This window comes from Paenibacillus sp. VMFN-D1 (assembly GCF_003386155.1).
Classification (GTDB): domain Bacteria; phylum Bacillota; class Bacilli; order Paenibacillales; family Paenibacillaceae; genus Paenibacillus_AQ; species Paenibacillus_AQ favisporus.
In genome coordinates this window covers 1,086,323-1,143,993 of the sequence record NZ_QRDU01000002.1, presented here as the reverse complement: position 1 = coordinate 1,143,993, position 57,671 = coordinate 1,086,323, and the positions used below count along the sequence as shown (strand labels likewise).

Genomic DNA, 57,671 nt, shown 5'->3' with positions numbered 1-57,671 from the left:
TTTTTTCCAGAGCAAAGAATGGACTGCTCAACGAGGATATCCATAGCATCGATGCAATATTTTTTAATATTTTGATGTAATGGAATACAGGATAATTCAGTACATGCAATAATAACGCATTGACAGCCAAACTCATTCAGTAGCAGTTCAATAATATGCTCGATTTCAGTAGGATCGGAATCATTCTTTTTTTTTATTTCATTATAGATAACGTCCATTATCTTTGTTTGGAGTTCATTATTTGGTTTAACAAGTTCTAGCCGAAGGTCTCCGGAATCCTTTTGATAAATTCCGCTGTTCAATGTGCCTGTAGTCGCCAATATTCCAATTCGGGCTCCTGGGCCATAACGACTTGCCGCTACCTTGAGTGTTTCTTTAACCATATTTATAATAGGAACCGTTGTCATTTTCTGCATCTCGTGATAGAAATAATGTGCTGTATTACAAGGGATCGCGATATTTGATACACCGGCCTGCTGTAATAGAGCTAAATCCTCAGCAACTGAATTTATGAACTGGTCCTCTTTTACATTGAGGATAACATCCGTCCTGTCTGGGAGAGTTGCATGATTAAGAATGAGCATATTGATGTGGTCCTGGTCCGTATTCGCATCCGTTCTTTGAATTATTTTTTCAAAAAAAACCGAAGTTGCTCTTGGACCCATCCCTCCAATTACCCCTAGGCTTGAAGTCTTCAATTTTTATCCACCTACTTCACAACTAGTGCTAATACTTTTTTTCTTGTGACTCATATTAGAACAAAACATTTGATTTAATAACCATTTGCTTATTACGGTTGGCTTGGATTTGCTTTACGATTTCCGCATCGTTAAACGGAATGCTGTCTTTCCCAATGATTTGTGATGTCTCATGCCCCTTGCCCGTAATAAGAATTACATCTCCAGGAGAACTGGAGCTAATGGCATGTTCAATGGCCTCCCTGCGATCCACAACTGTCTTATATGTTCCGTCGAAGAACTTCATTCCCTCTTCTATACCTTGGATAATGATCTGGTTATCCTGTTCTTTGGGGTTGTCCGTTGTAATAACAGAAAGGTCCGCATGGAGGGAGGCTATCTTAGCCATCCCATTTCGTTTTGCCCTTCCCTCCTCACTATCATCTGCGTAAACACCAAAGACTAATATGATACGACCTTTTGTAAAAGGTCGTATCGTTTTAATTGTTTTCTCCAGCGCATCCTCGGTATGAGCGAAGTCAACGATTATACGGTTATCTTGGTCCTCATAAACCACTTCAAGCCGCCCGCTTATGCTTCTAACCGAGTTGATACCGTCCGCAATTTGTTTCAGGCTGATTTGGTTGCAGTATGCTGCAGCAATGGCAGCCAGACTATTGTAGACATAAATTTCTCCTGGCAAATTAACACGGATTTGAATACTCCCCCTCGGAGTGTTCAGCGTGTAAACTGTATGATCTATGTGATATTCAATATTTTCAGGGTAAAAGTCTGCCGTATTCTTTAATCCATAGGTCAGTAATTTTGTTTTATTACTGCGAAGCCGGCTAATAAGAACACGCCCAAAGGGATCATCCGCATTAATAATGTTATAATCACTTGTCATGCCAAACAATTTAGCCTTAGCTTCGAAATAATCTCTCATCGTGTGATGAAATTCCAAGTGATCTGGTGTTAAATTAGTAAATATCCCTGTGTTAAAATGAGTATAAGCTACTCTGTTCAAACTCAGCCCATGTGAAGAGACTTCCATTACACAATTTTCTACTCGGGACTGGACCATTTCAGAAAAAAGCTTTTGCAAGTTGTTCGACTCGGGAGTGGTATTTTTTGTATAAATCCGCCTCTTTCCAATGACTGTCCCCATTGTTCCAATGACCCCTAAGGGTCTGCCAGCTTGTTCAAATATGGATTGTAGAAAATACGTAATCGAAGTTTTGCCATTTGTACCGGTAACGCCAATAAGATTCATTTTCTCAGATATGTTCCCATAGAAATTAGAAGCAACACGGGCAAGTGCAGTCCGTGTGTCTTGTACCTTGAGCACCGTTACCTGCTCATCAACCCACACCTCATCCTTTTCTACGATGACAACTGAAGCTCCGTTTGAAACGGCCTTATTTATAAAAAGATGTCCGTCCATAGAAAAGCCTGAGATGGCAACGAATAATCCTCCCTTATCAATCTCCCTGGAATCACTCGATATACCGGTTATTTCCTTATCCACTGCCCCTTGGAGCAGCTCATAAGCCAATCCATCAATAACTTGAGTTAATAACATGTTGTCGTGTCCCCCTTAACCTTACATTGGACGGGTCAGATTTTTATTTTAATAAAATCTTCCTGGCAAACTTTTTGGCAATGATGGAAAAATGGGACACTGCTGGTTTAGGGTCCTTCCAATCCCATATGGCATAGGCTTTTGGTCTCGCTAGTGATCTCAGAACTTGTAACAATGTCAGCTGCTTGTTTTTGAGATAATCACGAACAGCAAGCAAGTCCTCGTACCCATACCAAAAAGTGTACCGGGTATCTTCGGTTATCGCTTTAGAAGCCACCGGGATTCCTTTAGTCAGCTCTTGGTAAGTAATCCAGGGCATGTTCAAACCTAATTTGTACAGCAGGTTATTCAAATTCGTCATCCGGCAGTTTACCTCGATGAGATAATACTTGCCGGTTTCCGCGTCTTTCTTGAACTCAATCTCAGCGAACCCTTTCCATTTGATTTTTTCAAGGAAAGAGGCCCCGATCTCATGCAGTTCAGGAATATAGCGCTGTCCCGTGTACACAGAAGCCCCAAAATTGATGGGATACTGACGAAATTTCTGACAAGTAGCCCAATGTGTGACATTAGACTGTTGATCTAGATAAGCGTCAAACGTATACATGTGATCATCAAAACCTGGAATAATACGCTGCACGAATACCTCAAGACCTGCCTCACCAGCTTGGTTTAAGGCCCATTCCAATTCATTATGGTTGTTCACCTTAAACAGCTTTCGGCGGAATTTAGAAACAAAAGAAGGAGAGTCGGTCGGTTTAACAATACATGGGAATTTAATCAAACGATCTACTTTCCCTATAAAGTTGTCTTCGTTAATACGTACGATTTCAGGAACGGCTACTCCGTTCTCGGCTGCCATTTCATATAATCTTTCCTTGTTCATCGTATTCGTGTATATCCCCTGTACATCTTGCGGGATAAGATAATACTTCCGAAGTTCCGGCAAATACATGTCTACTACTTCCAGATAGGAGTCGTGACAAGGAATTAATACAGGAGGAGCACTTTCCTTTTGGGCAAAGTCAATCAAGTGGGCCACAAATGCGTCTGGATCCTTATGATAATGAGGAACGATGAGTCGTTCTGACGTGTATTTCGAATCGGCACCATACGCTTGTTTCTCTGAATAATCTACAGCGACTGTATGAACGCCTTCCATGCCCAGGCACCTGATTACACTGAGGCCGATGTAATAATTACAACCTAATATAACTGCTTTATTGCTCATACCTGAACCATCCCCAGTCAAAAAATAAAAAGTGTTGAACATCATGTCTGAAACTACTTAAGCATTATTTTCAAGTTTCAAAAATAAAGATATTGTGCAGCTAAACTGTAAATGATCTTCTCCCCAATTTTCTTAACAAGGGGGTTGTAATTCTTAGATAACATAGGTAGCCACCTTTCTTTGGGACGATGCATGAAGATTCAACTGACCTCGGGGTTCACTATAGCAGGTAATAATTTTTGTGATAAGAAGGCTATTTTTTTTAATATGCTTTAGAAAAATAAAGTTATACACCCAGCTTTGGTTAAAGCGTATTTCCTATTTTATCCAGTAATTAGAGTCAATTAGACGCAAGGGCAATCTCCTGGGCTAGACAACTATTGGTGCCTCTATAGTGGTTACTGCGCCACATGGAACCGGATAGAGTCTTCGTAATAAATTGAACAGGCCACCGTCTGCCGGTGGCCTGTAATCAGTGAGATATCATTTTTCAGGGAAGTCTGTACTTCGAGAAACACTTCTCCATGCTCTATACTCAGCCTTTAAGTTATCAATTTTATCCATAATTTGGTCATAAGCAGCATTTCCTAGTATAAGCCGATGAGGCTTGTCCTCTTTCTCAACCATTTTAATAATCACCTGGGCAATTCGCTCCGGATCCCCAGCTAATAAGGAATCCCCATGTTTCTCCAACAAGTCCTTTACAGCGCCTGACGTTTCATCGTAAGCAGGATTCCGGACACTACGACGATTTTTACTCATAATTCCCGTCCTCATACCGCCTGGTTCGATGAGTAAAACTTTAATGCCAAGAGGCTCTACTTCTTGCCAGAGAGCTTCTGTTAGTCCTTCGACTGCGAACTTACTCGCACTATAATAACCAAGTGAAGGCATCGCTACTACCCCACTGTTAGAAGAGATGTTAACAATGGTCCCCTGCTTTCTTGCACGCATGCCCGGGAGGACAGCACGTATCATCGAAGCCAGGCCAAAAAAATTTGTATCAAATAAGGATCGAATATCAGCTTCTTCTCCTTCTTCGATGGCTGAGCTGTAACCAATCCCCGCATTGTTTACCAGAATATCAATTCCACCAAACTTTCGCTCCGCTTCATCAACGACTTCAAGGATCTGCTTAGAATTTGTGACATCTAGGGCAGCAACGTGGGTTGAATCTGGGTATTGTTCTGCAAGCTCTTTTAGAGCTTCAGGATTCCGTGCCGTCAATACAACTCGATGTCCGTGATTTAGAACAGCTTCTGCTAAAACTCGCCCGACACCACTTGATGTTCCTGTAATTAGCCATACTGGATTACTTTGTTTTTGCATAATTGAATAACCTCTTTTCTCTAGGATTAAAGAACGCCTTAATTCAAGGGTGGTCTGTACTGCCAACTATTGAAAACGAACATTAGTTTTATAAAATTCATACTTTCACAATAATTACCAGTGACTTTTCATATCTTTTTTACTATGCTTTAAATATGAAACTAACTTTAACTATTAATCCGATGATAAAAAAGAAAGTGAGCTGATAATATTGGAACAAAAAGAGTTTGAAAGTCATTGTATAGAATCCATTTCTGAAGTTCTGCAATTTCTTTCAGGTAAATGGACCTTTCTTGTCCTAACTGAACTTCTGAAACAGCCTCAACGCTTTAATCAGCTGAGACGAAATCTAGATAATGTCAATACAAAAGGGTTAACCGATACACTTAGGAATTTAGAAGAGCAACAAATGATACAACGTCAAGTGTTCCCAACCGTACCCGTGACAGTCGAATATTCCATTACTGAAAAAGGTAAAGCATTCTCAGTAGTGTTTGAACAAATAAATCGCTGGAAACGCGAATGGGATTCATTTTCTGTTCAAAAAACTTCTTAAAATTCATTTAGTTTGGCCGTCAAGCTGCTGAGAGTTTGACGGCTTTTACCTATGAAAAATGGAGTAGCTTTTTTCAATCGAATAATCTTGATCAAGCATCAAACGAATTGCACAATTTCGTCCATCGGGCTTCTTCTCTTAGGGCGTCCTTCTCGGGCGCGATATCCAAAAGCCGCCATTACACTAATACTATATTCGTCTTCCCCCAGCAGTCCTTTCTTCTGAAGAAGCTCGTTCACACCGTCCAGGTCAAACCCTTCAATGGGGCATGAATCAATCCCAATATGCGCCGCAGCCGTTAGCATGTTTCCAAGTGCAATGTAAGTGGATTTGGATGCCCAGTCCAGTAGCGCTCTTTCAGTGTCTAAGTGCAGATCATTGTAAAATTGTTCATAAGCTGGTTTCATTTTATTAAATATTTCCTCAGGTATCTGCAAGACTTTAGTTTGCTGTTTTACCAAATACGGTGAATCATAGGTAAGGTCTTTCTTCGCTAAAATTAATACAAAATGACTCGATGAAGGAAGCTGGCGCACAGCTCCTGACGCCAATGGTGCTAATTCCCTTCTAAATTCAGGGCTTTGTACAACAACAAACTTCCAAGGCTCATTCCCTCCCGAGCTGGGAGATAACCGGCCAGCCTCCAAGATAAATTGAAAATCTTCATCGGAGATTTTTTTCTCCGGATCAAATTCTTTAGTCGCATGCCGATTATTAAGGGTTTTTAAAAATTCCTCTTTTCTTGTAGAGATATCCATTTATATTCCTGCTTTCTAATTTTTTTTATGGAGCTTGAACTTCATTAAAGTTAGTGTTCTTTGTGGGTATTTAGTTATTCAGCTTTGTTCGGGTCACTGGGTATTCGGCACGAGCCATCTTCACATATAGCAACATCCGGATCAACGGAAGATGATTGAAATGGAATAATTGGGTTTTCTTCTTTCCAAGCTTGCTGTAACGCTTCTGTAAACACCTCGGCTGGTTGTGCTCCGGAAATCGCATATTTGTCATTGATGACATAGAAGGGTACTCCCCGTATCCCTAATTGACTTGCCTCTAATTCGTCAGCCCTTACTTCATCTCCGAATTGATTGCTTGCGAGCATGGCTTTCGTATCCCTGCGGTCCAAACCGGATTCTACAGCAAGCTCCACTAAGGTATCCACATCCCCCAGATGCAAAGAATCCGTGAAATAAGCCTGATACAGCCGTTCCATCATTTGATCCCCTTTGCCAAATTTCATAGCATATTTCAGCAGACGATGGGCGTTAAATGTATTGGTAGGTTTTGCTGTATCATAGTTGAATTTTAGGCCATCCTCTGCAGCACGTTTTGTAATCGTCTCCTGAATGGCTTTCATATGCTCGGGGGTCGATCCCTTTTTAGCTGCGGCTTGCTCATAAACATCACCCGGGGGATTCACTTCGATATAAGGGTCCAACTCAAAGCTCCGATAAACAATGTTTACGTCCTCGGAGTGTTCAAACTTTTCTAGTCCTGCCTCAAGACGGCGTTTGCCTATATAACAGAACGGACATATCATATCTGTCCACACTTCTACTTTCATGGTCCTTCCTCCTTATTTTCTTATTTAACAGCTACCAAGTTCGAAGCATGTGATGAGAGACATCCGAAATGTAAATCCGTAGGAATCTCTTAATTAAAAACAGCTTCTTGTTAGTAACTATTGATTTTAAAGGTATAGAGCGTGAACTGCCCTCTTTCTTAGGGATGGCAAATGTGAATCAATTGCCTCGTGGCCAACTATAGCAGGTAATGATTTTATTGATAAGAAGGTTATTTTTTTCAATATGCTTTAGAAAATTAAAGTTCGTTCTTTCGCCTTCATTCAGTTGAATGTTTTATTTAGCTCTCTTCTAAAGAACTAATCACTGTATGGTAGCTAAATATGTGAACCGTTATGGATCTTTTTCTTAAGATTGCAGTAGTGCCCCTCATCTTCCACTCATTCGAGGCTTTACATTTTTAAAGCAGATATAAAAAAAATGCCTCCTTACGAAAAGAAATAACCCCTGTTATAGTGGGGCTCAAGGCAATGAGCCTTCGTTTTCCATCCTAAACAGAAAGAAGTTGTTATCATATGTAGCTATAGAATATTATTTTCCATCTTTTTATGACAATGATTGTCGTCGTAATTAACAGGCACTTTCAATTTCAACAATATATAGAGGACGTGACCATAATGGTAAAGAACAATAAATTTTTAATCAGTGTGACTTTAGTTTTAGTCCTTCTGATAATCGCAGGCTGGTCGGACAAAAAAATCCAGCCTCCGCAAACAGCAAGTGTTTCTGAACTTGAAGAAAAGATTCAGCATTTGGAAGACATTGAGCAAATTAAACAATTAAAAGCCCGTTATTTCCGTTTTGTTGATGAGAAAAAGTGGTCAGACCTTGCGGGGCTTTTTACAGCTGATGCCCGTATTGTAGCTGATGGCCAGGAATACCCAGGCGGAGGTAAAGCATTCGCGAATATGATAGGGAATCTTGTCGGTAAAGCGCCTACGGTTCACCATGGACATATGCCCGAGATTGAGATAATCGGCAAAGATAAAGCTGAAGGCGTTTGGGCTATGGAGGATTTGTTGACTTTTCCGGATGCAAAAGGCTCGCCACCCGGGCATAACGGTTATGGACAATACCACGAAACGTATAGAAAAGTAAACGGTGTTTGGAAAATCAGCAGCATGGAACTGACTCGTTTCCGCATGGATCCTCTAAAGAACTGGGATCCAAATACAGATCCTGTAACTGGAAAGTAATTTCGGCCGTCGGAACAACACATTGGTCGTAATTTGGAATCATCAGTCCTCAAGCACTTACAGCATAAATAATTCAAGTAAGGAAGAAACTATGCTTAAGAAAAAAACGATTATTACTTTTGGACAATTTCGACAACGGTTTAAATATCAGGAAAATAAAAAAAATCAACCCATTATAATAAAGGACGGGATCAAAATGTCAGTATACACCGATCAACAGCTAGCAGCGAAAGTCGCTGAGCTTGAAGAAAAATATCAACGTTTGGAAGACATGGAACAGATCAGACAATTAAAAGCTCGTTATTTCCGTTTTACCGATGAAAAGAAGTGGTCCGATTTTGCTGATCTTTTTACCAAGGATGCCTATATTGATGCCGACGGGACTGAATATTCAGGAGGCGGGGAAGCATTTGCCAAAATGATTGCAGGTCTGGTGGGTAGAGCGCCTTCGGTACACCACGGACATATGCCTGAGATTCAAATGATTGACAAGGAAAATGCCGAGGCCGTGTGGGCGATGGAGGATTTGTTGACCTTCCCGGATGCACAGGATGCGTATCCAGGGCATAACGGGTACGGTCAATACCATGAAAAGTATAAAAAGGTGAATGGTGTTTGGAAAATCAGCAGCATGAAGCTGACGCGTTTCCGGATGGATCCTCTTGCAAACTGGGATCCTAATACCGATCCTGTAACTGGTGAGCCAGTCACCGGCAAGTAACCTATGATGATGTAGATAAAGTACCCCCTTTACTTCTCTAAAGGGGGTACTTGCTATGCAAAAGGGAAATGTACCGAAGACATATCCTCTTACTTGAGTTAAGTTAGATAAGGGAAATCGATGTATTTGGCCTTTATTATTGAGTGGAACCTTCATTATTAATTGTACATTTGGGTATAACTTCAAATTTTATCTTCGGATATATGCTGCTCCAGGCTGGAATGGAAGGTCCCTGACGAAACGTGCGCGATCGGTACCTCAATCCTAATCCAAGTGGGTCAACATCATTCTTCTGCCCCATTTCCAAGAGCGAAGTAATATCCGACGCCAGCTTTTCTTTTAGAGCCTTAGCAAGTTTCGCGTCAAATCTTTCCGACAAATGGATTTTGTGGTCCGAATTTTCGGCTACACTGCCCTTGATTTGTATGTGAAAAACCGCCTTTTCTTTACCAACCTGAAATCTGCTTTTCCCATGGTTGATACGTATACTATACGTTACCCCGTCATGTACCAAATCGATGACCCCTTCCGTGACCCCCTTGGTTAATAAACGATATATATTTGACTCTTCGGTATTCAATTCTACCCGGACTCTGCGCTTGTCCAACCATACAACTTGCTCTGCATACAGCCCCTTTGCTCTCAAATCAACCACAGGCATAGCCGAGGTTATTCCCTCTTCCGTTATACTTCGGTATGCCTCATACAATGTCAGCGAGGTAATATTCGTTGCAGTATCACTGTATTCGAAGAGTGTGTAATAAAAACTCCCTGTCATCGCCTGTCCCTTAGGTTTATACTCTAACACCGTATGGGCAGTTGGTTTGGCCATACCTAGAAAAGTCGTTTCACGGATATCCAGCCTCTCCTTAAAAAAAATTAACAGTTGCTGTATATCGTCACGAGCCAGTTTTTCCCCGAAAAATATGACCTTTGTCAAACCAAACACTAACTGCTTATCCGTCTGGGCATTCATATGAAATAGGGCATCAGAAACAGTTTTATCCTCATATGTGATCAGCTCAAAGTCTTCACCATTGGAGCCCTCTTCGGCAAGTGAAATTTTCAAGGTCACTTTGTATTTATTATTAGGCCGATCAGGTGCGTCAATGCCAATAGCCGTTACGAATGCCCTCTTATCAACATCTCGAAAGGTGCAGCCTGGTTGTGTAAATAGGACGACGAAAGCAAAAGCAGCGATCAGGACCTTCTTTTTTGAATAGCAGCTGCTTGCATAAGAACTAAAAGCAAAAAGAGTTCGGAAAAAAGTCGAATGCTGAATAAACCAACAAACCAATTCACTAACCCGGTTTCGTCGGTGTAATATTCGATAATGAATGTGCTTGCAACAAAGAAGGAAACAAATAACCATTTTACTTTCCCTCCGCCTTTCGTCATGTCATGATACTGTAAAGATGAGTGCCAACACAAGATGACGAATAACAACGACATACCGAGCTGCACTAATAGAAAAACTGAGGTCATTCTTTCCACTGGAAGGTAATTGAACCGCATGCTGTCTAAAACCCCCTGCCAAACAAATACCTCTTCGGCAGCACCATTTAATCCAAGATACCCGATGGGGACAAAATAGCATGCTAATAGATTCGCGACTCCGATCAATGCTGCAACAGAAATATGTTTAATTGGAATGAACTCAATGTGGCGAAAGAAGACAAGCATGTTTGTACAGCTCATAAACACAAATGTTGCCGCAGTTACAGCGTTGAAGTTGGGAAACACGGTAATATATGTCGTTGCCTCTATAATAGAATCGGAAAGCATGGTCTCGTCGGTCAAGACTCGCGCTGTGAACAAAATATAGATGGGTATTGTTATTACTGCTGCAATCTCCATCATTTTTAAAAGCGGAACTGATTCCAGCATGGCCGTTCCCACGATGAGTAAAGAAACAAGGAACAAAAAATGAAAGGTATGCATCTCTGGAGCAATGAATGTTATAGCTACTTTCGTAGTGCCTACCAGCACTAGAGACCCCGTGGCATACAAGAGCAGCTGTTGATACAACAAAAACAGATTTTTAAACCAGCCAGGATATGTTCTGCCCATGATTTCGGCCAAGTTCTGCCCAGGAAATTTCTTTTGAACTCTATAGAACATCAACATTAAGCAAATCACAAGGATGATGGCCGTGATTAAACTTGCCATGCTTCCCCGGTACCGATATTGCAATAGAACTTTAGAGACAACAACACTGCCGCCCATCATCGAACTGATAAAAAAAAGATATAAATAAAACCGGCTACTAAGCATCATATGCCCCCACATCGTATTAAGATTTACTGAACAACTGAAGATAGTGCCTATTTAAACTGCGCAAACTGCTTAAATATGCCAGTAAGGCAATTGCTCCAACTAGTACACCAATCATACCGAACAGACTACCCAACAGGATCAGTGGATACCGGATAATCCGTATCGCCTGATGCATTGCATTCACCGGTATCACAAAGACGGATATGGCCACAGCGGAAATAACAACGATCATGACATTTGCAACTAATCCTGCAGCTGAGGCGGATTGACCCAGGATTAAACCGCCAACCGTAGTAGCAGTTGGACTAATGGTTTGGGGAAGCCGTATGCTTGCCTCGATTAAAAATTCCGCCATGAGCATCATGAACAAAATCTCAAGATATGATGGAAAGGGAACTTGCGTTCTGTTACCGGCGATTAACAACACAAATTGTACTTTTAAAATATCAGGAGAATACGAAATAACCGCAACATACATGGCCGGCAAAAAGAGGGTAATCAGGAGCGCGATATATCTAAGGGATATCAAAAATTTTCCAACTAATCGAAGTTCCACTGTATCATCCATCGATTTGAAAAAGTCAAAAAAATAAGCGGGGCCAATTAGTGCCCATGAAGTTCCTTCTATCATCAAGACAATTTTGCCTTCAGCCAGGCTTCTCACAATCCGATCTGGACGTTCGGTCGCCAAAAGTGTGGGAAAAATATTCCATCTATTGTTCGTGAGATACTTTTGTAGCTGGCCGGCAGCTTGCACGACATCTACTTGAATGCGATCAAGTCTGTCCTTCAAATCGTCAATTTCTTCTTGATTTGCAATTGAATGGTCATACAGCATGGCAATTTTAGTTTTAGACTTCCTTCCTACCGAGTGATGAATGACCTTTAATTCTGGGTGACGATATCGGTTACGGATCAAGTTTAGAGAAATATCTAAATTTTCATTTAACCCGTTTTTCGGGCCTTGCAAAATGTTCTCTTCGGTCGACTCACTAACGGCTTGCGACTTAAAACTATCCATCTTGATTGCATAAGCCTTTGTCCCCCAAAAAATGACTACACTCCCACCAAACATTTTCTCAATGGCCTTATATTCCTCTTTCTCCAAAGTTAAATCAGCAAAGGAGTATAGGTAATCTTTGTATTCATCTAATGATTTGATTTCATAAAATGGGGCAATAAGATCTTTTGCGATCTTTTTCTCATCGCAAACGGACTTGATATAAGCCAGGGTTACAGAGTCATCCTCTTTACGGAGGGTTCGCCGAATATAATCGTTGTCATCTTGTAACTGTCTGAAATCCATTTTTTTCACCTCAAAAGGTCATTATTTCCTTTTCCAATATTCCCATACCTCACTGTCGATGGCTAAGCACACTTTGCCCAATTTAAATACCTCAGCGGATCGGCTCGGTTAGCAAGACGCTCATCCAAACACGGAGGAGTACTTTCAGGCACTAGTTACATTTTATTGGTGCAGGTAACCTCAATTCGTGAACACTTCTTCTAAAGTTTAACTTAAAAGAAACAGGCCCCGTTGTTGTCGGAGGCCTGTTTCTAATTTCTATAATATTGTAAAGTAACAGATGGCCACATAGTTATTAACACCATTGATTTAGATCTACCCTAAATTGGAAGTATAATATTTTTTAATCAACACAAACATCATTCGCTTACAGGTGGATTGATTTGGATCGACCAAATTATTGCAATTTTGGGACGGAAACGCGACTTTCTCTAATTGTGAGTTCGACATTGAATAATTCTGAGAGTAGAGAGTAACAAAACGGTCACTGAGTTTAAAAGTCAGCATCGCGGTGTCACTTGGTGTATGCCATTTAGCTTGCACTTGGAGATCGCGATATCTTTACTTTGGTCGATGTACTTCTGCACAAAGCTTTCGCCGTATGCAGGCATCCAAGCTACATGAGAGCTTGGCCTCTCCCATGACCGAATTTTCACCGGCTACAATGTATGTCCCTCTGGGCATACCTTCAACAAAAGACGCCTTCGAGGGAAGCACTCCCACTCCGATGGCGTCTTTACTCATGCTATGGTTCCGATTAAATTTTGGCCAAATACTCGATCGAGGTCACTTGGTCGTTTTCGATGACGAACCGCAATTGGGACTTGTCTTGGTCATAGACGTACAAATTCAAGTTGTTAGTGAACTTGTCGCCGTACGCTTTGATTACGTCGCTTTTCTTGTTGAACAAGGTGACCCCTTCCTTGGTGGCCACCGTATCGTCGAACAGAATGACGGACGCGATATAATCGACGCCGTCCTTCTCGTAGGCATACACGTCGAAGCTGCTGTATTGGTAAATTTTATTGAGCCCCGGGAAAGCGCAGGCTTGAGATTCGAAATAACTTTGCGGTTTCCCCAATTGCTTCAAGATCGGCGCCGCTTCGGCATGCATCGGAATCGAGATGCCGTTCGCCTCGAACACGAAGCCGTCGCCGCTTGCTTGTTCAGGTGTCTCGGAAGCCGGGGTCGAAGCAGCCGGCGAAGTGGCGGTTCCTTCCGTCTGAGTCAACGCGCTAGGCGACGTAGATCCCTCCTCCGTCGTTTTGTCCCCGCAACCGGACAGCACCAATAGGAGGGCTATCAGCCCTATACTTGCTTTTTTCAACATAAACACTCCTTCATCCATTCGTTATCACGTTTCGACTTTATAGCGTTTCAGGTATCCGTATTTGGCGAGCTCGTCCAATTGCTCCTGCTTCATCCGATCATAAAAGTCGATTTTCTTTTGCCAGATCCCGCTCCAAGTTAGGTCGGTACGATGATCTTGCAGACGGTACGTATCCGCCAAGAATGCTCCGAAGTACGTAGCCAGCTTTTCCGCTCCGTATACATTCAAGTGCAATCCCGCGTCATAGGTATCTGTCTGCAGGTCAATTCCGGCGTCGTCAATGTGCTTGAGAAAATTGATGTAGGTTAAATCGTGGGCGGCGGCGTACTGCTCCATCTGTGTATCCCACTCGTCGTACCAATGCGGGTAGATCGTCGGCGCTTTGACTAATACGAGTTGGATTCCATTTTCTCTGCACAATTCCGTCAATCGATCCAAGTAACTATAGGCGTTGGAACCGAATCGGTAATTGGGCAGCCTGGGAGCTCTCGGAACTCTCCCCGCCGGCTTCACGTCTACTCTCATATAATACCCATTGTGGAACAACTTCTCCTTGCCGAACAAGTTCGTGAAGTCGTCTTCGCTTAATTGATCCCATCTGGAATGAAAACGTAATAAGGGCGCTAGGTAATCGACGAGGTGCTCGTTGTTCATCATGGACGCTTGAATGCTCTTTAGCTTGGTTGCCGAGAGTTTCATCCCATCCAGCGTCATGCGGTTATACTCTTCTTTTTGCGGTTCGTTGTACTGCATGGCGAGAACGTTAAAAACGACGACTTTCGGCTTCTCGTATTTCAGGGTCTCTTCCAGCAAATAGTACGACTGCCAGATCAACTGTTGCGCGCTGCCGCGGATATAGCTTGTAATCCCGTATTTCTCCCACAGCGTAACCGGCGAGAAATTCTCGTACACTTCGCAGTCCCCGAGGAATACGACGTCGAAATCCTTACGGTCTTCTTTGTAATATTCGCCGATGAGCGAACCCTCGACGATGCCGGATGCGTATTTTGGCATCAGTAGGCGTTGCAGCACATACAGCGAGCCCAGCAGCAGAACGATCGCGACAACTCCGATAATAAGCTTCTTCCGTACCAATGTCCCCTCATCCCTCCTTTGAAATCAGAACTGATTATAGATGAATTGCTTCGCGTCATAGCCCACGCCGTAAGCGCCGAAGACAAGGATCGAAAGAATCAGCATGCCGTAAAGCGAATACCTAACGCCAATCGGCTGCCCCTCTATCTTCTCCCTCACGCTTCCGCTTCTTTGAAGCAAGCTGACGATTCCAACGATCGTTAGGCTCGACAGGATCAAGACGTAATGACTAAAAGAGATGCCCAGATGAAGCAACGAACCGTCGAATAAGACTTGATAATTAAAGGTCGTGAACATGGACCCGAACATCCTGAACGTCAGCGGCACGTCCATGTAACAGTCGAACAACCGGATCGTGCTCATCAGCAGCAGCGTCCGCACGACTTGGAAAGATCGGAATGCGAACGTATGATTCACTTTAAATTTCCCATGGAACCAATCGTAGAACGGTTCCAGTTCTTGCGAGATAAGAATGATAACGCCGTTGGCCAGTCCCCAAGCGATGAAATTCCAACTGGAGCCGTGCCAGATGCCGGTAGCGAACCAGGTCGTTAAAGTCGCTAGATACACGGGTGCGCGTTTGCCGATCACATTGCCGAACCGCCGGCGGGAGAACTTCGACAGGGCGAGCATCGGCTTCGAGACGGACATCGGGAAGAAAACGTAATCCCGGAACCAAGCGCCCATCGAAATATGCCATCTGCGCCAGTAATCCGTGATCGACTTGGCGAAATACGGTCTTAGGAAATTTTCCTGAACCTTGATGCCGAGCACCTGGGCAATCCCGATCGTAATATCGATACCGCCTGAAAAGTCGGCCAACAGTTGAAACGCGTATAACAACATACCAACCAACACGAACGCACCATTATAGTGATCGGGATCTTCGAAAATCGTCCGTACGGCAGCCGTCAGTTGATCGGCGATGACCAGCTTTTTGAAAAATCCCCATGCGATTCGTTGCAAGCCGAACTTTACGTTACGGCCGTCGAAGTCGTGCGGGCCGTACAACGTCTTGCCCAATTGATCGAATCGGCTAATCGGTCCTTGTATGACTTCGGGGAAAAAGGAAACGAACAACGCGAACTTGAACAGATTGCGCTCTGGCTGAAATTTCCCCCTGTAGATGTCGATCAGGTAAGCTGCGCTCTTAAACGTATAGAAGGAAATACCGAGCGGAACGGCGATTGTCCAGAAGGAAATGCCGCCTTCACTTCCGAGAGCGCGGGCGATGAGATTAATGTTCGCGATTGCGAAATCGGTGTATTTGACGAAAGCAAGAATGCCTAAGGCCACGAACAAGGCCAGCAGCATCGGGATCCGTTTTCTTGCTTTCATTTTGGATTTGTATTCGTTGATCTCGGGCTTGGTCATTTCGTGCTTATGTTCCCGCAAATACGCGGATTCGCTCTGCACCAAGTCGCCGATTCGACATCCGGCATAATAAACGCATACCGTCGTCGCCGCGATATAAGCAAGAAATTGAAGCCCGGATAACGCATAGAACAAATAGCTGGCGCCCAGAAGCAATACCCACTGGTATTTTCTCGGAATGAGGTAATAAAAGACGAACAAGACAACGAGAAAGAGAATGAAACCGTATGAGGTGAAAAGCATGGTCTCCCCCTATAAATCGTCGGATAGTCTGCTGATTAACGCGTACAACGCTTGGGCGGAATTGAAGTTATCCGGCGTGATCTCCTCTACAGGAATCGTCACGCCGAATTCGCCGTCGATCTCCGCAAGCAGCGTGACGATGTCGAAAGAATCCAACACTTTATCCTTGATTAACGTATCGCAATGACGAAAATCGATGTCAGGGTGCATGTCTTCTAATATTTTCAATAACTCATCCATGTGCTTAACTCCCTTTCTTGACGCAAGCCTCTTTGAGGTAGACGCGATCGATTTTTCCGTTCGTCGTGAGCGGCATAGCGTCTAACCGCTCAATCCGATTGGGAATCATATACTTCGGCAGCAGCAGCTTCAGTTCCTTGACGATCGATCTGGCGTCCGTTTCGCCTACGAAGAATAAAACGATTTTCTCCGTGGTTTTGTCGTAAACGCAGCAAGCGCTTTTGATGCCTTCCAGTCGATTGACATTCGCCTCGATTTCTCCAAGCTCGATGCGATACCCCATATGCTTGATCTGGTAATCTTTGCGCGAGACGAACATCAGCTCGCCATGCTCGTTGTATTTCCCTAAATCCCCCGTCCGGTAGATCAGTTCGGGATACAAAGCATTCAACGGATTTTGTACGAAGACTTCGTTCGTTTTAGCAAAATCCCCGTAGTAACCTAGCGTCAGGCAAGTGCCCCGAATGCAAATTTCCCCCACTTCCCCGGGAGCGGCTTCGCGATCGTTCGATCCCAGCAAGAGGATTTCGGTATTCCGAAACGGCCTGCCGATTGGTAAAGACTCGTGTTCCTCGAACGCCCGTTCCACCTTGTAGTAACATGACATGCCGGTCGCTTCAGTAGGGCCGTATAAGTTAACGAATTTCGCGTTAGGCAACGCTCTTCTCCACAGATTGAATTGTTTCATCGGGAATACTTCGCTGCCGAACACGACGGTATGCAGAAATTGCGGAACCAGCTTGTCCAGCACTTTGAAGGAAGAGATCATCGTAAACGCTGATACGACCCAGCATACGGTGTTTATGCGATACTTGTTCAGGAACTCCACCAATTTGAGCGGGAACATAAACAGGCTCTTCGGGATGATATACGTTGTCGCTCCGAACTTCAGGGTCGGGAATAGTTCTTTAAAGCAAGCATCGAGATACAGCGGCGTCTGGTTCCCGAATATGGTGTCTTCGTTGAGCGAGAGCACGTCGGATAAGTTTTCGATATAATCGATAACCGATCTATGGTTGGCGATGATGCCCTTTGGAACGCCCGTTGAGCCGGAAGTGAAGACGACGTACAAAGGATCCGTGTCCAAGGTGGAAAGGCGTATTCGGGTTAATGCCTCGTCGTCGACAGGACCTTGAATCAGGTCGTCGTACAAATGAACGTTCCCTTGAAAGTCGATAGCATTGGCGATTTCCATCGTCGACTCGTCGCAGATGATCGCGCTGGGATTTATCTTCCGAATGATCGTCTCAATACGGTTACGGGGCATCTCGTCGTCGAGAGGCACATAGAAATTGCCGCTGTAGATGACGCCGTAATAAGCCGCGATCGCTTTCGGACTCCTGTTTATGAACACGATGATCGGTTGCTTTTGCAAATTATACTTGTGCAGAAATGTGCCGATCGCTCTCGACTGTCCGTACACCTCTTGGAACGTAAGCCCGAATTCGTCGTTCGCGTAAGCTATTTTGTCCGGTACTCTTCTTACCGTATGCTCTAAATACTCCATGACGTTGAACTGCATTGGCAAACCTTGCCTTTCTTATTTAAGATACTTGCTTCTTTCTTTGAGTGGTTTGGTCGGCGTCGCCGGATGTTTGGTCTTATCGAATAGGTAGTAGTTCTTAAATTGCTTATTGAATAACGCCAGTTCTGCGTCCGTTAGCAGGAAAGTCGTATTCTTTTTGATCGTAGGAGTGGTATCGAAGTGGTACCAGGCGTCTTCTACTTTGACTAAGCTCCAGAAATGTTTCGTTTTTCTGCCTTTGTCCCGGATCACGGTTTGCGTTTCGAAGCCGCTTCTCTCCATCAGCGTCCTTGCGGTGGCATAGAAGACGAAGCAGTCGCCCGTACCTTGTTTAAACCCTTGAAGCGCGCCTTTTCGCCAATCGGTGTGGCTGGAACTGTCGATATAGCCGATGTTGTACTTCGTCCACTTGAAGATTGCCCATAATTTGTCGACTTCCGTCATGTCTTCCGTCATGATTTTGGCGAGTACGGTATCCGCCAGTTTATTCAGTTCGTCTTCGTTGAGGGGGCTCGTAGGCTTTACCTTGACCGTTACCGTAGCCTCCGCCTGGACAACATTGCCTGCGGCGTCCTTGGCCATATACGTAATGTTGTAAACGCCGGCTTTCTTTAGGTTGACGCCGCCCGTGTCTACAACTAAAGCGACGTTCGTATCGTGATTATCCTTAACGCTTACACCGGTTTTGTAGGACACGCGGTCTCCGATAAAGACGGTTAAATTTTTGACTCCCCTTATTTTGGGCGGCTCCGTATCAGCCTTGGTGTCCGGCGTGGCAGCAGTCGAGGTAATCGGTGTGGCAGTCGGCGTGGTTGCAGGCTTGGTATTTGCCGATATGCTGTCGATCGAGGTCCTAATAATCAACGCGGCAATAAGAATGAAGGCAACTCCTAAGATGACCTTGCTACGTCTAGTGCTTCTAGTTCGTTTAGTGCGCATGTGGCAACCCCATTTCTGATGAAACTTTACGAATAATTTCAATTCATTTCACTATACTTTAGCCAAAACTGGATTTCGGGATTCAAAAATTTTCATTTAAATGAAAATTTATGACCGAATTCTATATAAGGTAGCTATGATGAGACGATCCCAATTAGGCGTGATCGGTGGGATGGGACCAAAGGCGACATCGTTTTTTTCGACAGAGTTATTGAATTCACCGAAGCGGAAGTTGATCAGGACCATATCGACATGATTATTTTGAATCATGCGTCATTGCCGGACCGAATGTACTCGATCCTCCAACGAAAAGATCAGCAATTCCTTCGGCTAATCCAAGCGGACATTGCGCTGCTCGAGCGTGCGGAAGTGTCGAACATCGTGATGCCTTGCAATACGGCGCACCGTTTCTTCGACGACATTCAAGCCATGACGACTATTCCGATCGTCAACTTGGATAGAATTAAGCGAAGCCGTGTGGCCATACTTTATCGACGTCTTGGACGTGCTCGTGCATCGGTACATTACGTTGTCCGGCGGGAAGATCAAGCCCACGCGCGCCAAAAGCTGTTCATAGAAAAACATGAACACCGATCACACACCTAAAGATAAAGACCCATCTATCGAGAAAATAATTGCCTTTTTATTTTCCAGCGCTCCCCAGCCTATGCCCTCGACGCGTTCTCCCTTCGAGCCTAAACAAAAAAGCCGCGATTAACATTACGGGCCAACTATAACAGCTATTATCCCTATCCGTAAGAAGGCTGTTTTTTTATATATGCTTTATAAAAGTAAAGCCATGCTCCTAGCAAGGCATAAGATCTATACTCCAAAATCATACAGATTTTTGAATAGTGAATAAGCGAAGGAAATCATTCCATCAAACAGCCCGCTAATGTTATTTTTCGCTAAGATGATGGGTAACTGGAAAGTCGATCTGCAAACCTTGATTTAACCGTACCTCACCACGGCGTTCATCCCCCATCTAATAGGGTTCCCTGTCCTTTTTATACTTGAATTACAAACTCTACCGGTGTAACGGGATATATACTCCCAGACAAAACTGGGCAAGGCTTCTATATTTGTCTGGGCCACAGGCACGCTCCACCTTCCAATCATTCCCAGGTATGTCTTTCCCTTCATCCAAGCGAAAGTGCCGTTTAGAATCTGAGTAAAACTATTAACGATTGCAAAACTCAATGTCTTTTAGTCATCATACTTAAACTTATAACTTTATATAAATCTATTTGATATAAAAGATGGTTCCTCTTTTAATGGTCATGAACTTTAAAGATTAATACCAGGGATTACACAGGGGATATCGATGCTACAACTTAGGGAATTAGAGGAGGATGGGATAGAAAGTGGAATATTCTTTAACCGAACAAGGTAAAATGCTTTTCTTATCGTTGCATCATGAGAGTTAAGGGAATTTAATACCGAGACGAAAAAGGGCAACCTTAAATCTGGCCCCTTTATTGGTTTACACAAAATATAAGGAACTAAGGAACACTGCTCTTATTCACAGCTGCGCACCATACCTAGATAACGAGGTGGGAACCTTCTAAATCGATATCTTCACTATAAACTTTTATCTCTTTAGCAACGGATCTGTCGTTGCTTTCATATGTATGTCATATTAAAAATCTGGCAAAAATGAATACACAATACACTGCTCATTTATCAGAAAAGTTTCTTTATGATTGTTTAATATCTGAATTTTAAGATGTTACCATCGAGCCATTAGCACTGTTATCATGGAAACATGACTATTTCACTTTTATTTAATCGTATATCTCTGTGCAGCTAAACATCGGTTCGCCAAAGCTCATTATGCTTGTGTAAATGCCCAGTATAATATGTTCTTAGTGGAATCAATAAATATTTTGAAATGGAGCGGAAAGTAAGTGTTATTTCTAAGTGTACCTTATCCAAAAAAAGATGAAGCTTTTTTCAGTTACATCATTAGACTATCCAAGGATAATCGTTGTGGAACGACTCATGTTTTTGAGAAACTCGGAATACGGTCAAGAATGGTGACAAAACAAAAACGATTTAGATTGAACTCTCTTTCAGCGGATGATACTGTTCGATTATGTAACCCTACTTTTCTTGGATCTGATGTAATAGGTAAGAGCAATTTTTTAATTCATCACCCCGGCCCTTCACCAGTAACATTTGATTTCGAATTAAATGATATAAAATTCCCGTTTTTTTTAATTAATAAAAATTACATAAAAATTTGTCCACATTGTATGTGCTCTAGACCTTATCTTAGGAATTCTTGGTTTCTAATGCCTATTACGACGTGCCCACTCCATAATAGTATGTTAATTGACCGTTGTACCGCTTGTCAGAGTAATTTCCAATTAAATGACCAACTCTTAGATGGATGTAGCAAATGCTTTGCAACTTGGGCCGAAATGGCTTTTAACACTCCAAATAGTTTGACTGAGATAGATAGTACGCTAAGTAATCTTATTCAATTTAAGCTAGGGATCATTTCTGATTATTGTTCTAATCTATGCTCGGATTTCAAAAATCTTAGTCTTGCTAATATAGGATTTGTTCTTTCACTTATTGCTTGGGTATCACCAAATGAGAAGTCGTTCGTAAGACCAAGTTTTGTAGAACAAGAATCCAATACGTTAACTCATGACCTTCTATTACGTTCAATAGTCGTTTTTAGTAATTGGCCAAATTCCTTCAACTACTTTCTAGAAGATATTATATCTAAACAAAAATACCATAATCCCTCGAAAGATGTTTTAAAATCTAATGAAAAAATACGCGGACGGCGAATGTTATTTGGCGAGTTCGTTAAGAAGCTTAGAGATGAGTTTACAGCTCCAGAATATAACTTTATTAAGAAAGCTCTATTGAATTTTCTTACAGAAAAGTACCCTCATTTACTTTCTAGGTATAATCCAGGCGTTCTATTAAATACGAGTATAAATAAGCAATACTTATCGGCTACCGAAGTAATTAACAAGTTTGGCTTTCGACGTGAGAATATTAAAAAGTTTATTCATAGTGGTTTTCTTGAAGGAACCATAATTTATCAAAATAAAGTAGAGTTCATAGTCGTTACAGAAGATAGTGTAGAATCTTTAATAAGACTTCAAGAGGAAAGTCTTTCAACTAAAGAAGTTTGTGATCGACTGGGATTTTCTAAAATACAATCACGTCATGTCTTTGATTTACTTGATAAAGGGTTAATTAAAATAGTTAGAGGTCCAACTCTTGATGGTCATAAATGGCACCGTTTTGATAGAAACAGTATCGATCAATTATTATTATCTTTTGAAAACAACCTTGTAGAGAAGAGTACGACTACAGGTGTTGGATTTAATTCGGTAACCGGGCCATTGTCTAGCCATTACCATCCTACCTTTGCCAAGATAGCTGAAAAAGTAATGGCCGGCGTGTTAAAACCTTGTAGGAAAGATCCTTTTAAGATTGGGCTATTTCAATATCAGTTCGAAAAAGAAGATCTTCAACAAGCCTTTCTAATTGAAATATCTAAATACAAAGAAAAACGCCTAACAGAGCGAACAAGGGGTGTCTTTAGAACCTACAAATAAATGTGTTCAATTTATGAATTTTCAGCAATAATCAAGGGGAAGCGGAAATTTATGTGGTACATACATTCTAATCCGCCATTCCCCAAGATACTAATGGGATTTCACTTCAAGAGCTGGTTGAGGACAAGGTCAAAAACTTAACAATTTACCCTTTGCCTTTCTCCGAGTTCGTTGTTTATCATCAAGAAGATTTGCCTTAAACCTGTTTTCTTCTGCATGCTCTTTTTTTAACTCCTTCTCCAAATTGAAACCTGCCATATTGAATGGATTTACTCTGAATGGACGAGATACCTGTTTTATCTTTCTTAATGCGATTTGTAAATGCATTTCCGTAATCTTGTCTTCACCGGCCTTTAGAGCAACTTCGGTACCGAACTCAAGCAATTTCATGATGTAAAAGGGAACTCCTAAAGAGATATAATACAGTTTATCCGCCATTTTTCGATCAGCAAGGTTTGAAGCATCTGCAAACGGCAGCTCCTCTTCAACCTTATTGATGAAAGCTCGGAAAGTGACTATTTCATCTGCTTCCGCGTAATTAAAGGCCTCCATCTGCTCTTTGTAAGCATATCTCCGGTCGAGCTGTTCTTCTTTCACAAAAATATTCAATGAATTGGGCATCCCACATAACACAATGGGAATGGCGCTTTCTTCAGAAAAAGTCTTTACCCAGTTCGCAGCTGTCGCCAGTACGTGATCTGTGTCCGTATCTATTAAGTGTTGAAATTCATCCAATATAATCATCTTCATTTTAAGTTCACTTATGAAGTGGTGGATTCGACCTGTTAATTCGACTTCTGTCCCTTTATTAAACATTGGGTCACCCATCTGATGTAGTATCTTGGATGCTAGCGCTTTTCTAGTTGCTTTCGGGGGTACGCGGACATGGAGAACAGGAATATGTTTATATGTCCGATGAGAATCTGATACTATAATTGAGGGATGACGATTGGTAAACTCTTTGGTTACTGTGCTTTTACCTACCCCAGTTGTCCCATAAATGAAGAGTTGATCCGGAGACACTGTCCCATCGCTCATATACAACATGTCTTCAAGTTGTTCGAGAATCTCATTATATTTGGGATGGTGGATAATGATACTTTTCACATGCTCCTTTCGGCGTTTCATCTCTTCTCTATCGGGGCGGATCCCGTTCAACCTCTTAAACTTTTCCATTATCTTTCCTTTCTTCCTGTACTCCAATTAGCGTTAATTTTTTTAAGGTCTACTTCGTCAGATGCGATAACAGACGACATCTCAGCAGCATCCAATTGGTTGCTGTCAAAAGCTTCTTTTGTTGATTCAGAGCTATCTGTTTGAGGGTCCGATTCGACAATAATGATGTTCGGATCATCAGGGACTCTGGCACTCGTATCCCGAGACCCAGTTATAGCGCTCACCAATGATGTCTTTTGAGCTTCCTCCATTCTCCTTTGACGTTTTGTTCGGGAGTACTCCTTCTTGCCTTCACTGGCTAACAACTCAAGTACTTTGAGACCATGTGTAACATTCTCCTGCTCTTTCAGGAAATTGTTAGCCTCACTATTATTTTTATTGCAAAGATGCGCTAGGTGTTCAACGTGAACCGGGTATCTCTGATCTATCTTGTATCTATTTAATCTCGAGCTTTGCTTTAATTTAGCCCTTAGATATTCGTCGTTAAATTCATCGTATACGTAGATATTCCGTACGTCGCTTCCATACCTTATACGTACTTTTCTATCTCTACCTTCACGTTCGATTCTGAGACGCAATTGATTTACTTCTTCACTATAAAAGAACTCCCCCTTGAACTCGATTCCCTTTCGACCAAGAACTCGGTAGGCGGTTTGGGTTGCAAACAAGAGCTCAAGATTTTCTCTTCGATGGGGTAAACGTCTTTGAACCTTAGCATTTCTCAATCCTTCATGCCAAAGTTCTTCAGGTTTCCCCCCCACCCCTCTGTTGTATTTATTTGCAACTAAATCAATAAAATAGACATGGAGCATATGATACAATCCATTCATATCTACACATGCCTTTTTGCTTGAATCGTATTGTCCACGTTCCTCAGGATTTGAAAACGTTGTACCAGGTAAACTATGGAAAGTTTTGTTCATACTACCTAACCCATTCTCGACAGTGCCTTTTTGATGACCAGAACCCTTTTCGTTGTAAATGAGTCCGATCCCGATCTCCCCGCAGACTTCAGCTAATTCTTCACAATCATTGACTGAAGCATTGTCCAGAATAATATTCTCTGGTACACCAAACCCTGACCATTCACTTTGAACATATGGAAACAATTCTCTAATACCTGTCTTGGGGAGCATGATTTGTAGCAGAAGCTGTTTCAAATCGCCGGCATTAGGCTGTTCTTTAAAGATAGGTCTGAAGGCCAGCGGTTCGTCTGAATATTTATCAACTGCATACAATATAACTGGTCTGAACGTCTCTCCTGTTCCGAAGTTTACGGTTATGAAACCTAATGGTGTCCAGTCAAGCTCGACATACTCAAGGGGCCTGTCGGGATTAATGGCTCCGCGAACACCATTTTCAGCTAGATCTGCTTGGGCGATCCCCAGAATATGAACATTTCTGGATCGCGGGTTATGCATCTCCCTGTAAATTCTTCGAAAAGTGGATTCTGACATCAAAGGAATTTTTCCTTTTTCATCACGAAACAGATTATCATTTTTCACTCTATCAATATAGAGAAGCCACTTGTTCCTAATGGTCTGTGCTTCAGCTTTTTTATCTGTCTCTTTTATAAATTCCCTAAGTCTGTCTATTACTTCCTCTGAGATTCGTCTATCTTTGGGGCCTGTAGAAAGAGGTGTCAAGCACATTTTATTTCCATGTTTACGATACATCTTTATCCAACGATAAAATGTGGCTAAGGAAAGCTTAGTTGTTGATTTGGGAAGCAGTTCAGTGGGAAGATTTTCAATGTAATTCTTTACATTTTTTATCGAACCCGAAATATAAGGCTTGATTATCTCGAATCTTTTATCCTTTTCGCTTTTTTCCTCAGAAGTATACAAATCCAAATCCCATTTAGCCGTTATTTTTAGAGGATCATCACTATCTTGGTGGAAAATCAATCTTTTTGATGTCTTTGTCTCGTTCACAGCTATTTTTATCTCTTCAAGACTAATCAATTCTATTGTGTCATAGGACATGTTATAAACCTCGAATTCATCATCTTCCTTTAACTTTCGAATTTCATATTCTTGGTCTCCAATTCGAAAACGAGTGCCGTATTGTAAGGTGGCAAACATCGAATACTCACTCCTTATACTGAATTATTGAATCCTGGCTAACAGGCTGTAGAATCAGCTCACAATCAATCTCTTGAAAATATATCAGCTGGTAGGTGGAACCATAATATTCCTCTTCGGACAAATCCGAACAATGAGCACGCAACTCGGATATGGTACTGCGGTTCACTTTTCCAAGTCGAGATAAAACTGTATCTAAAATCGAATCAGGGATATCTTGAGTTCCAATGCTCCGTAACAGAGCAAGGTTTTGCTGTAAGAATCCTGGCCGTATGTCATCTTCTGTCATCTGAATATACTTCCAGCCTCTTTCTTCGCAATATGCTAGACCTGCCAAAAATTTAATTTGGTTATCTTCGCGGTCTACAAATTTCATTGGTTTAACTTCAACTATGACGACCTGGTGTTCGTTGTTTATCACCTTAAAGTCAGGAAAATGTTCTCTTATTTTTCCGTTATAGAGATAAGTGATACGTACAGGCTGAGCATATATTTCTTCGATACCGAAATCGAAATCCGCCAACCTAATGTAATCCCTTTCTAAGAAGCTTTCCCACGGGACCATTTTACCCGTGGTTAGAAATGGCTCTTTTCCTCGGTATCCCTTAGTTTTCGGCTTTATTTTCCTTGCCGGTTGAAAAAACATAAACTACCTCCGAATTTAATATCTATAATATTCATCTTTCTCATGATTATAGAAAATATACCTTCAAAGAAATCTTCATCCATTTGTATATAAAAGCCCTGAGATGATATCTATGCAAAACAACTAACATACCTGCATAATTCCAAGTTTATTTAGATATATTGTTAACATGAACAGCTGCTTAAAAAAGAAGCCCTGAGCGATTGAAAATACTCTCGGCTTCTTTTTTTAAAAATTGGACTCACTTTAAAAGTTATCAGTTCATCCAATCTTCTGTAAGGTCAAGCACCCTTTTACAGACATCACATTCAACCTTTATGATTAATCCTAATCCCGACGGAATAAAAGTATATGCAAATTTAGCCCCGGACACATCTCTTGAGTTACATGAATCCCATTTCCCGATTTTTCTCTTCATTTCATCAGTAATTTCAAATACCATGATTTTGAACCTCACTTAACATGTATTAATTTTATGCTTTTTAATACTTTCCAAATGCAAGCTCACCAAATTCTTATGTAGATGGTTTACTTGGATTATTGCTTTTGAAGAGATCGGAGCACCATTGTATTTGAGAGCCCCTTCTCTTTTCATAAATATTGATTAATTGGTTCAGTACGAAAATTCTTTGAAGGGTATCAGTACAGAAAAAGTTGAGTTGCCGATAGTAATATTCTAAATCTTGTTGATAATGGTTTTGTGACGATTGGCATCTTTCATAAACCTCAAGCAATTGCTTATGCAGATTGTGTACACCCCTAAGCTCATCCATGATTATTGGACACCCCACTTATAACTTTATTAGTTACCACCATTCATCCAGCGTTGGGTGTATATATTTACAGCTTCTTCTGTGGACAATTGTTTCAAAAAATCCTCAAATTCAAAGATGATTGAAGCAACATTCAATGGATCACTATATCCAATCTTGTCAAAAGCTGCTATTAATGAACCAACTGCCTGTTCTAAAGTATAGGTCTTGAAAGTATGTGTCATTACTTCTCCTATTTTCAAATTTTCGAGGTTATAACAAACTCCATTACAGCGTTTGGTCATTAGCTCGAATTTTCGATATCCTTTCCTTTAAAGAATTAATGGCCTCAAAGTAAGTAGCCTTTATTTCTTCACAGACACATTCTTTGGTCTCTATGCTAGTTGCAACTTCAGCCGTCATAAAGTCAAATAACATTAATTCCTCTGGTTTTTCAGGATTGTAAAAAATCGGAATCTGCCAGGACCCCTGTACTGCAGCCAACTCAAACCACTGATGTCTAATCATATTGGCATTCGAATAAATCCTTCCATTGAACTCTAATCCACAACTAGAAACAGTGGCCAAACCTTGTAAAATTGTTGGCTCTTTCTTATCCATATTGATCACCTCATAATTAATTATTTCCACCATTTTCATTTTGATACTTATATAGATCAAAAACGAAAAATGATATGTTAACAGGCATGTATTGGAGATGAGGCATTGTTTACACTTACAAGAAGAGGTGTAGCAATGGAAACAGCATTACTAAAAAAGGTCGGACGGCGTGTTAGGGATCTAAGGAAACAAGCTGGATTATCTCAAGAACAATTGGGAGAGATTGCCGGCTTTCACTTTTCATATATCGGTGGAGTTGAACGAGCGGAAAAAAACATTACATTAGTGAATCTACAAAAGATAGCTGATGCTTTAAATGTTCCTATCATCGAATTGTTTGCTTACACATCACACAACAATCTCCAAGTGAACGAAAAAGATGAGTTACTTGAAATCATTATTGATGAGTTATCGTCATTTAAAAAAAGTGAGTTAAAGAAGGTAAAAGTATTTCTTGATGAATTTTTCTGATAAAAAAGCACCTGCGAGGTGCTTTTTAACTTTAATCAGTATCTTCTTTTGCAACTGCTGCCTCTAGACCATGCATATGATACAGTAAAATTTGATTAGGCTCAGTTAGGCTATACTGAATTGGGATACTCCATTCGCCGTGAATCTCGGCATGATTAAAACACTTCATTGTCGCCAATTTTGGACTGACAAAGGTTTTTCCTTCGTAATTCACCCCCTCGCGAGTAATTGTAGCTATACCGTGACTTACATCGTCTTGAGATTGCAGAGACTCCCCCAATTTTCCAAAGTAACTCAGCACTGTTTCCAGTTCACTTTTGTCTAATGTAACATCAAGGATGGAAGTCGCCCCGATGGGAGAAATTGGAGTTAGAACCTGATTAAGAATTAACAATATATATCCCAGAACGGTAATCCCATTTTTCCCTTTCATTTCAATGGCTTCACGTATTGGTATTCGATCAAATAACTTTTTAGATGAAAATTCTCCATGACATCTTTTGATTAACTCATTTACCTCGTCAATGATCAGCCATTTCTTATATTGATAAGATACCTCATTCAGAAGTCCAATCCTTACCATTTGGTTTACAGTTGTTATATTTAGCCCCATAACGATGGATGCCTTAAACTTTGATATATTTTTGGAGGATATGTCTTGTCCTAATTTTAATGCTGTTGTCTTTCGATATGCCTGTTTTTGAGCCCAGTAGTTAACAAATTCAGATCGTATGTTTTGATAAAAATCATCCTGGAGCATCTTCTCAAATTTAGTTTTAACTATTGTTTTTCTTGTTGGATCTGCAATATGATCGAATCGGTTCAGTGCCGATACGAAATTTGTTGGGAAATCCTTATACATATCTATGACTTTGGACAACCAATGACCCAAATTTTGTTTCTGGTTCTCAAGCCCTGAACTATGCCTGGTATTTCTCATTACGCCATTAGATCCTTGAAGTAAAAATAAACTATACTGGCTTAACGTCATAAAACGATCCATTTCCAACCTTCTACCGAATAATTCAATTGTTTTAAAGTCAATAAATAAATTTGCTAGCAATCGATGGTTGGCAAAGTTTCTTGATTCCTCATATAGGTTTTCCGTTACTTCCTTCATGAGGAGATTTCTACAGTAAGAGCATTCTCCTTTTATATAGGAAACCAAGTTAATGGAGTTGCTGCAGATGGGGCATGTTTTAATTAGATCTATCCTATGCTCTAGACAAACATTAATCACGCTTAAATTCCACACTTTTTGATGGTAAATGGTATCCGATTTAAAGCACATAGGACAAAATTGGATGCGATTTCTTAAGACCAATTTATTGAATGTACTTTCGTCCATTCGTTCTTTGAATAAGTTATCCGTCATTTGATGGAGTATTTTAGAATCTATCCCACTCAGTTTACTGATGCGATCGATACTCACCTCATGATATATATTTCGCTGGAATTCTCTCAAATTTCCATGAATCATCTTAAGAAGATAATTTTTTTCGGGGTACCCATTTATGAAGTTAGTTCTAAGGAGATAACCGGTTAAGCTCTCGTCTTTATAAGGATTGGGTCTTATTAAAAACATTTTCTTAATCCTCCCAAAGAAAGATTTTTATATAAGCCCGGTCTTAAACATCCCGATAATTAAAATTTCATCATCAATATCTGACACACTAACTGCGTAATTGATTTTTAAATGTTTCTTTACATCCATTTAAAATTATTAACGAATTTATATTTATTAATACTTTTTTTGATGATACTTTAATTATGAATTATATTAGAATAACAATCAGATAAAATAAAAAGCAGACTACTTGTCTGCTCAGGCTGTCGAGAAACCCCCTGTTTTTTGCAGGGGGTTTAAAATTGCCTTATTAGCTATAAAAATGGGGTTCTTAGATCGTTTTATATCCATTTTTGTTTTAAGAGATGAGTCTCCCCATATAAAAAACAGAGTGTCGAAAAGCCTCTGGACTTTCTCGACACTCTGAGCAGACTACTTGTCTGCTTTTTTATCGTAGTAATTAATTCCACCATTAAATGTAAAATTTCCTAAATAAGTATTTCAACAAACAAATTACTGTATTTATACGACTTCATCAAACGAAAAAGTAGAAATTTCTCTACTGTTAATTGCTATAGGACCAAGCCTATTAAAGCCAATACTTATTTTCATACTATCAAAACCACTAATTATGTCCTTTTGTCGTATATAAACTTTAACTGCACCTGGATTACAAATTATCCAAGCAGCTGTAGGACTATTCATAACGAGGCTTCCAGTATATTCTTTTGGTATACCCTTGTTCATACCAGATATATATCTAATATTTTTCACATCAGCTCTATTTAATTTTGAAGCTATGTCTCTACAAATCTCAAATTGAGACATGGCATCTGTAAAACGTTCACTCTCCCACAGCGCTACACCATGCCAATAATGCGCTTCTAATTTATAGTAATTTGCACTGGTTCGTTGAGCATCTATCAACAATGAGACAACATCTGACAAATTCCAGTCCTCACCTAAAATAAGTGATTTAGCCATTAAAACTTGCAACTCTGAATTAGATTTGTATAATTCAATTGCTTTTCTCGAAGCACTTCTAGCTGCTTCGATATTTTTATGCCTTAATTCCCATCTTATATAGTTAGCAAATAATGCAGCTGGTGGAGCTACACCACTTATAGCACGGATAAAGAAATCCCGCGCATCTTCCCCATGTCCTAAAGCTGCTTCTAATTTGCCTTTAGCCCTTAATAGAAAAGCCGTTGTTCCGCAACTTTCTAAAGCTCTTTGATAATCTGCTTCTGCACGTGCTAGTTCAGATAACTGAGCTTCTCTATTTTCTAGACATGCACTAAAATCAATCCTTGACTCAATTAAGCTTACCCAAGCGTAATCATTATCGAATGATTTTTTAGTCAAATCATCAAATTCACTTACTGCCTTAGAGAGGTAAGCACGCTTTTCAAACCCACTCGATAAACTTGCTCGTTTATTGTATAAGGTCCCAGTTGTATGTCTTACAGAAAGAGCATTACGTGTACCTTTTAAAGCACTTTTAAGGAGCCTTTCGGCACGCTCTAAAGATCCACCCTCATTTACTGAACGAATCTCCATTCTCGCTTCATGTTGTTCAATATATGCATCACTAGGATTAGCCTCCTTTAGTGCCTCAAATAGTCTTCTTCTAATATTAATATCTCCCAAATTATATATAAGCTCATCATTATTCATTAAACTTCTAAAAATATGCTTGTCGGATAGAAAGCCTAAATCAAGTCTTTCAATCAATTGGGTTAGTAAATCAATTCTTAAAGACTCAGGAAGTGAAAAGAATACGATTTGTGATACTATTGCATGGCGGGCAGTATATACATCATCTTTAAAATCAATCAAGCCTTCTAATGGAGCTAAGAAATCGTATAATTTACTGAGAGGCGTTTCTAAACTTCTCGCTAAGGTACTAGTACGTATTCCTTTGCCAAATGCATGTAAGCAACAAATATGCAAGTATGCTCTTTGTGCATTAGTATTCGGTATACTCTCATATTCCTCTAATATGAGTTCATCAAAATCTTTTCCTTCTGTTGCTTCACGAAGAGCTACTAATAATTGTCTGTCAGAGTATTCTTTGAATTTTACCAGTCTTTGTTCTTCTGTAAGATCCTTAAGGTTACCTAAGCAGTCAAAATCTTCAAGTTTGTTAATTATCTTCCCAATTTCTGTATCAGATAATTTTCCCATGGTCCAACTGTTTGTAAAAGTGTAGGATCTGCTAGAATAATAATTCCATTCATTTGCCCTATCAGCCATTACAATTGTTAGAGGTATACTTAACGCGTTACTATCTCTTCGAATTGTATCTAAATTTCCAATGAATTTTGAAGCTCTGTCTACGAATATAAAAATCCTTTTATTTGTCTCTTTGAAAATTTTTTGAATTATATCTAAATTAATTCTTCGTTCACCTTTATACCAAAATACTAATTGTTCAAAATCATTAGATAAATCAAAAGCCATTCTTCTTAAGAGTGTCGATTTTCCTGCTCCCGCTTCTGCAATCAAGCAATAGCTTGTTACTTGAGTATTAGTATTAATTGAAATAGAATCCTCTAAAAGTTCTAACATAATTTCATTATATAAATCTCTTTCCGCATCTACTTTATTATGTAAATCAATCCAATTTGCTTCAGAACCTTTATAAAATTTAAATGGATTTAATTTATCACCATATTGGTAGATAGGTAAAGAAAAATAAGTTAATATCTCAGGTATGTCGGTTAGAGTAATTGCTTCATATTGCTTAGAAATGGGAAATTTGAACTCTAATTTTTGACTATAGTCTCGATCTGACAATTCGTTATTTAAGTACTCAAGGAATTCATCAACATCAATATCAAGCAAAGTAACATTCTTACCATTCCATACCTTGTCGTGATGTTCTGTTTTTCCAGGAAATAATGCAAACCCTTCAGGTATATCTCCTCTCATTTGATCGTGGACTTCTGCTAAGATAGTTCGAAAATTCGGATCCTGACGACCATAACCTAGATAAAGAAATGGTTTATCATAGAGCTGGTCAGCTAATCTATTAAATAAACGTGCCCGATATTTTCTAAACTCTGCATAATCATCTGGAGTAATTATTAATTTACCTTCAATTGAATCTGCTTTTGATATACAACCATGCAGTTTATACAAGGGAACATCATTTTCACCTAAATCTATAGACTCATCTGAGGTATGATAAACCTTAAGATTCTGTATTGCATGTGGCTTTTTATAAGCACTTTCTACCAAAAGATCGTAATTGGTAGTGTAAATAGAGTTCCATTTAAAAGTACTAATTAAATTAAATGCATTTGAAGCAACAGCCCCCGTTAAAAGTTCGACAACATACCTATTTAGTTCTTTTCTCGAATAAGTAGCTTCAATTAGCTCAGCCACATCAGTTAAGTTGTCGGATTCAGGAATATCAAATCTATTACAAAGAAGTCGTGAAAGACTGTTCGCTAACGGAATAGCTCCCCCATTGCTCAATTTTCCATGGTAGTTGGCACCTGCACCTAAAAAAAGAACGACTTTTCCGGATTTTATTGCAGAAATTAATCTTTCTGGAACTTCCATATTATCCCTCCTGAATGTTTTAATCCATTATACCTTTTTTTAGGTCAAAAGGTATGGTGCCAACAAACATACTTTTCAATATATCCCTAAAAATGATCCAAATAATTTTCAGGCAAACAGTTTAATTCATTTCATGGTTGTCAACACTATGTATTGAGGTGATAACAATGGAGAGAAAAAATACCTGGTCAGTGGATGACGATAAACTTTTAACAGATTTAGTTTTAACTTGTATGAAAAACGGAGGAACACAAACCTATGCTTTTCAGGTGGCTGCAGTAGAATTAGGTCGAACAATAGCGGCATGCAGCTTTCGTTGGAATAGCACTCTTAAAAAGAAATATGAAAACTCAATAAGGGAGCTCAACCCGAAAATGATTCCCCAAGGGAAAGAAAATTCTACATTAATAACTAATGAACCCATTACACAAGAATTACCAAGCAATAAATTAATTAAAGAAATCTCGGACTATATCAATGAATTAGAAGAAAAAATTGAGCAGCAACAACAAGAAATCGAAAAGTTAAGAGAACAAACAAAAATTAATAGAGATAGACTTATTGCAAGCGATGATCTTCAAAAAATAATTAGTATCATCTCAAGTGCAAAGCAAAAGGGCTATTTAGGGCGAGCAAACTAATATTAATAAAAAAAAGCCGTATGGCTTCTTTTTTATTTGACAAATAAAAGGTATTCAATCTACTACTCGGCAAATTAATATATACGCAACAAAGGAACACGAAATACTATAGTCGAAATTATTTGTTTAGAGGTGACCAAAGTTGATAGAAGAATTAAGAATTGCCGCTGCCTATGCTCAAAAAGTTAGAATTAAATTACAGACAGGAGAAGTAGTAGAAGGTAAGGCCCAATTATCAGGGAATCCGAATCGGGCAAAAGTGCGCACTGACGATGGTCCATTATGGATATCCTATAATGAAATCAAAATTGTTGAACGCTTAATAAAGCTGAATTGATTAAGTGGGACCGCCTAATGGCGGTCTTTTTGATAACTTTTATATGCAAATTATTGTATATTTATTCATTTTCTCATTAATTGTGAAAATATTTCTCATCAATTATGAAAAAATTATCACTAATTATGACAACACACACCCCCTATTGACCTCTCCCCAATTCACGTCTATAATTAGTACCAGATACTAATACTTGATATCAACAAAAATGGCCTTAGTTTTTATATTTCCTAATATACACCCATCCCTCACACCCTAAAGAACTCATTTTTTTAAAAAAAGGAGCGATTGATCATGAACCTTTCAGTATCGACAGCCCGCATTACGGCTATTGGCAGCTATGTTCCAGAAAAAAAATTGACGAACGCGGATTTGGAGCAAATGGTGGATACGAGCGACGAGTGGATCGTCCAGCGGACCGGTATGCGGGAGCGGCGGATTGCCGGTGAGAACGAATACTCCTCCACAATGGCTTATAAAGCCGTGGAAGACTTGGTCAGCCGTTACGGTCAGGACTTGACCGACGTGGACTGCATCATCGTGTCGACGACGACGCCGGATTACGCTTTTCCGAGCGTGGCCTGCCAAATTCAAGGGTACTTTCACATCCCCAGCACTGCGGCATTTGACCTGAACGCCACCTGCGCTGGCTTCACCTATGCGCTGCATATGGCCAACGGCCTGATTACATCCGGTCTGCACCGGAAGGTCCTTGTAGTCGCGGCCGAGACGCTGTCCCGCGTAACGGATTATACGGATCGGTCGACCTGCATCCTGTTCGGCGATGGAGCCGCGGCCGTTCTGGTCGAGAAGGATGAGCAGCGCCCAAGCTTTATCGCGGCCCATCTGGGCACGAACGGCGAAGGCGGCATCCACGTCTATCGCACGAACCTTTCCAAAACGATGAATGGTGAGGATCTGCTAACGAGCGAGAAAATGGTCCAAAACGGACGGGAAGTCTACAAATGGGCGACGCGCACCGTGCCTCAGGGCGTAGAATCTTTGCTGGAGCAGGCGGGAATGACGGCCGGGGACGTGAATTGGTTCGTTCCGCACAGCGCCAATTTCCGCATGGTCGAATCCATCTGCGAAAAAGCCGGCATCCCCGTGGAGAAGACACTGACTAGCATGGAGTATTACGGCAACACGTCTTCGGTTTCGATCCCGTTGGCTCTCCAGCTTGGACTGGACGAAGGCAAGCTGCAGAACGGAGATACACTGCTGCTGTACGGATTCGGCGGCGGCTTGACCCACGCCGGACTGATCCTGAAATGGGATTTGGATGACCGCGGTTGATCAGCGGCAAAGTGTATGACGTAAATGTTTAAAAGGCTTCCGACCATGTCGGAGGCCCTTTTTTTCATAAATTCTTTAATGCATGAGCCTCTCTCCTGCTGCCTTTACGGCCAGCATTTTGCAAAGTACAATAAGAACAACTCATCGATCTGATGGATGCAACATTTCGACGCATTAAAAAAATCGATGATTAGGTCATAAACAGGTATACAACTACAATTAATTGCAATTTGAATACAATCCAACGACAAAGGTGGGAAAAGGATGAATCTGCACGCATTGCGCGTATTCGCGGAGGTGGCTAGTACGGGAAGCGTGACCCGGGCCGCCGGCAAGCTGCTGCTCAGCCAGCCCGCAGCCACCGCCCAGCTGCGGAATCTGGAGCAGGAGCTCGGGATGAAGCTGGTAACCTCCAAGGGGCGCTCCATCCAATTGACGCCAGCCGGCGAGCGGCTGGCTGCCCGGGCACGGCAGCTGTTTTCGCTGGAATACGAGATGGAGCGGGAAATGAACGCACTCAAAATCGGGCTCGAAGGCAGCCTCCGGATCTGCGCCACAGATCTGCCCGGCCGGACGGTGCTTCCCGCTTGGATCGTCCGCTTCAAGCAGCAGTATCCGAAGGTGCATGTCCAGTTGACCCGGGGCAGCTCCCGTATCGCAATGGAGCGGCTGCTCGACCATTCGGTGGACATCGCGCTCATCTGCGGCGAGGGTCCGAAGAATTCCAGTTTGGAATACATCACACTCATGGAAGATGAGCTGATCTTCATCGCCCACCCGGACCACCCCTTAGCGGGTGCCGCCACTACGCTCCAGGAGCTGATGGCAACCGCCTTTATCCTCCGGGAAGAAGGCAGCTATACCCGCAGGAAGCTCTTCTCCCTCTGCGATGCCTACGAAGTACCGAAGCCGCGAACCGGGATCTGCATTGAAGGGATGCATGAAACGATTGAAGCCGTCAAATCGGGATACGGCGTTTCTTTTGTGCCCTCCCTTGCGGTAGCCCGGGAGCTCAAATCCGGCGAGCTGGCGGAGGTGCGCGTTCCCGGGATGCGCGTCAAGGACCCGATCCGGCTGTACACCCGGATTGGCGAAGAGCCTCTGGCGCCGGCGGCTAACTTTATGGCCATGGTTGCACCGCCGCTATCCCAGGTCGGATCATAAATCATCAATTATTTTGATGATATTGCTTGATATATATATTGGATTTATACTCAAAATCTCATTATGCTGAAAGCACAGCACGTTCATGAAACCGCTGTGGAGAAGGCATGGATGAGATTTTTGTTTTTCTGACCGATATCCCAAAGGAGGCACAACCTATGACATCAACACTGTTCACAACATATCAAAGCGCGGTCAAAACCCGACTGGAAGAAATGAAACGCACGGCCGAAGCTGCCATCGGGCAGCTCGAGGATTCTGCCCTTGCTTGGGCCCCGGAACCCGGTTCCAACAGCATCACCGTGATCGTCAAGCACATGAGCGGGAATATGATTTCCCGATGGACCGAACCGTTTACCACCGACGGGGAGAAACCGGACCGAAATCGCGATGCGGAGTTCATTCATGAAGAGCTCGACCGCGCAGCCCTGCTGGATCGCTGGGAACATGGCTGGAGCCTGTTCCTGGGACAAATCGCCGCGCTCCGGGAGGAGCAGCTGCTGACGGAAATCACGATCAAAGGCCGGTCCGTCACCGTCATCGAGGCCATTGAAAAAAGCCTGTACCATAACGCATACCACATCGGCCAAATCATTTATATCGCCAAGCAGTACCGCAAGGATCAATGGGTCAGTTTATCGTGATCCGTGGGCGGCGGTGTCTTTCAAAACAGGGGCATGCTGGCATGCCTCCCTGTTCCTTTCCATACCGCACGAATTAAAGCAGCACATTCGCTAGGTGGGCATACCCGAAACATTTACGGTTACGGCGGCGCTTCCCGTGCTGTTTGGCGTATTTTTGTACCATCAAAGTTCATGACAATAATTGTCACTATTAAGCGATACAATGACAGCAAGAACACCCTCTCTAAAACCACGAAGAAGGAAAGGAGAAGTAAATATGAAACTTACTGCGTTGTTTTTTCTGATCATGTTTATGATAGGGACGGATACCTTCCTCATCTCCCCGATGATTCCAACGCTTCAGGACCTGTACGGCGTCCCCACGGGAATGTCCGGCTGGATGATGGGCTCCTACACGCTAGGCGCCGCGGTCTTCGCCTTGATTGCCGGCCCGCTCTCGGACGGTCTGGATCGGAAAAAGGTCATGCTGCTCGGACTGCTGGGCTTTGCGGTATCCACCGCGCTGTGCGGAATCGCCGCAGACTTCTGGATGATGTGCCTGTTCCGGCTCCTGGCCGGAATCAGCGCGGCTTTTACCGCACCGCAGGTTTGGGCTTCCATCCAAACGCTGCTGCCCGCAGAGAAAAAGGGTAAAGCGATGGGGCTTGCCTATGCAGGTCTCGCGGTATCCCAAGCGTTCGGCGTTCCGATCGGCAGCTGGCTGGCCGCAGCCCGCTGGTCCCTCCCCTTTTTCGCGATCGGAGCCCTGTCCCTGCTGCTTGCCGGCGCCGCCTTTTTCATCCTGCCTTCCATGAAGCCGCAATCGAATGCCGTTCCATCGCGGCAGGCCTTCTGGCGCAGATATGCACCTCTTCTCGGAAGCGGCAGGGCTAGAGGCGCTTTCCTGGCTTATTTCCTGATCCATCTGGGCAGCAATGCCGCGTTTGCGTTTTTGGGTAAATGGTCGGCGGAACGCTTTCACCTACCCGTTGACCAGATCGGCACGATTATGATTTTCCTCGGCGTGGGCAATTTGGCCGGCAGTCTCGTGAGCGGATATGTCAACAACCTGTGGACGCCGTCCAGGATCGTAGCCGCTGCGGTGCCGCTCCTGATGATCGGCTATGCCGCGCTCCCGCACCTGCCGTCTTTCATGGCCGCGTCGATTATGTATTTCGCTATCTTTTTCATCCTGGGCATTCTTTTTCCAATGATCATGGGCGTCCTGAACAACTTGAATCCGTCGCTGCGGGGGACGATTTCAAGCACGGCTACGGCGACCATGAACGCCGCCACGACAGTCGGCGCCTCCCTTGCGGGCCTGCTGTACGCCGGATCGGGAGGGTATGCGGCCGTCGGCCTGTTCTCAGCCTGCTGCTTCGCCGCGTCCCTGCTTATCTTTGGCACGAGCCGCGTGCTGGCGAAAGAGCCGGTACCGCAGGTGTAAAAAGCTATCCACGCACATTCTAAGCATCCATGCCCCTTTCAACGGAAGTTTTTCTTAAGTGACATAAGAAAATCCTTGTCTCTGAAGCTTATGCTCCCTTATATCTAAAAAAGCCCCGCCGACTCTGTCGGCGAGGCTTGCTTTCTTTTACAACGAAACCTAACAGCAAGGGTAGGAACAGGAAGCAAGGGCATAAATGAACCAATCCGTTCGTCCCAAGCTCGATGCTATGGATCAACCCATACCATGCCCTAGCCTCACGCCCCGGACAATGCTGGACTCGGCTGCTGGACGGTCACCCGGTATACGCCGGATCCAAGCTCCAGCTTCAGCACTCCAGCGTCGTCTTCCTTGGCGCTCAGTACACCCGATGCCTGATCCGCCGGCTGCCCATTGACCTGCGTTGTAGCGATCGAGGCGCCCGGCAGTTCAGCCTCAGCCGTCGTGTTCGGCGGAATTTCGAATTCGTAGGACGCCAGCGGGCTGTCCCCGTCCCCGTCCACGTCCGTCAAGCTCCATTCGCTCCGGATCGTGCCGTACATCGAATCCAGCGCAGCTTTGGCATAAGACAGCGCCGAGTCCGTCCGCGGACGAAGCCGGATCCGCTTGTAACCCGGTCCTTCAGCTTCATTCAAATCCAGCCCCGCCACGGCCCGGTACAGCCAGTCGCCGATGGCGCCGAAGGCGTAGTGGTTATACGAGTTCATGTCATCGCTCCAGAACGAGCCGTCCGGCTTGATCCCGTCCCAATGCTCCCAGATCGTGGTCGCCCCCTGCTTGACCGAATACAGCCAGGACGGATAATCCTCCTGCATCGCCAGCTTCACGGCCAGGTCGTGGTAGCCGTTCTCCGTCAGCACATGGCACAGGTACGGCGTACCGACGAATCCGGTGGTCAAATGGTGGTTCTGTTCCTTGACGTACTCCGCCAGCGTAGCAGCCATCCGGCGCTGAACCTCCCCTTCCACCAGCCCGAACATCAGCGGAAGGATCATCGCGGTCTGCGTATGCGCGGCCAGCCTTCCGCCTGGTGTGACGAACTCGTTCAGGAACGCTTCGGCCACACGTTCGTACAGCTGGCGGTAAGCGGCGGCATCCTCGGTACGCCCGAGAACCTCGGCAGTCTTTACGAACAAGGAAGTCGAATATGCATAGAAGCAGGTGGCGATCAAATCCCTTGGCGTCGCCCCGACGTAGCTGCCTTCCTTCGCGTCAAGCGCCAGCCAGTCGCCGAAATGAAACCCGGTATTCCACAAATATTCATTGTCCCCTTGGGCGCGGATATGGTCGACCCATGCCTTCATGCTGTCATATTGCTCCTCCAGAACCCGCTTATCGCCATAACAAAGATAGATCGTCCAAGGGCAAATGACGGCGGCATCTCCCCACGCTGCGGACGAGCAGGCGTTATCGTCGAGAACCTGCGGTATGACATGCGGCACGCCGCCATCCTCCCGCTGGTCGGCCTTCAGGTCGTGCAGCCACTTGGAGAAAAACGGTGCCACGCCGAAATTAAACGCGGCGGTCCGCACAAACACCTGAGCGTCCCCGGTCCATCCCAGCCGCTCATCGCGCTGCGGGCAATCGGTCGGAATGTCCAGGAAGTTGCCGCGCTGGCCCCACTCGATGTTATGCTGCAGCTGGTTCAACAGCTCATGCGAGCACTCGAACCGCCCAGTCTGCGGCATATCCGTGTGCATGACACGGCCTGTAAACCGGTCCGGATTCAGCGGCTCGGCATCCGGCCAGCCCTCGACCTTCACATAACGGAAGCCCTGGAAGGAGAAATGAGGCTCATACGTTTCCTCACCGCCGCCTTTGCAGATATACGTTACGGACTGCTTTGCCTTGCGGAGATTGCCCGTGTAAAAATTCCCGCGGCTGTCCAGCACCTCTGCGTGCTTTAGCGTAATCGCCGTTCCGGCCGGCAGGTTCAGGCGCATATGCATGCGGCCCACCATGTTCTGTCCCATATCGAGTACGGTATCCCCTTCAGGCGTCCGCAGAACTGTAACCGGTTTCAAATCTTGGATGACCCGCACCGGTTCATTTTCCTGCATGACGAGGATGTCCTTGGCGTGATCCAGCTTCACCATCCCTGTCCAGTCTGCATCATCAAACCCGGGCTGGCTCCAGCCGCCCGCCTCCAGCCGCGCATCATACGTTTCGCCGTGGTAAATTTCCGACATGCGTACCGGACCGGTCGACGCTTTCCAGGAAGGATCGCTTCCGATGATTTCTGTACTGCCGTCCGCATATTCAAGATGCAGCTGAAGCAGCAGCGCCCGCTGGTCACCATACAGGTTGCGATGGTTCTCCCAAGCCAAATTGCCCTTATACCATCCGTTGGCCAGCGCCGCACCGATGGCATTGTCAGCCCGGGATCGGATCAGGTCGGTGACGTCATAGGCCTGAACCTGCAGCCGGTGCCGGTAGCTGGTCCAGCCCGGTGTGAATGCCCAGTCGCCCACCCGCTCGCCGTTCAGCTCCAGCTCATAGAAGCCTAGGCTTGTCGCGTATATTCGTGCCTTTCGGACGTCTTTAGTCACATGGAACGCTTTGCGAAGAAGGAACTCTTCCTCCGCCTGGGGATCGATTCGTCCCGGTTCGGGCGTAATCCAGTCCGCACTCCAGTCCGCCGTCCGCAGCAGCCCCATTTCAAAATAGGACGTGTCGCTCCATTCCGACTCCTGCCCCTGCTGGTCCCACACTTTGACGCGCCAGCTGCAGCATTGTCCGGATTGAAGCGCGGCACCCGCATATTCGACAAGCACCGATTCGTCCGAGTCCACGACGCCCGTGTCCCAGATCAGATGATCCCCGGCAAAATCCCCTTCCTCTCCCGCCACCTGAAGATGATAAGCCGACTGCAGCACATGCATCCGGCCGGACGTGAGCAGCCAGCTGAAGCGGGGACGCTCCGTGCCGAGCCCAAGCGGCTCACTGCGGTATTCGCAGGTCAATTTCGTAATGCCTAGCGTTGACATAGACTTCCCTCCCGTTTTTTGCGTTGGATGCTAACCAGGGTCTTTGGCCATGTGTTTCAAGAAAACGTCTATCGACGTACCTTCAAAGAAGACAGACCGCATTCAAAGGTAATTTTTCTTGCAATATCAGGATGTAATGCCTCTGGTGTTTATACTTGCTGATATTATAAGAAAAACGTCAATCGACGTACCTTCAAAGAAGACAGACCGCGTTTAAAGGTATTTTTTCTTGCAAATCAGGAAGCTATGGCTCTGGTGTTTATACTTGCTGATATTATAAGAAAAACCTCAATCGATGTACCTTCACAGAAGACAGACCGCGTTTAAAGGTAATTTTTCTTGCAATATCAGGATGCCGTGGCTCTGGTTTTTATACTTGCTGATATTATAAAAAAGGCTGCTTGGCGATACAGGCGGTGATCTGGACGAAAATATAGGCTGATCTGGACTTATCGCGAATGATCAACTAGGATAGGAGCAAAGGTTGATTTTCAGAAAATCCACCATCGAGGGGTGAAGGCAAGTGAGCATAAAACGAAGCCAGGCCTTGCTGCGGATGGAATACTTTTTTGAGCCCGGTGTGCCCTTCTACGTCAACCGCGTGTCCGAATCGTTCGACATGCTGGAACACTCGCACGAGTTTGTGGAGCTGACCTATGTCAGCGAAGGGTCGGGCGTCCATTATATCGGCGGAGAAGCCTGGCCGGCCGAGCAGGGCAGCCTGTTTCTCATCCCGGTCGGACTCTCGCATGTGTTCCGGCCGAAAACCCCGCGGAAGGACCGGCAGCTGGTCGTGTACAACTGCATCTTTCCGGCCGATTATCTCCGGGAGCTTGAAGCTGCTTTTCCGCGCGATCGGGAGGTGTTCGCCGCCTTTCTGGATCCGGCTATGCCCTGGCTGGAAATTAAAGATCAGAGCGGCGAATACCACGCTTTGTTCCGTGAGCTTTACCGGGAATATGCCGGCCGAAGCCCCGGCTGGCTGCTGCTGCTGGCCTCGCTGCTGGTCCGCGTGCTAACCGGCCTGTACCGGCACCGGCTGCAGCTGGATCCGCAAGCCGTCAGGCGCCAAGGCTCGCTGACGATCGACGAATCGATCGCTTATATGGAGCGTCACTTCGCCTCCGATTTGCGGCTGGGCGAGCTGGCGGCGCAGGCCAGCCTCAGCCCGAGGCATTTCAGCCGGCTGTTCACCCGCCAGACGGGAATGAGCTTCACCGCCTATTTGCAGGGTATCCGCATGGACGCCGCCTGCCGCATGCTGATCGAAAGCGACGGCAGTGTGAGCGAAATCGCCGCCCGGGCCGGGTACAGCGATTTGAAGTTTTTTCACCGGCTGTTCAAGCAAAAAACCGGCCTCACGCCCAGGCAGTACAGGCAGCGGAGAAAGGGCTGAGAGACGGGTGTCAACTGGAATTCATTGAATAGTTAGCAGAGGCCCCGTACCTCCCTTTTCAAAACGTTATTACCGTAACATTCCAGGGTACAAAAAAGCCTCCTCAAGAGAGGGGGCTGAAGTACTTCATTAACCTTTTACTTTTATTTTCCTCCGGTAACCCGAATCAATTCGCCGTTAATATTCCCGTTTGCCTCAGACCCGAGAAAGACGACCAGGTTCGCGATATCCTCAGGTGCGCTATGTTTGCGCGTAGGCACGTTCTCCCGCTCCTTCTCGATCATCTCCGCCGGAAAAATCGCCAGGGCTTTCTCCGTCATCGTCCAGCCCGGCATCACCACATTCGTCAGGATTCCGGCGGGTCCCAGCTCTTTGGACAACGTCGCCGTCAAACCGTGCAGACCGGCCTTGGCCGCTGTATACGCCCCGCCTCCAGCCATGCCGTCCTCAGCCAGCTCCGAAGAGATATTGATGATCCTTCCCCAGCCGGATGTCCGCATCAATGGCAGCACTTTCTGAATGGTATAGTAGTATCCCTCAAGATTTGCGCGTATGGTTTGTCTCCAACCGCTTGCATCCGTGTCTTCAAAGGCCAGGCCCATGACGCTGCGGTCTCCCCACAGGACAGCATTGTTAACGAGTACCTGAATACCTCCCCACCTCTCGGCAATCTGATGTACGGCTTGATCCATGGAACGGTCGTCCGTTAAATCATAATGGACTGCAATGGCCTCTGCGCCATGGCTTCTGATTTTCTCTGCCGTACGTTCCGCCGCTTCCCGCCCGCTCGCATACGTAACGGCAACCTTGGCCCCTTCCATACCGAATTTTTCAGCCGTCGCCGCTCCGATTCCGCTTGAGCTTCCAGTGATGACTACAACCTTGTCTCTAAGTCCCAGATCCATCCCGATCTCTCCTTTATAAATGAAAATGAATCATAAATTGAGCTGTATTTTATTTAGTTACTTAAATATTTAGTTATCCTAAATATATACCCAAAAGAAAAACGTCACGAATCACGATGCGTGCTTGCATCCCCGATTCTCCGACGCTTCCTGCCGGCTGTCCTTGATGGCAACCGCCAGGATACCTCTGATGCCTCCGCTGCTCTGCTACCTCTGTTATCCCCGCTACCTTCGCTCTCCGCTACCTCTGTTATCCCTGCTACCTTCGCTGCTCTGCTACCTCTGTTATCCCTGCTACCTTCGCTGCTCTGCTACCACTGTTATCCCTGCTACCTCCGCTATCTTCGATACCTTCGCTTATTCCGAATCATTCTCAATAAATAATGAATGCAAGTCTTTCCCCCGATCCTCTCCTCCTTCCATCACGCCGCTGTGGATCTTTCTCAGCCAAACAAGCATCAATGCGCTCTCCTCCGGGGTCAGCTGCTGTTGGATTCGTTCTTCGATGTCCTCCACGATACCGCCGCAAACCTGTTCTAACGACCGGCCGGCGTCCGTAAGAAATATACGCTTCACCCTGGCATCCTCTGCATCCTGTTTACGGATAACCCAGCCTCCCTTGACCAGCGGATCCAGCAGGTTGGTCAGCGAAGCTGGCCGAATCCGAAGCCGCTCATGCAGCTCTTTCTGGGTCAGCCCATCCCCGACGTTCCACAGCTGGACAAGGACCCCAACCTGCGAAGTGGTAATGCCATATTGGGCCAACCGCTGATCGTAAAGCCTGCTGGTCTCCCGGAAAATTAGTTTGATCCAGTACCCGATATTGTTTTGATATGAGTGCGACATTTATTTAGTCTCCCTAAAAATATATTAAACTCATCGTCGTCTGTCAATATTTCTATAATACACCAACAGTTTAGCACAAACAGGCGGTTCAGACACAACCATGCAGGTCTCATTTCGCGGTGACGATCCTGCGCCTTTTTAAATGCCTCCCCAAACAATCCGATCCAGTTTCCTTAAAATGATATTACCGTTCATTCGCCCCGGACCCGCAAAAGACGACCTGGTTTCACGTGGCCATCTCCCTTCATTTCTCCCCTAACACCCGACTGTATTTTGGAAACGGAATGGTCTAGAATGGCATGTAGACTTACATTTCCGTGAACTATCGCTTATGGCTGTTCCACCCGCAGCTTAACACAGCATCTTCAGAGTTCACCCATCATTCCAAAGGAGAAACGCCTGCCATGACGATCCAATCCGTTTTCCGCCGGGCCAACCAAATCTGCAACCGCGAACTGACCCGGCTGGAGGAAGCCGGCCTGTCCATCGCCATTATGTATTGGGGGTTTATGCCCACGCACTATGATAATTCCATGCACCGCCACTCCTTCTTTGAAGCCTGTTACGTTGTGAACGGCGAAGGCGCATACATCGAACAAGGCAAAGAATACCCGCTGAAGAAAGGCACCGCCTTCCTGTCGCTGCCCGGCGTCTGGCACCAGATCCAAAGCGAGACCGGTCTTACGCTCGTCTATGCCGCTTTTGAGGTGGATGAAAAGCATACCGGGAGCCCATACCTGGAGGCTTACCGGCACTTGGCCGAGCATGGGCAGCCGGTGGTGGATGGTGCGGATGAGCAGCCCGCCGGGCATTTGTGGGATGCGCTCATCTCTATGTTTCAGACTCCAAAACCGGCCCTCCAACCGGTACTCAGCCACGTCTCGATGTCACTGATGCTGTCCATCCTCTCCCTACACGGAACACAACAGCAGGATACGCCGGACGCCGGCACGGATGTGGCAGCCGCCGAAGAGAACTCTCTGTTCCGGCAGGTCAAGCTGTTCATTGACGACAACCTGGGCGAAGAGCTGACACTCGCCTTGGTTGCCGGGCACCTGCATATTTCCTCCCGCCATTTAACGAGGTTGTTTCAGGCCAACCTGAGCCAATCGTTCGTCCATTATATTCAGGAACGCCGGGTGCGCCGGGCTTCCCAGCTGCTGCTTCAGAGCGACCTGCCCGTCAAGGACATTGCATCGCAGTGCGGTTTTCAGTCGGTCCATTATTTCACACGAATATTTACCCGCCGGCTCGGTGTATCCCCCGCGAAATTCAGACGTTCCCAGTTCACCGAAGGGCGTTCGGGCAAAGAACATTTCCCTCCGAACATGTCCTGATTGTACAAAAGCTGTTCTGGATCGTTTAAAGACGCTCCCTCTCTCTCGTCTTACAATGTTACACATAACGACAGACAAGAGGGAGGAAGCACCCATGACTGCATCAGTACCCCCATCCTTTAATCCGTTACCCGTCAATTCCATTCCCGTTCACAGCCTCGAGGAACCTTCTCTTATTCTGGACGGCTTCTCTAAAGATTACGATACCTTAGTGGCCCGGCTGACCTCCATGTACAAAAATCACGGCGGAGAGGCTTTTGTCGTCGCGATCGATGCGGCGAACGGGGCCCAGTACGGCCGCTGGATGAACCGGCTCCGCACTTACTGCGAGGAAGAGGACGTTCCCTGGATCGGAATCGATACTGCCCGTTATATGAAGAAACCGGAGGATCTTCTGCGGCAGTTTCATCCCTATCTGACCGATAACCGCGCGTTTGGCAGAATCGCCGCCGACGTTTCGGAAGACGGCTATTTTCAGGAAGGAGCCGGGAAAAAGTGGCTCCAGGACGTTCAGCAGAAGCTGAAAATCTGCAGCGAAGCGGTCAAAGCCGGCGAAACTCCGATTCCGATGGTCGTGACCGCCGGTCCCGGGGCGCTCTTCCTCTGCCCCTCTCCGGATGTTTCCGTCTACTGCGACCTGTCCAGGGAGTATCAGCAGAAGCTCCACCGGATGGGCATGGGCAGTCTTGGCCTAGGCGAAAGCGCCGATCCGGTGGAGACATACAAACAGGCCCTGTTCCTGGAATGGCCCGTGTGGGAGAACTATCGGAATCGGCATCTGTATGATTTCGATGTGTATATCGATATGAATCAGCCGGAATCGCCGGCCTGGGCTACCCTCCCGGCGCTCAGGGAGCTGCTGGCCGCCGCCGCCCGACGCCCGTTTCGGGTCAAGCCGTTCTTCGCGCCAGGCATATGGGGCGGGCAGTACCTGAAGGAGCTGTGCGGACTGCCTGAAGATTGGCGCAACTGCGCCTGGGCATTCGAGCCGATCGCCCCGGAGAATACGCTGTTGATCGAAGCAAATGGCAGCGTCATCGAAGTGCCGTTTCCGCTCCTGCTTACCTCCCACCCGGAGGAAATCATGGGAGGGCGCAACGTGGAGCTGTTCGGGGATTATTTTCCGATCCGCTTCGATTACCTGGATACGATCGACGGCGACAACTTGTCGCTGCAGGTCCATCCGCAGCAGGCATACATCGAGCGGACGTTCAACGAAACGATGACGCAGCAGGAATCCTATTACATTATGGAGCAAAAGCCGGGGTCCTCCCCCATCGTCGCCTTGGGCTTCCGGGAGGGAACGGGCGGCAGCGACCTGCTTCAGGCGGTGGATCAGGCTCATGAGACGCGACAGCCGCTGGACATCGGTCAGTATGTTAACGTATGGGAATCCCGCAAAGGGGATCTTTTTCTGATCCCGCCGGGCGCCGTCCATTTTTCCGGCAGGGACAATCTCGTGCTCGAAATATCGTCCACCACCTGGTGGTTTACCTTTAAAATTTACGATCACCTCCGCCTTGACCAGGACGGCCTGCCCCGTCCGATCAACCGGGACCATGCGGAGCAGAACATGATCGACACTTTCGACACCACGTATGTCCGGGAGCATCTGATCGCACAGCCGAAGATCAGCCGCGTGCAGGGAAACAGCACCGAGGAGCTGCTCGGCGAGCGGGACGACCTGCTGTTCCAGGTCAAGCGGCTGCGTCTGGACGGACCGTGGGAGGATCATACCGAAGGCGGTTTTGTCATGTACAACCTGGTCGAGGGGCAGCGCGTCCGTCTGATTCCGGAACGCGATGAGGAAGCCGCCGTGGAATGGGGGTATGCAGAAGCCTACATCGTTCCCGCCTCGATCGGCGGTTACCGGCTCGAGCCGGTTGGCCCCGGGCCCTGCACCTTGGTCCGTGCCCAGGTTTCGCCGGGCTGGAATACGCCGCTCCTTCCGCACCACTGGAAGCCCGGTGAGCGGGCATGAGCGGGACCCCCGGCAAAACGCCGGCTGGGAGGGTCGCCACATTGGCCATCGACGCCGGCGGAACCTTCATGAAAGGCGGCGTGCTGGAGAACAGGATCCTTCTGGCCGAGCCGTATCTGGAGCAGCCTTCACGCTCGGAATCGGATGCCGAAAGCTTCATCGCCCATTTCGCCAGCCTGATCATCCGGCTTGCCGGAGCATACATGAAGGGAAGCGGCACCCCGGAGCACGATGTGACGTTTCGCATCGGGACGGCTTTTCCGGGCCCCTTCGATTATGATCACGGCATCAGCCGCATCCGGGGGCTGGGCAAATACGAGCAGTTGTACGGCGTGCCCGTAGGTCAGCTGCTCAAGAAGGAGCTTCGCCGCCGCGCCGGGCTGCCGGGCAGCGCCCCATGGATGCGGACACTCGCGGAAGCAGACATTGCCTTCGGCAACGATGCCGTCCTGTTCGGCATGGGCGCCGCCAAGCGCTACCCCGGCGAGCGGCTGCTCTGCCTGACCTTGGGCACCGGTCTCGGCTCGGTCTTCATGGACCGGGGCCGGACGGTCAGCGGCTCGGACGGCGTGCCCGAGAGCGGCATGCTGTATGCCGAGACGTACGAGGGCGCGCCGGTCGACGGCCAGTTTGGCAGGCGCGGCGTGCTGGCGCTGGCGGACGCGCTTCAGGCCCGGCGGCAAGGCGCTGATGTCATCGACCTTGCCGCCGCGGCCGCCCGGGGCGAGGCCGCCGCCCTCCGGGTCTGGCGCACCTACGGCGAGCGGCTCGGACGGATGCTGCGCCCGTATGCCGCCAGCTTTAAGCCGGACCGCCTGATCCTGGGCGGCCAGATTGCCAAAAGCCTGCCGCTCTTCGGCGCTTCCCTTACGGACGCGCTGCTGCCGGTACGGCTGCCCGTGCTGTATGAAGACGATCTGCTGCGGCTGGTCTTTTACGGAGCCGACATGCTTTTTGACTAATACGGATCCTTTTTCCCTACATCGGCTTTCGCTGGAAGGCCAATACAACTCTCCCCTTAAGGAGGATATACGATGACACTAGAACAACAGTTAAAACAGGCCGACGCGCCGCTGCCCGCCCGTAAATGGACGATTTACGCCATTCACCATTCCCACACCGACCTCGGCTATACCGATCGTCAAGAGAAGATCGAGCAGTACCATGTCGATTTCATCCGCCAGGCGCTGCGGATCGCCAATGCCGCTCATACAGGTGCCAAACCCGAATGGAAAGGCTTCCGCTGGACGTGCGAAACGTTCTGGGCAGTGGAGCAGTTTCTGAAGGCGGCTTCGCCCGAGGAGCAAAAATCGTTTGCCGAAGCCGTCCTCCGCGGCGACCTCGAGCTGTCCGGCACCTATCTGAACATGACGGAGCTGCCGGACGAACAGCTGCTCAGCAGCCTTCACAGCAAAGCCCAAGCCTACGCCGCCTCCATTGGCAGCCGTGTGGACAGCGCCATGACCGCAGATATCAACGGGTACGGCTGGGGGTATGCCGACAGCCTGCTGAACCATGAAATCGAGCATTTGTTCAGCTGTATCCATACGCATCACGGCATGTACGCCCTTGGCCGCAAGCAGGCTCCTTTCTGGTGGGAAACGCGCGACGGCCGCCGCCTTCTCGTCTGGAACGGGGAGCATTATATGATCGGCAACGAGCTGGGCCTGTGCCCTGGAGCGCTCGGCAAATATATGATCCGCGACGAGTTCAATCACCAGCTGGTGGAACCGGAAGCGATCCATGACGCCATCGCCACGGTCCGCATCCGCCGGTACTTGGCGCAGCTGGAAGCCGAGCAGTACCCGTATGCGTTCGTCCCCGTCATGCTCTCGGGACTCGGCACCGATAACGGCGCGCCGAACAGCCGGATCATCGAATGGATCCAGGCCTGGAACGAGCAGCACGGCGATCGGATTACGATCGAAATGACCAGCCTGAGCGGCTTTTTTGCCCGCCTGAAGCAGGAAAATCTGGCCGAACTGCCCGTCCACCGGGGAGACTGGCCGGACTGGTGGACGGACGGCGTCAGCTCTACACCGATGCATACCCAGGTCTTCCGGGATGCCCAGCGGACGCTCCGCAAGGCGGTCAAGCTGGACCCTGAAGCAAGCGTATTGAGCCGGGCCGAGATCGATGAGACTGAGGAAGCGCTGGCGCTGTATGCCGAGCATACGTGGGGCTACCATTCCTCCATTTATGAACCGTGGCATAAAAACGTCCAGCTGCTGGAGGTCCGCAAGCTGGCGCACGCCGCCGAAGCAAGCCGCCGGGCCTACCGCGCCTTGGACAAGGTGCTGCTGCAGCAGGGCAGTGCCACGCTGTACCCGGATCGGCCGTACCGGTTCCGGGTCAGCAATCTGGCCGGGCGCGAAGTGACAGAGCTCGTCACGCTCCAGCTGGACGGCTGGGAGCCCGGCGCCCTGCGCGAAGGCGTCGAAGTCGTGCGGGAGGATACCGGCGAAGTGCTGCCGCAGCAGTCCGTCCATCCGCACACCATCGTCACCGAGCTCAAGCTGCAGGCGCAGGAAACCTGCTTCCTGCTTCTGCGCCCGCTGGCTCAGGGACGGCAGCAGGGCACGACGACGACCAACACCCGCCTGATCGGAGCAGACCAGGTATACGACATGGACGACATGTTCCAGGGGACTTCCGGCGCTGCCGGCCATCCGCCGATCCGCATGACCCGGAACGGCCTGGAATCCCCGTTCGTCCGTCTGGCCTGGTCCGACAGCGGCATTCATTCCTGGTTCAACAAGGAACTGGACACCGAGATGCTGCGCAGCGGCAATCCGTACGGTGCGTTCACACCGATCTACGAAGTTACCCGGCCGGCGGATGAGACGGACGCCTCCCAGGTATGGAGCACCCGGGCACGGATGGGCCGCAATCGCAAGGGGCTCCACGCCGAGCGCTCCGCCGGGCGCATTACATCGGTGCGCACCATGGAGAACGGACCGCTTTATGCAACGGTAGAAATCACGTACCAGTTGAACGGCTTGTCTTACTTCGCCTTGTTCCTGCGGGTCCATGCCAACCGGAACCGGGTCGACGTGTCGGCCCGCTTCCATAAAGACAGCGTCTGGAGCCCGGAGAACGTCTACCTCTCGCTTCCTTTTACAAGCGGGGACACCTTGCGGGATACGCTGTATGCGGATAAACCGGGAGGCTTGGTGCGTCCGTGGAAGGACCAGATTCCCGGGACCTGCCTCGATTATGCCTGCGTCCAGGAAGGCATTGCCTGGCAGGATGACCGAAGCTCGCTGCTGCTGGCTTCGCCGGATACGCCGCTCATGCAATGGGGCCCGCTGGAGTACGGCACAAGACGCCTCCACACCCAGCAAGCGGAGGACGAGAAGCCGGAATCGTACGCCTGGCTGATGACCAACTATTGGGAGACCAATTTTAAAGCGACACTCGGCGGCTTTTACGAATTTCAATACCATGTCAGCTCGGAGCCGGCGCTGCCGGAGGATGAGCTTGCGGCGGCTATCCGGGCGCTGCACGAACCGTTTGTTGTGTGCCGGATGCGTCCGGAAGGCGTGTAAGCGGCCAACAAGGCGCAATATTTGAAGGACGTCCATCGACGCCAGATTCAAAGAAGACAGACCGTATTTAGCGGAGGTTTTTCTTCCATATAAGAAAGATCACTCTCTGGAGCTTATACATTCTTATATCTACAAAAGGAGCTGTCCCTCATGGGACGGCTCCTTTCTTGTTTGTTCTTCCGCCCATGCCAAAATGTACACACCGATCCGGCGGAACTGCGGCAAACCAGCGCTGCAACTTCGCCCTTCTTCTTCGCTCTTTAAGTCCGCACCATCCCCTTCTTCCCTTTCTCTATGCACTTTAGCTCGTCACGAACAATCCCCTTTCTCCCCCACACTTATACAGCAAAATAATGCTATTCCCCGCCAACTCTCTTTAGCAGTATTTTCTTCTTCCCCCTTCAATATTTAATTTGTTATTATTTTGTTATATAAATAACACTAATTTTTATTGTGATTAGTATAATAGAAGACAATAAATAACAAATGAGTACATTTAAAAAACGCATTCAAAAAGCTATAATAGCAATGCAAACGCTAACATATTCGAAATGGGGAGAGTAGAAATGAAAAAGAAATCTGTTACGTTGTTAGGATTTGTTATGATCCTGATGCTTTCCATGTCCCTGTCCGCCTGCGGATCAAGCGGCGGCAGTGATGATTCGGCCAGCAGCGGAGGAGGCACGGACACCACCGGCACTTCGTCCGGCGGATCTACCGGAAGCGGAACCGAGCTGTCAGGCAAAATCACCTTTTTGACCAACCGCACCGACATGATCGGCAAAGAGTATGACGATTATGTAAAGCGCTTTAACGAGAAATACCCGAATATCAAAGTGGAATTCGAGGGTTCGCAAACCGATTATAACCAGCAGGCCAAAGTGAGAATGGCCGGCGATGAGCTTCCGGACGTCATGTTTATCCCGACGATTCCGAACTCCGACCTGCCGAAGTATTTTGCTCCGCTTGACGATCTCGGGCTGGATGACAAGATTACGTTTAAAGACTTCAGATCTTATGAAGGCAAAGTATACGGGATCACAACAGGCAACTCCACATCCGGTATCGTGTACAACAAAAAAGCGTTCGCCGATGCAGGCATTACGGAAATCCCGAAAACTTGGGACGAGTTCCTGGCGGCTTGTGAAAAGCTGAAGCAAAAGGGCATCGTGCCGCTGGCTTCCAACTTCAAGGATAAGTGGCCGCTGAACAACTGGGTGTATGACCTGCCGCGGCTGATCGAGAACAATGCGGACTTCCCGAACGCGAAGCTGAACACGGACACGCCGTTCACGATGGACAACGGTTACGGCAAGGCGTTCAGCCTGATCCGTGAACTGAATGAAAAAGGCTACCTGGAGAAGGACATCAACTCCACCAACTGGGAGCAGTCCAAGAAGGATGTGGCATCCGGCAAGTTCGCCATGTACTTCCTTGGCAACTGGGTCATCAATCAAGTCGTCGGTGCAGGAACGACTTCGGACAACGTCGGCTTCTTCCCGCTGCCGTATGACAACTCCGGCACGCTGCGCGCCGCCCTTAGCCCTGACTTCTTCTATGCCGTATCCAAAAACAGCAAAAACGTTGATGCTGCCAAAGCTTTCGTGAAGTGGATGATCGAAGATTCCGGTTACGAAGATTTCGCCGGATTCATCCCGCCGCTGAAAGACAAAGAGTCCAAGTTGGCTCAGCTGAAAGAATTCCAGGCTACCGGCGTGGAGCTTCAGGAAGGCACACCGGACGACGCGACGGTTACCGACATCCTCAATAAAGCCCAGATCGATTTGCCGGCCATGGTTCAGGAATTCGTCCTTGCCAAGGATCCGCAAAGCGTCCTGGATAAATGGAACAAGGCGTGGGCCAAAGCCAAGAAAGACCTCGGCAAATAACGCCTGCTTACAGAAATAGCTCGGCAAAGTGGATTATCCGCCTTAGGAGGTAATCCGCTTTGCTGTCGGCTTGCATCCAAGAAACGCCTATAAGCTTGCAGAAAGAAGGTATAGCATGTTCGGAACGCTCTCGTACCGCAAACAGAAGACGATCATTATCGTCTCTTTTTTACTGATTCCTTTAATTCTACTAGCCACCTTCACCTACTACCCGGCGATCAAGCTGATCTATTACAGCTTTACGAACTGGGACGGCTACAGCCCGGAGAAGCCTTGGGTCGGCCTGGACAATTACCGGGAAGTGTTCTCCAATTCGGATATTTTCAAAGTGTTTGAGCACAATTTCGCTTACTTTGCGATGGGGATCGTCCAGAATATCATCGCCATTTACTTTGCTGTCGTCCTGAACAGCCGGCTGCGCGGCCGGAACGTGTTCCGGATTCTGCTGTTTCTGCCTTACATCATGAACGGCGTGGCGGTCGCTTTTATGTTCGGATACGTGTTTGACACGACCAACGGCTCGCTGAACCTGTTCCTCTCCAGCCTTGGACTGAAGCATCTTGGCGAAACGAGCTGGCTTGGCACGGAAGGGCTTGTCAACTATGCGCTGGCCTCTACCGGACTGTGGCGCTTTATGGGCTACAACATGGTCATTTACATCGCTTCCCTTCAGGCCATTCCGAAGGATATTTACGAAGCGGCGAAAATCGACGGTGCCGGCTCTTTGCAGACCCTGTGGAAAATCACGCTGCCGAACATGAAGCCGGTCATTCAGCTGAACCTGTTCCTGACCGTGACGGGCGCGCTCGAAGTGTTCGATCTTCCGTTTGTGCTGACCAAAGGCGGACCTGCCGGAGCGAGCCAGACCTACGTGCAGCGCGTCGTGGAAACGGCCTTCGCCTACAACAACTATGGATTGGCCTCGGCGATGAGCGTCATCTTATTGTTCTTTGTGGTCATCGTACTGGCCGTTCAGCAGCTTGTGCTCAGCAGAGGAGGAAATAAATAATGCATTCGTCCAAATTCCGGATCCAGGATCTGATTAAATACTTGACCCTGCTCATCGGGGTATTCGTCGTCCTGTTCCCTCCCTATGTCGTCATCATTAACGCATTCAAATCGAGGGATGAATTTAACAGCAGCAGCTCAATGTCGCTGCCCCATAACTTTTTGAATTTCGAAAATTTCAAGGTCGTGTTCGAGCGCGGCGGCCTGCTCAGCGGGTTCGGCAACATTCTGATCATTATCGTCGTCTCGCTCGCGCTGAACATTTTGTTCGGCACGATGGTCGCTTATGTCCTGGGCCGGTTCGATTTCAAACTGAAACCGATCGTGTTCGGGGCGTATCTTGTCGCTACCATCATCCCGAGCATCACGACACAGGTTGCCACATTCGGCATTATCAAAAGCCTCGGGCTGTACAACACGATGGGTGCCCCGATCGTCCTGTACATCGGAGCCGACGTGATCCAGATCATTCTATACCTGCAGTTCATCCGCAACATCCCTTATGACCTGGATGAAAACGCCATGGTGGAAGGCGCATCCCTGTTCAAAATTTACCGTTCGATCATTTTCCCGCTGCTGACACCGGCCACGGCAACGCTCATTATTCTGAAAACGATCAGCATTTATAACGATATGTACATTCCGTATTTATACATGCCGAAGCAGAGCCTCGGCGTCGTTACCACTGTACTGATGCGGTTCCAGGGCGTCAACACGGCCGATTGGAACCTCATCTGCGCCGCGATTCTGGTCATCCTTTTGCCTACGGTCATATTGTACTTTTTCCTGCAGCGTTATATCTTTGAAGGAGTAACCAGCGGAGCGGTTAAATAAGACAAGCATCAGGGAGTGGACTATCGGTTATGAGTACTGCAATCGGCCGCATCATTCGCAGGGGATGGCTCTTTCTGGCTAATCTGTCATTGGAGAAAAAGCTGATTCTCGTATTTGTCTTTCTGTTATCGCTGCCCATCACTTATGTCAGCTACCTGTCGGCAAGGTCCACGTTCAATTCCGTGCTGCAGAACGCCACCAACAACGCGGGACAGATGGCCGACAACGCCTCCGATACGATCGACCGGTACGTGGACGACCTGAAGCGCTACACGGCGCTTCCCCTGTATAACAAGGATGTGCAGTACTATCTCGGACAGGAACACACCGACTGGTACAAGAACGAGAGTATGGGCATGTTTCTCAGCTATCTGAGCCATACCAAAAAAGACGTCGTGGCCGTCTACCTCGTTGACCGGTATGATCATATTTTTTATGACAAGAACGGGAACATCAACGATCTGTCGGCCGAAAATCAGCTTCCCGGCTGGAAGAAGCTCTTAGGCGAGGCGGGCGGAGCCCGTCCGATCCTGGAAGGCCGCCACCCGATCACGGTCAACGGCAGCAGTACGATGGATGTCATCAGCGTGCTGCGGACCATTAACTCGGCCAGCTCGCTCCAATATCTCGGCATCATCGTCCTGGATATCGATATCCGCCTGTTTCAAGGCATCGTCGAGCCAATGGATCGGGTGACCCAGGGCAGCTCGCTCATTATGGATGAGCAAGGACAGTTGGTGTACGCCAGCGGTGATGCGAATTCGGTTCAGGATCGGCTGTCCGCGCTGATGACGGCGGCCAAGGGTCAGAAGGATGGCCATTTTGAATCGACGATACACGGAACCCGTTATCTGACCGTCTACTACACGTCGGATCAGACCGGATGGACGACGTCCGTCACGATTCCGCTGTCCAAAATTTTGTACAAGGTCCAGCAGAACAGCCGGGCGCTGATGGTTACGACCTTAATCCTGCTGGCGATCGCCCTGTTCGTCGCAACCTTCTTCTCTCACGCCTTGACCAAACCGCTGAAATCCATGGTTCGGCTGATGCGCAAAGTTCAGCACGGCAACCTCGACGTATGGATTTCGCCTAAATACAATGATGAGATCGGCATGCTGGGCAGCCATTTCAACCGGATGATTTTGCGGGTCAAAGACCTGCTCACCGAAATCAAGCTGACGGAAAAACGCAAGCAGACCGCCGACATGAGGGCGCTGCAGAGCCAGATCAACCCTCATTTTATTTACAATACGCTCGAGTCCATCCGCATGCTGGCCGAGAGCAACGACGATCCGCGCGTCGCCAAGCTGACCTACCTGCTGGGAAACCAGATGAGGTATTCCATCGTCCGCAGCGGGGACCCGGTGACCATCCGGCAGGAGCTGGAGCATGTCCGTAACTATTTCGACCTGCTGGCCATCCGTTTCCCGGATAAATTCCGGCTCATCATGGATGTGCCTGAGCCCTACCTCGGCCTGTCGGTGCTCAAGCTCGTGTTCCAGCCGATTGTGGAAAATTCGGTCTTTCATGGGCTGGAGCGCAAGCCCGGACTCGGCACCATTACCATCACCGCTTCGCGCGAACAGGACCACGTCGTCTTCGTGATCGGCGATGATGGGGTCGGCATGGATGCCGATACCGTCCAGCAGCTGAACCGCAGCCTGAAGCACGGCGACGCGGGCGGTGCATTCGGCATCGGGCTGCATAATGTGGCCGAGCGGGTACGTCTGCATTACGGCGGCACCTGCGGT

General features: G+C 46.5%; 46 protein-coding genes and 1 pseudogene (2 of these 47 running past the window's edge). 21 read left to right on the top strand and 26 right to left on the bottom strand.

The annotated features are described in order from the left end of the window. From cuyB to C7820_RS20685, 4 genes are all read right to left on the bottom strand, one after another. On the bottom strand, window positions 1-698 hold the 5' portion of the coding sequence (gene cuyB / locus C7820_RS20700; RefSeq protein ID WP_116232589.1) for a cysteate racemase. Its footprint begins 37 nt before the window's first position; the window shows 698 of its 735 coding nt (coding positions 1-698); its start codon is at window positions 696-698; the stop codon falls past the left edge of the window. A gap of 55 nt (window positions 699-753) precedes the next feature. Next, window positions 754-2,259 carry a UDP-N-acetylmuramoyl-L-alanyl-D-glutamate--2,6-diaminopimelate ligase gene (locus C7820_RS20695; protein ID WP_116232588.1) on the bottom strand — a complete coding sequence of 502 codons (1,506 nt, stop codon included), beginning with the start codon at window positions 2,257-2,259 and terminating at the stop codon, window positions 754-756. 43 nt (window positions 2,260-2,302) lie between these two features. Beyond that, window positions 2,303-3,490: a carboxylate--amine ligase gene (locus tag C7820_RS20690; RefSeq protein WP_116232587.1), complete on the bottom strand. Its 1,188-nt coding sequence runs from the start codon at window positions 3,488-3,490 to the stop codon at window positions 2,303-2,305. 483 nt (window positions 3,491-3,973) lie between these two features. Then, the gene (locus tag C7820_RS20685; protein WP_116232586.1) at window positions 3,974-4,819 is read right to left on the bottom strand and encodes an oxidoreductase; all 846 of its coding nucleotides are present in this window, start codon (window positions 4,817-4,819) and stop codon (window positions 3,974-3,976) included. A 211-nt stretch (window positions 4,820-5,030) separates the two neighbouring features. On the opposite strand from C7820_RS20685, the gene C7820_RS20680 reads away from it, so the two are divergent. Next, window positions 5,031-5,375, top strand: a complete 345-nt coding sequence (locus C7820_RS20680; protein WP_116232585.1) for a winged helix-turn-helix transcriptional regulator — start codon at window positions 5,031-5,033, stop codon at window positions 5,373-5,375. Between the two features lie 98 nt (window positions 5,376-5,473). Here C7820_RS20680 and C7820_RS20675 read toward each other — a convergent pair whose 3' ends face one another. Then, window positions 5,474-6,127 (bottom strand): NAD(P)H-dependent oxidoreductase, encoded by a 654-nt coding sequence (locus C7820_RS20675; protein ID WP_258875333.1) that lies wholly within the window; start codon window positions 6,125-6,127, stop codon window positions 5,474-5,476. A gap of 80 nt (window positions 6,128-6,207) precedes the next feature. Beyond that, window positions 6,208-6,942, bottom strand: coding sequence for a DsbA family oxidoreductase (locus tag C7820_RS20670; protein WP_116232583.1), 735 nt, complete (start codon window positions 6,940-6,942; stop codon window positions 6,208-6,210). A gap of 636 nt (window positions 6,943-7,578) precedes the next feature. Between C7820_RS20670 and C7820_RS20665 the strand changes: the two genes are divergently transcribed. Then, window positions 7,579-8,157 (top strand): nuclear transport factor 2 family protein, encoded by a 579-nt coding sequence (locus tag C7820_RS20665; RefSeq protein WP_116232582.1) that lies wholly within the window; start codon window positions 7,579-7,581, stop codon window positions 8,155-8,157. Between the two features lie 91 nt (window positions 8,158-8,248). Continuing rightward, window positions 8,249-8,878, top strand: coding sequence for a nuclear transport factor 2 family protein (locus C7820_RS20660; protein ID WP_116232581.1), 630 nt, complete (start codon window positions 8,249-8,251; stop codon window positions 8,876-8,878). 136 nt (window positions 8,879-9,014) lie between these two features. Here C7820_RS20660 and C7820_RS20655 read toward each other — a convergent pair whose 3' ends face one another. The 9 genes from C7820_RS20655 to C7820_RS20620 form a co-directional block, all read right to left on the bottom strand. Continuing rightward, window positions 9,015-10,175, bottom strand: a complete 1,161-nt coding sequence (locus tag C7820_RS20655) for a Ger(x)C family spore germination protein (RefSeq protein WP_181909131.1) — start codon at window positions 10,173-10,175, stop codon at window positions 9,015-9,017. Beyond that, window positions 10,079-11,155, bottom strand: a complete 1,077-nt coding sequence (locus C7820_RS33510) for a hypothetical protein (protein WP_181909130.1) — start codon at window positions 11,153-11,155, stop codon at window positions 10,079-10,081. Before C7820_RS33510 ends, C7820_RS20655 begins: the two co-directional genes overlap by 97 nt. A 16-nt stretch (window positions 11,156-11,171) precedes the next feature. Continuing rightward, window positions 11,172-12,461 (bottom strand): spore germination protein, encoded by a 1,290-nt coding sequence (locus C7820_RS20650; RefSeq protein WP_116232579.1) that lies wholly within the window; start codon window positions 12,459-12,461, stop codon window positions 11,172-11,174. 757 nt (window positions 12,462-13,218) lie between these two features. Further along, the gene (locus tag C7820_RS20645) at window positions 13,219-13,791 is read right to left on the bottom strand and encodes a hypothetical protein (protein WP_181909129.1); all 573 of its coding nucleotides are present in this window, start codon (window positions 13,789-13,791) and stop codon (window positions 13,219-13,221) included. Window positions 13,792-13,815: 24 nt separating this feature from the next. Further along, window positions 13,816-14,886 carry an SGNH/GDSL hydrolase family protein gene (locus C7820_RS20640; RefSeq protein ID WP_116232577.1) on the bottom strand — a complete coding sequence of 357 codons (1,071 nt, stop codon included), beginning with the start codon at window positions 14,884-14,886 and terminating at the stop codon, window positions 13,816-13,818. A gap of 24 nt (window positions 14,887-14,910) precedes the next feature. Continuing rightward, the gene (locus C7820_RS20635) at window positions 14,911-16,503 is read right to left on the bottom strand and encodes an MBOAT family O-acyltransferase (protein WP_116232576.1); all 1,593 of its coding nucleotides are present in this window, start codon (window positions 16,501-16,503) and stop codon (window positions 14,911-14,913) included. 9 nt (window positions 16,504-16,512) lie between these two features. After that, entirely contained in the window at window positions 16,513-16,743 is a 231-nt protein-coding gene (locus C7820_RS20630) for a phosphopantetheine-binding protein (protein WP_116232575.1), read from the bottom strand. A gap of 4 nt (window positions 16,744-16,747) precedes the next feature. Continuing rightward, window positions 16,748-18,265 carry an amino acid adenylation domain-containing protein gene (locus tag C7820_RS20625; RefSeq protein ID WP_181909143.1) on the bottom strand — a complete coding sequence of 506 codons (1,518 nt, stop codon included), beginning with the start codon at window positions 18,263-18,265 and terminating at the stop codon, window positions 16,748-16,750. Between the two features lie 18 nt (window positions 18,266-18,283). Beyond that, window positions 18,284-19,132 carry a transglutaminase domain-containing protein gene (locus C7820_RS20620; protein ID WP_220376663.1) on the bottom strand — a complete coding sequence of 283 codons (849 nt, stop codon included), beginning with the start codon at window positions 19,130-19,132 and terminating at the stop codon, window positions 18,284-18,286. Window positions 19,133-19,459: 327 nt separating this feature from the next. Here C7820_RS20620 and C7820_RS20615 point away from each other — a divergent pair, with 327 nt between their 5' ends. Both C7820_RS20615 and C7820_RS20605 read left to right on the top strand, forming a co-directional pair. Beyond that, on the top strand, window positions 19,460-19,813 hold the full coding sequence (locus C7820_RS20615; protein ID WP_258875316.1) for an aspartate/glutamate racemase family protein: 354 nt from the start codon (window positions 19,460-19,462) through the stop codon (window positions 19,811-19,813). A 1,301-nt stretch (window positions 19,814-21,114) separates the two neighbouring features. Then, window positions 21,115-22,791, top strand: a complete 1,677-nt coding sequence (locus C7820_RS20605) for a TniQ family protein (RefSeq protein ID WP_116232571.1) — start codon at window positions 21,115-21,117, stop codon at window positions 22,789-22,791. A gap of 129 nt (window positions 22,792-22,920) precedes the next feature. Here the strand turns inward: C7820_RS20605 and C7820_RS20600 are convergent, their stop codons facing one another. From C7820_RS20600 to C7820_RS20575, 5 genes are all read right to left on the bottom strand, one after another. Next, window positions 22,921-23,967: a TniB family NTP-binding protein gene (locus tag C7820_RS20600; protein WP_116232570.1), complete on the bottom strand. Its 1,047-nt coding sequence runs from the start codon at window positions 23,965-23,967 to the stop codon at window positions 22,921-22,923. Further along, the gene (locus tag C7820_RS20595) at window positions 23,967-26,051 is read right to left on the bottom strand and encodes a hypothetical protein (RefSeq protein ID WP_116232569.1); all 2,085 of its coding nucleotides are present in this window, start codon (window positions 26,049-26,051) and stop codon (window positions 23,967-23,969) included. The genes C7820_RS20600 and C7820_RS20595 overlap by 1 nt, the downstream gene beginning before the upstream one ends. Before the next feature lie 7 nt (window positions 26,052-26,058). Beyond that, entirely contained in the window at window positions 26,059-26,697 is a 639-nt protein-coding gene (locus C7820_RS20590; RefSeq protein ID WP_116232568.1) for a TnsA endonuclease N-terminal domain-containing protein, read from the bottom strand. A gap of 802 nt (window positions 26,698-27,499) precedes the next feature. Continuing rightward, complete coding sequence (locus C7820_RS20580) at window positions 27,500-27,694, bottom strand: hypothetical protein (RefSeq protein WP_116232566.1); 195 nt, start codon at window positions 27,692-27,694, stop codon at window positions 27,500-27,502. Between the two features lie 43 nt (window positions 27,695-27,737). Continuing rightward, the gene (locus tag C7820_RS20575) at window positions 27,738-28,070 is read right to left on the bottom strand and encodes a hypothetical protein (protein ID WP_116232565.1); all 333 of its coding nucleotides are present in this window, start codon (window positions 28,068-28,070) and stop codon (window positions 27,738-27,740) included. Window positions 28,071-28,205: 135 nt separating this feature from the next. Here C7820_RS20575 and C7820_RS20570 point away from each other — a divergent pair, with 135 nt between their 5' ends. Continuing rightward, window positions 28,206-28,541 (top strand): helix-turn-helix domain-containing protein, encoded by a 336-nt coding sequence (locus C7820_RS20570; protein WP_094595766.1) that lies wholly within the window; start codon window positions 28,206-28,208, stop codon window positions 28,539-28,541. Window positions 28,542-28,572: 31 nt separating this feature from the next. Here C7820_RS20570 and C7820_RS20565 read toward each other — a convergent pair whose 3' ends face one another. The 3 genes and pseudogenes from C7820_RS20565 to C7820_RS20560 form a co-directional block, all read right to left on the bottom strand. Next, window positions 28,573-29,661 (bottom strand): hypothetical protein, encoded by a 1,089-nt coding sequence (locus C7820_RS20565; protein ID WP_258875315.1) that lies wholly within the window; start codon window positions 29,659-29,661, stop codon window positions 28,573-28,575. Between the two features lie 96 nt (window positions 29,662-29,757). Next, window positions 29,758-30,126 (bottom strand): annotated as a pseudogene (locus C7820_RS34115) (TniQ family protein); the annotation flags it as partial. A 504-nt stretch (window positions 30,127-30,630) separates the two neighbouring features. Further along, on the bottom strand, window positions 30,631-33,678 hold the full coding sequence (locus C7820_RS20560) for an SIR2 family NAD-dependent protein deacylase (RefSeq protein WP_116232563.1): 3,048 nt from the start codon (window positions 33,676-33,678) through the stop codon (window positions 30,631-30,633). A gap of 167 nt (window positions 33,679-33,845) precedes the next feature. On the opposite strand from C7820_RS20560, the gene C7820_RS20555 reads away from it, so the two are divergent. The 6 genes from C7820_RS20555 (at window position 33,846) to C7820_RS20535 (ending at window position 39,186) form a co-directional block, all read left to right on the top strand. Next, window positions 33,846-34,319: a hypothetical protein gene (locus tag C7820_RS20555; RefSeq protein ID WP_116232562.1), complete on the top strand. Its 474-nt coding sequence runs from the start codon at window positions 33,846-33,848 to the stop codon at window positions 34,317-34,319. Window positions 34,320-34,461: 142 nt separating this feature from the next. Continuing rightward, on the top strand, window positions 34,462-34,656 hold the full coding sequence (locus C7820_RS33325) for a hypothetical protein (RefSeq protein WP_147306288.1): 195 nt from the start codon (window positions 34,462-34,464) through the stop codon (window positions 34,654-34,656). A gap of 294 nt (window positions 34,657-34,950) precedes the next feature. Further along, a complete protein-coding gene (locus C7820_RS20550) occupies window positions 34,951-35,952 on the top strand; it encodes a ketoacyl-ACP synthase III (protein ID WP_116232561.1) in 1,002 nt (333 codons plus the stop codon). Window positions 35,953-36,216: 264 nt separating this feature from the next. After that, a complete protein-coding gene (locus C7820_RS20545; protein WP_116232560.1) occupies window positions 36,217-37,116 on the top strand; it encodes a LysR family transcriptional regulator in 900 nt (299 codons plus the stop codon). A 158-nt stretch (window positions 37,117-37,274) separates the two neighbouring features. Further along, window positions 37,275-37,760 (top strand): DUF1572 family protein, encoded by a 486-nt coding sequence (locus C7820_RS20540; RefSeq protein ID WP_076169118.1) that lies wholly within the window; start codon window positions 37,275-37,277, stop codon window positions 37,758-37,760. A gap of 256 nt (window positions 37,761-38,016) precedes the next feature. Next, entirely contained in the window at window positions 38,017-39,186 is a 1,170-nt protein-coding gene (locus C7820_RS20535) for an MFS transporter (protein WP_116232559.1), read from the top strand. Window positions 39,187-39,443: 257 nt separating this feature from the next. Here C7820_RS20535 and C7820_RS20530 read toward each other — a convergent pair whose 3' ends face one another. Then, a complete protein-coding gene (locus C7820_RS20530) occupies window positions 39,444-42,173 on the bottom strand; it encodes an alpha-L-rhamnosidase (protein ID WP_116232558.1) in 2,730 nt (909 codons plus the stop codon). Between the two features lie 523 nt (window positions 42,174-42,696). On the opposite strand from C7820_RS20530, the gene C7820_RS20525 reads away from it, so the two are divergent. Then, on the top strand, window positions 42,697-43,569 hold the full coding sequence (locus tag C7820_RS20525) for an AraC family transcriptional regulator (RefSeq protein ID WP_116232557.1): 873 nt from the start codon (window positions 42,697-42,699) through the stop codon (window positions 43,567-43,569). Between the two features lie 143 nt (window positions 43,570-43,712). Here C7820_RS20525 and C7820_RS20520 read toward each other — a convergent pair whose 3' ends face one another. Both C7820_RS20520 and C7820_RS20515 read right to left on the bottom strand, forming a co-directional pair. Further along, window positions 43,713-44,474: an SDR family NAD(P)-dependent oxidoreductase gene (locus C7820_RS20520; protein WP_116232556.1), complete on the bottom strand. Its 762-nt coding sequence runs from the start codon at window positions 44,472-44,474 to the stop codon at window positions 43,713-43,715. Window positions 44,475-44,831: 357 nt separating this feature from the next. Next, a complete protein-coding gene (locus tag C7820_RS20515) occupies window positions 44,832-45,320 on the bottom strand; it encodes a MarR family winged helix-turn-helix transcriptional regulator (protein WP_116232555.1) in 489 nt (162 codons plus the stop codon). 404 nt (window positions 45,321-45,724) lie between these two features. On the opposite strand from C7820_RS20515, the gene C7820_RS20510 reads away from it, so the two are divergent. From C7820_RS20510 to C7820_RS20475, 8 genes are all read left to right on the top strand, one after another. Beyond that, a complete protein-coding gene (locus C7820_RS20510) occupies window positions 45,725-46,657 on the top strand; it encodes an AraC family transcriptional regulator (protein ID WP_116232554.1) in 933 nt (310 codons plus the stop codon). 94 nt (window positions 46,658-46,751) lie between these two features. Then, window positions 46,752-48,638 carry a class I mannose-6-phosphate isomerase gene (locus C7820_RS20505; protein ID WP_076169133.1) on the top strand — a complete coding sequence of 629 codons (1,887 nt, stop codon included), beginning with the start codon at window positions 46,752-46,754 and terminating at the stop codon, window positions 48,636-48,638. A 41-nt stretch (window positions 48,639-48,679) separates the two neighbouring features. Further along, window positions 48,680-49,600, top strand: a complete 921-nt coding sequence (locus tag C7820_RS20500; RefSeq protein WP_167372857.1) for an ROK family protein — start codon at window positions 48,680-48,682, stop codon at window positions 49,598-49,600. Window positions 49,601-49,672: 72 nt separating this feature from the next. Then, on the top strand, window positions 49,673-52,186 hold the full coding sequence (locus tag C7820_RS20495) for a glycoside hydrolase family 38 N-terminal domain-containing protein (RefSeq protein WP_116232553.1): 2,514 nt from the start codon (window positions 49,673-49,675) through the stop codon (window positions 52,184-52,186). 566 nt (window positions 52,187-52,752) lie between these two features. Continuing rightward, complete coding sequence (locus tag C7820_RS20490) at window positions 52,753-54,075, top strand: ABC transporter substrate-binding protein (RefSeq protein WP_076169141.1); 1,323 nt, start codon at window positions 52,753-52,755, stop codon at window positions 54,073-54,075. Window positions 54,076-54,190: 115 nt separating this feature from the next. Further along, window positions 54,191-55,084: a carbohydrate ABC transporter permease gene (locus C7820_RS20485; protein ID WP_076169143.1), complete on the top strand. Its 894-nt coding sequence runs from the start codon at window positions 54,191-54,193 to the stop codon at window positions 55,082-55,084. Continuing rightward, window positions 55,084-55,917, top strand: coding sequence for a carbohydrate ABC transporter permease (locus C7820_RS20480; RefSeq protein ID WP_076169145.1), 834 nt, complete (start codon window positions 55,084-55,086; stop codon window positions 55,915-55,917). Before C7820_RS20485 ends, C7820_RS20480 begins: the two co-directional genes overlap by 1 nt. A 29-nt stretch (window positions 55,918-55,946) precedes the next feature. Next, window positions 55,947-57,671, top strand: the 5' portion of a protein-coding gene (locus C7820_RS20475; protein ID WP_116232552.1) for a cache domain-containing sensor histidine kinase. The gene runs 84 nt beyond the window's last position; only the first 1,725 of its 1,809 coding nucleotides appear in the window; it begins with the start codon at window positions 55,947-55,949; its stop codon lies off the right edge, out of view.

Coding starts and splice junctions, on each gene's coding strand:
- C7820_RS20520 (WP_116232556.1), bottom strand. CDS start 44,474: ATGGATCTGGGACTTAGAGACAAGGTTGTAGTCATCACTGGAAGCTCA.
- C7820_RS20660 (WP_116232581.1), top strand. CDS start 8,249: ATGCTTAAGAAAAAAACGATTATTACTTTTGGACAATTTCGACAACGG.
- C7820_RS20630 (WP_116232575.1), bottom strand. CDS start 16,743: ATGGATGAGTTATTGAAAATATTAGAAGACATGCACCCTGACATCGAT.
- C7820_RS20480 (WP_076169145.1), top strand. CDS start 55,084: ATGCATTCGTCCAAATTCCGGATCCAGGATCTGATTAAATACTTGACC.
- C7820_RS20590 (WP_116232568.1), bottom strand. CDS start 26,697: ATGTTTTTTCAACCGGCAAGGAAAATAAAGCCGAAAACTAAGGGATAC.
- C7820_RS20555 (WP_116232562.1), top strand. CDS start 33,846: ATGGAGAGAAAAAATACCTGGTCAGTGGATGACGATAAACTTTTAACA.
- C7820_RS20490 (WP_076169141.1), top strand. CDS start 52,753: ATGAAAAAGAAATCTGTTACGTTGTTAGGATTTGTTATGATCCTGATG.
- C7820_RS20645 (WP_181909129.1), bottom strand. CDS start 13,791: ATGTTGAAAAAAGCAAGTATAGGGCTGATAGCCCTCCTATTGGTGCTG.
- C7820_RS20535 (WP_116232559.1), top strand. CDS start 38,017: ATGAAACTTACTGCGTTGTTTTTTCTGATCATGTTTATGATAGGGACG.
- C7820_RS20550 (WP_116232561.1), top strand. CDS start 34,951: ATGAACCTTTCAGTATCGACAGCCCGCATTACGGCTATTGGCAGCTAT.
- C7820_RS20560 (WP_116232563.1), bottom strand. CDS start 33,678: ATGGAAGTTCCAGAAAGATTAATTTCTGCAATAAAATCCGGAAAAGTC.
- C7820_RS20510 (WP_116232554.1), top strand. CDS start 45,725: ATGACGATCCAATCCGTTTTCCGCCGGGCCAACCAAATCTGCAACCGC.
- C7820_RS33510 (WP_181909130.1), bottom strand. CDS start 11,155: ATGATGCTTAGTAGCCGGTTTTATTTATATCTTTTTTTTATCAGTTCG.
- C7820_RS20515 (WP_116232555.1), bottom strand. CDS start 45,320: ATGTCGCACTCATATCAAAACAATATCGGGTACTGGATCAAACTAATT.
- C7820_RS20565 (WP_258875315.1), bottom strand. CDS start 29,661: ATGAAGGAAGTAACGGAAAACCTATATGAGGAATCAAGAAACTTTGCC.
- C7820_RS20495 (WP_116232553.1), top strand. CDS start 49,673: ATGACACTAGAACAACAGTTAAAACAGGCCGACGCGCCGCTGCCCGCC.
- C7820_RS20635 (WP_116232576.1), bottom strand. CDS start 16,503: ATGCTTTTCACCTCATACGGTTTCATTCTCTTTCTCGTTGTCTTGTTC.
- C7820_RS20695 (WP_116232588.1), bottom strand. CDS start 2,259: ATGTTATTAACTCAAGTTATTGATGGATTGGCTTATGAGCTGCTCCAA.
- C7820_RS20665 (WP_116232582.1), top strand. CDS start 7,579: ATGGTAAAGAACAATAAATTTTTAATCAGTGTGACTTTAGTTTTAGTC.
- C7820_RS20530 (WP_116232558.1), bottom strand. CDS start 42,173: ATGTCAACGCTAGGCATTACGAAATTGACCTGCGAATACCGCAGTGAG.
- C7820_RS20650 (WP_116232579.1), bottom strand. CDS start 12,461: ATGGATTTCAGACAGTTACAAGATGACAACGATTATATTCGGCGAACC.
- C7820_RS20505 (WP_076169133.1), top strand. CDS start 46,752: ATGACTGCATCAGTACCCCCATCCTTTAATCCGTTACCCGTCAATTCC.
- C7820_RS20570 (WP_094595766.1), top strand. CDS start 28,206: ATGGAAACAGCATTACTAAAAAAGGTCGGACGGCGTGTTAGGGATCTA.
- C7820_RS20600 (WP_116232570.1), bottom strand. CDS start 23,967: ATGGAAAAGTTTAAGAGGTTGAACGGGATCCGCCCCGATAGAGAAGAG.
- C7820_RS20690 (WP_116232587.1), bottom strand. CDS start 3,490: ATGAGCAATAAAGCAGTTATATTAGGTTGTAATTATTACATCGGCCTC.
- C7820_RS20615 (WP_258875316.1), top strand. CDS start 19,460: ATGATTATTTTGAATCATGCGTCATTGCCGGACCGAATGTACTCGATC.
- C7820_RS20595 (WP_116232569.1), bottom strand. CDS start 26,051: ATGTTTGCCACCTTACAATACGGCACTCGTTTTCGAATTGGAGACCAA.
- C7820_RS20540 (WP_076169118.1), top strand. CDS start 37,275: ATGACATCAACACTGTTCACAACATATCAAAGCGCGGTCAAAACCCGA.
- C7820_RS20575 (WP_116232565.1), bottom strand. CDS start 28,070: ATGGATAAGAAAGAGCCAACAATTTTACAAGGTTTGGCCACTGTTTCT.
- C7820_RS20625 (WP_181909143.1), bottom strand. CDS start 18,265: ATGCAGTTCAACGTCATGGAGTATTTAGAGCATACGGTAAGAAGAGTA.
- C7820_RS20670 (WP_116232583.1), bottom strand. CDS start 6,942: ATGAAAGTAGAAGTGTGGACAGATATGATATGTCCGTTCTGTTATATA.
- C7820_RS20580 (WP_116232566.1), bottom strand. CDS start 27,694: ATGACACATACTTTCAAGACCTATACTTTAGAACAGGCAGTTGGTTCA.
- C7820_RS20685 (WP_116232586.1), bottom strand. CDS start 4,819: ATGCAAAAACAAAGTAATCCAGTATGGCTAATTACAGGAACATCAAGT.
- C7820_RS20485 (WP_076169143.1), top strand. CDS start 54,191: ATGTTCGGAACGCTCTCGTACCGCAAACAGAAGACGATCATTATCGTC.
- C7820_RS20545 (WP_116232560.1), top strand. CDS start 36,217: ATGAATCTGCACGCATTGCGCGTATTCGCGGAGGTGGCTAGTACGGGA.